Origin of the sequence: Nonomuraea maritima (genome assembly GCF_900100395.1) — a bacterium.
Lineage (GTDB): Bacteria > Actinomycetota > Actinomycetes > Streptosporangiales > Streptosporangiaceae > Nonomuraea > Nonomuraea maritima.
The window spans coordinates 31,360-81,145 of the sequence record NZ_FNFB01000034.1; the positions used below are offsets into that span (position 1 = coordinate 31,360).

Here is a 49,786-nt window from a genome sequence, read left to right on the forward strand (position 1 = left end):
CCCGAACCCTCACCATCACGCTCGAACAACGACCGCTCACGCCCGGACGGCTCGTGATCGCCGGGCTCGAAGAGTGACCGCCCACGCGTGGGCAGCGCCCCAGGCCTCTGGTCGCCGCGCTCGAACAGGGACCGCCCGCCCACGGGTCGCTCGTCCGCCGGCTGGGCCTCACGATCGGACGCGGGTCGCTCGTCCGCCCCCTGGCCGCGCTCGGACAGCGACGGCCCGGCTGCGGGACGGCCCTCCGACCGGTGACCCGGGTCGAACAGGGACGGCCCGCGTCCAGGCTGCTGGGCCGGGGCCTCGCCGGCCTGCCGGTCGGGCGCCGCCGGCTCGGTGGCGCCGCGATTCGGCGCGTGCGGCCGGTCGCCGCCGTCGGAGGCGGCGTCGTCTCGACGCCCCTCGTCGAGGTCGTCGTCGGTCACCGGGCGGAACTGCAACGTCTGCTCCGCGGGTGACTCGTGTCTCCCGTCATCCATGGCCGTGTTCACGGCAAGCGCTCCGCTCGAACCATCTCGACCTCCTGGCCGACCCTCACGACGTCGCCGACGATGACGATCGCCGGTGGCCGTATCCCAGCCGCGGACACACGGTCGGCCACGGTGGAAAGCGAAGCGGTAACCGCCCGCTGGGTCGGAAGGGTACCGTCCTGCACCACCATTACGGGAGTCTCTGGCGAACGTCCGTAGCGGATGAGTGCTTCTGCCACTTTTGGCAGGCGTTCGACGGCCATCAGGAGCACCAACGTGCCGTGGGAACGGGCTTGCGCGGGCCAGTCGACGGTGGATCGGGGGTCGTCGGGCGCGACGTGGACGGAGATGACGTGGAACTCCTGGCTCACGCCTCGGTGGGTGACCGGGACCCCGGCGGCGGCGGGCACCGCGACCGCGCTGGTGATGCCGGGCACGACGAGCACCGGGATGCCGGCCTCGGCGCACGCGATCATCTCTTCGCCGCCGCGCCCGAACACGAACGGGTCGCCGCCCTTGAGCCGGACGACGAACTTGCCCTGGCGGGCGCGGTCGACGAGCAGCTCGTTGATCGTCTCCTGCGGCAGCGACCTGCCGTAAGGGACCTTGGCCGCGTCGACCAGCTCGACGTCGGGGGCGAGCTCGTCGAGCAGTGCGCGCGGCGCGAGCCGGTCGGCGACCACCACGTCGGCCTGGGCGAGCAGCTGCCGCCCGCGTACGGAGATGAGGCCGGGGTCGCCGGGGCCGCCGCCGACGAGGGCGACGCCCACGGGCTTGGTGCGGTTGCGCCGCGCGTCGACGGTGCCGTCACGCAGGGCCTCGACGACCGCGTCGCGGATGCCCGCGGCCCGGCGCGGGTCGCCGCCCGCGGTGACGGCCACCGTGATCTCGCCGACCCGGCCGGAGGCTGGTGTCCAGGCCGCGGCGGCGTCCTTGTCGTCGGCGCGTACGCACCACACGCGTTTGGCCTCCGCCTCGGCGGCGACCGCGGTGTTGACGGCCCGGTCGTCGGTGCAGGCCTGCACGAGCCAGGCGCCGTCGCAGTCGCCGACCTCGTACGGTCGCGCGTGCCAGGTGACCCGGCCGGTGGCGATCAGGTCGTCGAGGGCCGGCGTGACGGACGGCGACACGACGGTGACCTCCGCACCGGCATCGAGCAGCGCGGGGACCCGCCGCTGTGCGACGCGGCCCCCGCCCACCACGAGAACCCGGCGGCCGGAGAGCCGCAGGCCGAGGAGGTATGGGCCCATGGGGGGAATCTCCCGTTCGCGAAGCATGTGTTAAGGAACTCAACCTACCGGCTTTGACGGTGACGTTCGCTGCGCATCAATCAACGGCCGTCGAGCAGCGGCTGACGCGGATCCCAGCGTGGCCCGCCCTCGTCGTCCTTGCGGCGTCTGGCCATCGCTGACAGAGCCTCCAGGATAACCCGGTTGCCGAGGTAGGCGGTGATGTCCGCGTGATCGTAGGGCGGCGCGACCTCGACGACCTCCATCCCGGCCACCGGGAGCTCGTAGCAGATCCGGCGTACGGCGTCGAGCAGCTGCCGGGCCGTGAGCCCGCCCGGCTCCGGGGTGCCGGTGCCGGGGGCGTGCCCGGGGTCGCAGACGTCGATGTCCACCGACAGGAAGACCTGGTCGCATTCGTCGAGCGCGATCCGGAACGACTCCGTGAGGCATTCGTCCAGCCCGCGCGCCACGATCTCGGTCATCTCGTAGGAGCGCATGTTCTGGGTGGCCATCCAGCTCAGCGTCTCCGGCTCGGGCCAGTAGCCGCGCAGCCCGAGCTGCAGGAACCGGTCGCCCCTGATCGCGCCGGACTCGATGAGCCGCCGCATGGGCTGGCCGTGGCCGTACAGGTGGCCGAAGGTGATGTCGCCGGTGTCGGCGTGGGCGTCGAAGTGGATCATGGAGGTGCGGCCCGGCGCGTACGCCCGCGCGGTGCCCCGCGCGTCGGGCAGCGCGACGGTGTGGTCGCCGCCGAGCACCAGCGGGATCGCGCCCGAGGCGGCGATCCTGTGCACGGCCTCCTCGATCGCGGCCAGCGAGCCCTCCACGTCGCCCGAGTAGCACTCGACGTCGCCCGCGTCGAGCACGCGCAGGTCGCGCAGGGCGTCGACGCGCAGCGCGAGGCTCGGCCGGGAACCGTCGTGAGGCAGGTAGCACGCCTGGCGCAGGGCCGACGGGCCGAACCTGGCGCCCGGCCGGTTGGAGGTGCCGCCGTCGAACGGCGCCCCGATGATCACCACGTCGGCGTCCGCGTAGCTCGCCGGGTCGCCGACGTCGCAGCGGTCTACCCCCAGGAACGTGAGGTCGGGGCCGTACATCGATCCGTATCGGGACATCTGCCCATCATCACACGGGCTTTTCGGTCACTCCCGCCGAGTCGAAGGTCGCGACCTCGTGCATGACGCGTACCGCCGCGCACACCATCGGGTGGGCGAGCAGGCCGCCCGTGCCCTCGCCCAGGCGCAGCTCCAGGTCGACCAGCGGGCGCAGCCCGAGGTGGTCGAGGGCCGCGGCGTGGCCGGGCTCGACCGAGCGGTGGCCCGCCACGCAGTGGTCGATCGAATCGGGGGCGAGCGCGGCGGCGGCCAGCGCGGCGGCGCCGGCGATGACGCCGTCGAGGATCACCGGCACCCGGGCGGCCGCGCCGGCGAGGATGAATCCGGCGATGGCCGCGTGCTCGAGGCCGCCGACGGCGGCGAGCGCCCGCAGCGCCTCGCCGGGCGCGCCAGTACCAGGCAGCCCAGCGCCCGGCAGCCCAGTGCCCGGCAGCCCAGTGCCGGGCAGCGCGTTGACGCGCAGCGCCTCGCGGACGACCTCGACCTTGCGCTCGTACGTCTCGTCGTCGACGCCGGTGCCGCGTCCGGTCACCCCGGCCGGGTCCTTCCCGGTGAAGACGGCGACGAGCGCGGCGGAGGCGGTGGTGTTGGCGATGCCCATGTCGCCGGTGATCAGGCAGCGCGCGCCGCCGGCGATCAGGTCGCGGGCCACGACGATGCCCGCCTCCAGCGCGTGCAGGACCTCGTCGGCGCTCATGGCGGGGCCCTCGGTCATGTCGGCGGTGCCGTACGCGACCTTCTTGCCGACGAGGCCGGTCGCGTCGGGCAGGTCGGCGGCGACGCCCACGTCGACGACGGTCACGGACGCCCCGGTCTGGGCGGCGAAGGCGTTGGCCACCGCGCCGCCGGCCAGGAAGTTGGCGACCATCTGGACGGTGACCTCCTGCGGCCACGGGCTGACGCCGCGCGCGTGGACGCCGTGGTCGGCGGCGAAGATCGCGAGGGCCGCCGGCTGCGGCAGCGGCGGCGGGCTGACACCGGCCGCACCCGCGAGCCGTACCGCCACCTCTTCGAGCACGCCGAGCGAGCCGCGCGGCTTGGTGAGGCGGTCCTGGTGCGCGCGGGCCTCGGCGAGCGCGACGGGGTCGGCGGGACGGATCGCGGCGATCGTCTCAGCGAGCACGGGCTGCCTCCTCGGGAACGAGTCGCAGAGCTTCCTCGTAACGATCGATGACGACGTCGGCCAGGGTCTCGCAGTCGCCGATCACCTCGGCGCAGCGGATGTCGAGGTCGGGGTGGCCGGCGCCGTACGCGAGCGCCTGCGCCCACACGCGCTCCAGCGATCCGCCCGCGAACAGCAGGTACGGAACCACGATCACGCGCTTGGCGCCCAGGCGGCGGCAGCGTTCGAGCCCGCCGGGGACTCCGGGCGGGGTGACCGACACGAACGCGGTCTCGACGGTCATGAAGTCGTAGGCGTGCGTCTCCCAGAACAGCCGCGAGACGCGGTGGACCTCGGCGTTGGCGGTCGCGTCGGTGGAACCCTCGCCGACGAGGACGACCGCGGTCTCCCCCGGCTCGACGTGGCCGTGCGGGTCGTCGTGGGCGGGGACGTCGATGGCCCGCAGCCGGGGCCTGGCACCGACGAGTTCGAGCGCGCGCGGCTTCGTGACCTCGTCGGCGGCCTCCTTGAGCCGTTCGGCCAGGAGGGCGAGCACGCGGGGGTCGGGGCCGAGGGGGCGGCCGTAGTCGTACTCGAGGGTGGGGTGGCGCTGCTGTTCCATGGCCAGCGCGACGGACAGGTCGTCACCGGCCCGGCTCAGGCTCAGCGGCATCGCGACGAGCCGGTGGTGTCCCCGGGCGACCAGGGAGGCGACGGATTCGCTCAGCCGGGGCGTGGCCCGCTCCAGGTAACCACCCGATACGTCGGCGCCCGTCTGGTCGAGGCGGCAGCGCAGACGGTGGACGAACCGGCCGAACTCCGCGGCGTAGGCGTCGTCCTGGGAGCCCTGCCCGATGAGCAGGAGGGGCGGCTTCATGGTGGGGATCTCCGGTGCAAGGGATTTAGGTCACGCGAGGATAACCGATGGGCACCGGCACGGAACAGGTCATGTCATACGCAACGGTGTGGCATGCACCACGAAGAAGGGGTCGGCCTCGACCAGGCGGTGAGCGCCGTCGGGGTCGAGAACCAGCCGGGACGCGGCAATCCGGGTGCCGGCACCGTCATAGCCGTTCTCCCGCAGCCGCTCCAGGACCTTCACCACCTCTTCCACCTGCCGCAACACGCACACCATGACCCTCGGGCGGCGCGCGGCGCAGGCGGCCACCACGTCGGGGCCGCCGCCGCCCACGTGGACGGCGTCGGGGTCGGGCAGCGGCTCCAGCGCCGCCGGCGCGTGCCCTCTCGTCAGGGCCACCTTGACGCCGCGTTCGAGCACGTTCGCGCGCAGCCCGGCGCACAGTTCCCCGTCGCGCTCGACGGCCATGACGGCCGCACCCAGCCGGGCGCACTCGACGGCGATCTCTCCGCGTCCTGCGCCGACGTCCCAGACCAGGTCGCCGAGCCGCGGGCCGAGCTTGGCCAGCACGTACGCCCTGACCTCGGCCGGGACCCCGCTCTCTGACGGCAGCGCCCACTCCTGCGGCCCAGGACGGGCGCCCGCCACCCAGCTGCGCTCCTTCGGCGGCCGGTGCAGCGGGTCGAGGACGAGGACCACGTCGGGGTCCTTCCACGGCCGGGTGGTGGCCTCGCCCATGCGGCTGTGGGTGACGCGCTCGTCGGGACCGCCGAGGTCCTCGCAGACGATGAGCGCTCTGGGCGTGGTGGGCGCGAGTTCCCTGGCGATCTCGGCCGGGCTGACGCCGGGGGCGACGACCAGCGCGACCTTCGGGTGGGCGCGGCAGGCGTTGACGACCTTCGCCAGCTGCTCCGGGCCCGACGGGGCGACGACCAGCGCGTCCTCCCAGTTGAGCCCGGCGCGGGCGAAGGCGCGGGTGATCGGCGACGTGGCGGGCAGGACGTCCGGTTCGATGCCGTGGGCGCGCAGGGCGCGGACGACGCCGAAGAAGCCGGGGTCGCCGTCGGTGAGGACGGCAAGGGGGCCTTCGCCGTGTTCGAGGTGTTCGTCGACGGTGTGCACCAGGGCCTCGTCGGTGACGGTGGGGGCGGTGAGTGCGAGCCGGCGGACGAGGTCGTCGGGGCCCACGACGAGCGCGGCCTCCCGCAGCCGGGACACCGCCTCGGCCGACAGCTCGGATCCGTCCCACCCGACCACCGTGATCATGCGCCTCACCGTCCTCATCTCCAGAGTGACGGCTGACGCGCGCTTGCACAAAGGGTCGCGGGGGTCAGGCCGGTGTCCCTTGCCCCCCGGGTCACTTCGGTGCGGGACCGCTCAGTGCAGGTCCGACGGGACGAGGCTGTAGACGATCAGGTCGTCGCCGGCGAGCGAGGCCCGCGCCACGCCCTCGCGGACGAAGCCGGCCTTCTCCGCCACCCGCTGCGAGGCGGGGTTGGCGACGGAGGCGCGCAGCTGGAGCCTGCGGAAGCCGTGCTGGTCGAACAGCCAGCGCGCGATGGCCCGCACGGCCTCGCCCGCGTACCCGTTGCCCCGCGCCCACGGCGCGGTCATGTAGCCGACCTCGGCGGTCCTGCCGTGCCAGTCGATGTCGCGCAGGTCGACGTTCACCACGAACCGGCCGCTCGCCAGCTCCTCGACCGCCCAGGCGATGCCGTGGCCCCGCACGCGCATCCGTTCGGTGGCCGCCAGCAACGCGTGCGCGTGCGCCTCGGTGTAGCCGCGCGGCACGCCCGTCATGGCCTGGGTCAGCGGGTCGGCGGCGGTGGCGGCCAGGTCGGGGACGTCGGCCTCGGACGGGGCCCGCAGCAGCAGCCGCTCGGTCCGCACCTGCTCCCTGGGCAGCACGGGGCAGGGCCGGCCGTCGTCGTCGCGCAGCAGGCCGAAGACCACCAGGTCGTGCGGCCCGTCGTCCTCCAGCTCGGCGCCACGCAGCACGCCTTCCCAGGTGAAGCCGGACTTCTGGGCGACGCTGAGCGAGGCGAGGTTGTCCAGGTCGGCGGTCAGGGTGACCCGGCGCAGCTGCGTGGTGCCGAACACCCACGCGGTCAGCGTGCGGACGGCTTCGGTGGCGTAGCCGCGGTTGCGGTAGAGGGGGTGGACGCCGTAGCCGACCTCGGTCGTGCCCGCCGTCCACGAGGTCTTGAACAGGCTGATCGCGCCCACGATGAGGCCCTCGGCGTCGACCATCGCCAGGTGGACGCCCTGGCCGGAGCGGCGCAGCTCGTCCACGCCGGTCGCGAGCCACTGCGGGACGCCGGAGGCGTGGGCGGGGGCGCCCGGAGGCAGGAACCGGACCTCGGAGCTGATGATCGACCGGATCCTGCGCTCGTCCTGGGGGCCGAAGGGCCGCAGCGTCAGTCGAGGCGCGGGGATGCGTACGTCGCTGTCGATCACGTCGGCAGCGTACAGCCGCGATGTTTGCCCAGGAAAGTGGGGGTAGGGGCGCGTTGAGAGGGGTGTGATCGCCATGCAACGTGGGAGCGACAAGCACGGACCCCGCCTGGACGACCAGCAGAAACATGAGACCCAGGGCTTGGTGCGCGGCAACGGTCCGACGCACGCCGAGGAGTGGAAGGAGCCCGAGGCCATGCCGTCCAGCGGCGAGGAGCCGATGCAGTCGTACCCGCCAGGACACGGGCCCGGCGTGCCGGACGGCATGACCCCGCGGGACGTGAACCTCCGCAGCGACCTGGCCAAATGGCTCAGCGAAACCCACTGGCCGCGGTCCAAGCAGGAGCTGCTGCGGCGCGCGCGGCGGCAGGGCGCTCCCGACCGGGTGCTCGACCTGGTGGAGTCGCTGCCCGAGCGGAACTTCACGAACATGGCCGACATCGCCCGGTCCCTCGGCATCGGGGTCGAGAAAGGCAGGTGATCGCCCGTGCGGCTCGACTTCATCCGCCCGCTGTACGAACGGCGCGGACCGTACGCGTCCGCCTATCTGGGCGCGCTGACCGGGCCGGAGCGGAAGTCGCACTGGCGCGGCGCGCGCGATGCGCTCGCGCAGGACGGCCAGGCCGACGAGGCGACCTTGGAGGCCCTTCATGAGGAGGCGATGCGGGCGGCCCCCGGGCGGGCGCTGTTCGCCGCACACGGTGACGTGGTGCTGGCAGAGTCGCTGGAACGGGCGCCGCAGGAGTGCGCCGTGTGGTCGCCGCTGCCGCACGTCACACCGCTGCTCATGCAGCGCGGCGAGAACGTGCCGCACCTGCGGGTCATCGTCGACCACGCGGGCGCCGAGCTGACGGTGTTCGCCGGAGGCGCGCCGCGCCGGGCCACCGTGGAGGCCGCCGCGTGGCCGCTGCAGAAGACGTCGCAGGGCGGCTGGTCGCAGAAGCGCTACGAGCGCGCGGTCGAGGAGTGCTGGGAGCGGAACGCGGTCGCGGTCGCCCACGAGATCGACGAGCAGGTACGAAGGCTCGGCATCGAGCTCATCCTGGTGGCCGGCGAGGCCAGATCACGCTCGTACCTGCTGCACCACCTGGGCACCAAGTCGGCCGACCGGGTGACGATGGTCGAGCACGGCAGCCGCGAGGACCACGGGCAGTTCGAGCGGGACGTGGAGCGCGCCCTGGACGAGTGGCTCGACCGCAGGCGCGCCGAGCTGGTCGAGCGGCACCTGGAGTCGGGCAGCCCCACGGGGACCGCCCGGGTCTGCCACGCGCTGCGTGAGGGCCGGGTGCACGCGCTGCTGCTGCCGGAGAGGCTGCTGCCGAAGCCGGTGTGGATCGGTGAGGGCGGCACCCAGCTCGCCACCGACCCGGCCGAGCTGCGCCGCTGGGGCGTGGCGGACCCGGTACGGGAGCGCACGGACTCGGCCCTGGTCAGAGCCGCCGCGACGACGGACGCCGAGCTGTGGTTCACCGACGCGGTGGACGACGTGACCGCGGTGCTCAGGTACTGATCAGCACCTCCAGCGTTCGGGGGCCGTGCACGCCCTCGACCCGGTTCAGCTCGATGTCGCTGGTGGCGGACGGGCCGCTGATCCAGGTGAGCGGACGGGACGGGTCGAGCCGTTCGACGGCCTCAGGGACGCCGGGCACGATCTGGTCGGCCAGGACCACGCACAGGTGGTAGTCGGGGACCAGCGTCTGCGCCCTGGTGCCCTGGCCGGGCCCGTGGTCGAGGACGATGGTGCCCGTCTCGGCGATCGCCACGGCGCAGTGGGTCATCACGCCGTCGGCGGTGTCGAGGTCGTCCCAGCCGCCGTCGCGGCCGAAGCCGTCGGGGACGACCATGCGGCGGCCGTGGACGCACGCGTCGATCGTCGCGCCCAGCTCGGCGGACGGGACGACGCGCACGATCGCCCGGTAGTCGCCCACCCGCTCGGCGAACAGGCCCACGAGATCGTCGACCTGCCGCCGCGTCCGGTAACCGCGCGGGATCTCGACGGTCGGCGCGCCCGCCACGGCCGCGCGGACCTTGGCCAGGATCTCCTCGCGCGCGCTCATTCCGCTTGCCATGGGTCGCTCACCGCTCCTCGGCGCTCGCGGAGCGTCCGGCACGCTCCCACCAGTCTCTGAACGATTCCTCCGGGATCTCCGGCACGTCCCTGGTGTCGGTCCAGGCCGACATGGGGCCGGGCAGGCCCTTCTTCGGTACGAACCGGCGCAGCCGGGTGGCGGCGCGCTGGGCCGTGGCCAGCCGTTCGTGGTCGTCGAGGACCCAGCCCGCGACCTTCATGGCGGCCCGCTCGGCCGCCGCGTGCGGCGCCTTGGCCCGCAGGTCGACGAGGACCTCGGGGATGTCGATGGCCACCGGGCAGACGTCGTAGCAGGCGCCGCAGAGGCTGGAGGCGAACGGCAGCGAGGCGTCGAGGTCCGTCGTCATGCCGCGCAGCTGCGGGGTGAGGATCGCGCCGATCGGGCCGGGGTAGACGGAGCCGTACGCGTGGCCGCCGGCGCGTTCGTACACGGGGCACACGTTGAGGCAGGCGGAGCAGCGGATGCAGCGCAGCGCCTGACGGCCGACCTCGTCGGCGAGCACGTCGGTGCGTCCGTTGTCGAGCAGCACGAGGTGAAATTCCTGGCCCTCGACGGCGCCCGTCCACATGCTCGTGTACGGGTTCATCCGCTCGCCGGTGGAGCTGCGCGGCAGCAGCTGGAGGAAGACCTCCAGGTCGCGCCAGGACGGCAGCAGCTTCTCGATGCCGACGACGCTGATGAGGGTCTCGGGCAGCGACAGGCACATGCGGCCGTTGCCCTCCGACTCGAGGACGACCAGCGTGCCGGTCTCGGCGACCATGAAGTTGGCGCCGGAGATGGCGACCTTGCTGCGCAGGAAGCGGTCGCGCAGGTGGAGGCGGGCGGCCTCGGTGAGCGCCGGCGGGTCGTCGGTCAGGTCGCGCGATACCCCGGGCATCTTGTCGAGGAAGATCTCGCGGATCTCCGACCGGTTGCGGTGGATCGCGGGCACCAGGATGTGGCTGGGGAAGTCGTCGCCGAGCTGGACGATCAGCTCGGCGAGGTCGGTCTCGTACGCGGCGATGCCGTGCGCCGCGAGCGCCTCGTTGAGCCCGATCTCCTGCGTGGCCATCGACTTGACCTTGACGACCTCGGTCTCGCCGGTGGCCTTGACCAGGTCGGTGACGATGCGGTTGGCCTCGGCGGCGTCGCGCGCCCAGTGGACGGTGCCGCCCGCGCGGGTGACGGCCTCCTCCAGCTGGATCAGGTAGCGGTCGAGGTTGTGCAGGACGTCGTCCTTGATGGCCTTGCCTGCCGCGCGGAGCTCGCCCCAGTCGGGCAGCTCGCCGACCACCTCGGCGCGCTTGTCGCGGATGGTGTGCGTGGCCTTGCGAAGGTTGAAGCGAAGCTGCGAGTCCTGTACGGCTTTCTCGGCATTTTTCGGGAAGTTGCCGGGCATGCCGATGAAAGTGGCGCTCATCAGTCCTCCTCCGTCGAGGCGAGGATCTCGGCGAGGTGCATGGTCCTGACGCCGGTCTTCTGGCGGCGCAAGGTGCCGCCGATGTGCATCAGGCAGGAGTTGTCGGCCGCACAGAGCACCTCGGCGCCGGTGTCCTGGATGGCACGCGTCTTGTCGGCGCCCATCGCGGCCGAGACTGCCGGGTTCTTCACCGCGAACGTGCCGCCGAACCCGCAGCACTCCTCGGCGCCGGGCAGCGGCACCAGCTCCAGCCCGCGGACGTTCTGCAGCAGCCGCAGGGGACGGTCGCCGAGGCGCAGCCCGCGGAGCGAGTGACACGTCGGGTGATATGTCACCCGGTGCGGGAAATATGCACCTACGTCTTCTGTCTTCAGGACGTCGATCAGGAACTCGGACAGCTCGTACACCTTCGGCGCGACCTCCGCGATCGCCGCCGCTCCCCTGCTGCCCGGCCTGGCCAGCTTCGGGTACTGCTCGCGCACCATGGCCGCGCACGACCCCGACGGCGCGACGACGGCGTCGTACCCGGCGAACACCTCGGTGAAGTGCCGCGCGAGGCGGGTGCCCTCCGTCCGGTAACCGGTGTTGACGTGCATCTGCCCGCAGCACGTCTGGGCGGCGGGGAAGTCGACGTCGCAGCCCAGCCTGCGCAGGAGCGACACGACGGCCTTCCCGGTGCCGGGGAAGAGCGTGTCGTTCACGCACGTGATGAACAGGGCGACTCGCACGGCTCTCCTTCCAGGGGTATGGTCCGACCACAGTATGGTCAGACCATACCGAATCACCAGGTTCCGGCCAATATCAGGGAGGCTTCGTTGGACGGCACCGACTGGCGTCCCATCAAGCGGACACGGACGTTCGAGGACGTCCTCGCCCAGATCGAGCGGCGCATCACCGAGGACGGCCTCACGGTGGGCGACCGGCTGCCCGCCGAGCGCCAGCTCGCCGAGCAACTCGGCGTCAGCCGCTCGTCCGTACGCGAGGCCCTGCGCGTGCTGGAGTCGCTCGGGGTGGTCTCCTCGCAGGCAGGACGCGGCCCCGACGCGGGCGCGGTGCTCACCTCCCGCCCCCACTCGGCGCTGTCCGACCTGCTCCGCCTGCACCTCGGCCTGGCGGGGCTGGAGATGCGCGAGGTCATCGACACCCGCCACCTGATCGAGCAGTGGGCCGCGGCCCGCGCCGCCGCCGTGCGCGCCGACACCTCGGCCCTCGCCGCCGCGCTCGCCGGGATGGACGCCTCCGCGACCGCGGAGGAGTTCGTGGAGCACGACACGGCCTTCCACTGCGCGATCGCCGACGCCTCGGGCAACCGGCTGGTCGCGGCCATCATGCGGTCGCTGCGCGACTCGATGCGCAGGTATTCGGTGGAGGCGGTGCGACGCCTCGGCGACACGTCCGTGCTGCGCGCCGACCACGTACGCATCCTGCGCGCCATCGAGGCGGGCGAGCCGGACGAGGCGGTCCTGGCGGTGGCGGAGCACCTCGCCCACGCCTATCCGGCGCTGTTCCCGTCCTGAACGGCGTCACTGACGCATGTCCGCCTGCCTGCATGTCGGGCCCGAACAGGTGACCATCGCGGCCAGGCGGGTGTCGAGGTTGCCGATCAGCTCCGGGTCGGCGTAGGCGGCGATGTTGCGCAGCTGGTACGGGTCCGTCTGCAGGTCGTAGAGCTGCCGCTCGCCCGTCTCGTAGCGCACGTACGTGTAGCGCTCGGTGCGCAGCGCCTGGTAGGCGGGCACCGGCGTCTGGGCGGCCGAGCTCGGGTTGGCCGGACGGATGAACTCGATCAGCGCGTTCCTGCGCCACTGCGCCGGCGGGCGGCCCTGAAGCAGGGGCGCCAGGTTGCGGCCCTCCGCGAACGAGGCCGCCGTGGCCCCGCCCAGCGCCGCGAACGTGACCGGCAGGTCGATCGTGATGCCCATCTGCGAGACCGTGGCGTTCTGCTTGACGCCCGGGCCGCGGACGACGAGGGGCACCCGGATCGCCTCCTCGAACGGCGTCGTCTTGCCCTGCTTGAGCCGGTGGGTGCCGAGGTGGAAGCCGTTGTCGGAGGTGAAGAAGATATAGGTGTTGTCGAGCTTTCCCGTGTCGCGCAGGGTCTGCACCACCGTGCCGACGAGGTCGTCCACGCCGAGCATCGACCGCAGCCGCCGCCGGTAGCGCTCGTCGACCTCGGTGATCTGCGCCGGCGTGAGCGGGGGCCGCGCGCGCAGCCAGTGCGGCTCGTCGCCGACGTCCTCCTGGTTGAAGTTGGGGGTGCGCGGCGCGGCGGCGAGCGGGAATGCCCCGGCGTGCCGGTAGGCGGGGTTGGCCGGGTTGTGCGGGCCGATCGGCGAGAGGTAGATGAAGAACGGCTGGTTCGAGCCGGTGATGAAGTCGCGGGTCTTGCGGGCGAGCACGTCGGTCAAATAGTCCTGCTCGGCCCAGCCGTAGTCGCGTACGACGCCGTTCTCGTTGAGCCGGTAGCCGTACTCCTCGTACAGGTGCCGCACGGGGACGGCCCACTCGTTCCAGCCGGGCGGCACGTGCGTCTGGGCGGCCGTGGCCCCCGGGTAGTGGTTGAGATACTTGCCCATGAGCGCCGTGCGGTAGCCCGCCTGCTGCATCCAGGTGCCGATCGTGGAACGTTCCAGCCCCAGCGTGTGGAAGCGGTCGAAGCCGCCCTCGGGCGGGGTGTTGGTGAACACCCCGTGGCTGTGGACGAACTGCGAGCGCAGGATCGACGACCGCGACGGGCAGCACCAGGAGTTGGTGACGAAGAACCGGCTGAACGAGGTGCCCTGGTTGACCAGTTCCTGGGTGATGTGGGGAAAGTACGGCAGCGTCCCCGCCTCGAGGTCGTCGGCCATCACCATGATGATGTTGGGGCGGGTGTCACTCTCAGCCATCGTCGGTTCGGCCGCCGGCAGGACAAGCAGCAGCAGACAGGCGATACGCCAGAGACCCTTGTGCACAGACTGTGACTTCCCCGGAACATCCCATTGACACGCGAAGGACCCGCCACCGTAATGGAATTTGATTCCGGAGGTGTCACGTGAGGCTCGGGCTGAACCTCGGTTACTGGCAACGCCACGCCGACGACGCGACCGAGACGGTGCTGGCGGCAGAACGGCTCGGCTACGACTCCGTCTGGACCGCCGAGGCGTACGGCAGCGACGTGTTCACCCCGCTCGCCTGGTACGGCGCGCGGACCACCCGCATCAGGCTGGGCACCTCGATCGCCCAGATCTCCGCCAGGCCGCCGGTCACGACGGCGATGACGGCGATGACCCTCGACCACCTCACCGGCGGCCGGCTGCTGCTCGGCGTGGGCGCGTCCGGCCCGCAGGTCGTGGAGGGCTGGTACGGGCAGCCGTTCGCCAAGCCGCTGGCCCGCACCCGCGAGTACGTCGAGATCATGCGCAAGGTGTGGCGGCGTGAGGAGCCGGTGACGAGCGAGGGGCCGCACCACCCGCTGCCGCTGCCCGGCGGCCTGGGCAAACCGCTCAAGCTCATCACGCACCCGCTCAGGCCGGACATCCCCGTCTATCTCGGGGCCGAGGGCCCGAAGAACGTCGCCCTGGCCGCCGAGCTCGGCCAGGGCTGGCTGCCGTTGTTCGCGTTCCCGTCCAAGATCGAGGAGATGTACGGCCCGTCGCTGGCGAACGCGCCGGAGGGGTTCGACGTGGCGGCCATGGTGATGGTGGTGATCTCCGACGACGTACGGGCGGCGCTGGACGGCGTGAAGATGATGCTCACCCTGTACATCGGCGGCATGGGCGCCCGGCGGCGCAACTTCCACGCCGACATCATCGGCCGCATGGGCTACGCCGAGGCCGCCGAGCGCATCCAGGCGCTCTACCTGGCCGGCCGCCGCGACGAGGCGTTCCAGGCGATCCCCGACGAACTGGCCGACGGCATCTCCCTCGTCGGCCCACCCGCCCGCATCAAGGAACGCCTCGACCTCTGGCACCGCAGCCCCGTGACGAGCCTCCTGGTCATGGGCCCCCGCGACGAACCCTCACTGAAGACCGTCCGCGACCTCGTCCTCGGCTGACAGGCCCCAAAGCCGCCACCCGCGCCCACGTCCACGCTCGTCACCCCCGTCCGGGAGAGCTGAGCGGTCAGTCGGGGCGGGGCGCCGGGTCCTCGGTGACCGCGCGCAGCAGCGGACGGCTCAGCGCGCCCGCCCCGATCACGCCCGCGAACCCCACGACGACGCACCCGCCCAGCGTGACCACCCCCACCGGGCTCATCGAACCGAGCACGAACGGCAGCGCGCAGAACGCGCCCACGAGGATCGCCCCGCCGCCCATCACCGTCAGCGGGATCAGCGTCTCGGCCCGGCGGGCCCGGTCGAGCAGCTCCAGCGGCGTCCCCGCCAGCCGCAGCAGCCCGTACGTCTGCCGCCGGTCGAGCACCGACGACATGGCGGTGATCCCCGAGCTGGTGACGGCCACCAGGAACGACACCGCCAGCACGACGATCGTTCCCACCTGGACATCGGAGAAGAGCTGCTCAGCGGACCGCATGTCGTCGCGGAAGGATGTGGGCGTGCGCCCCGGGACGAGCCCGGCCAGCGCGGTCCGGGCCCGGTCCACCGTGGCGTCGTCTGCGGCGCCGCCGACGGTCGCGATCACGACGCTGTCCTCAGGCTTGACGGTCGCGGTCAGACCGGCCTCCTTGAGGCGCTCGCGGGCCTGCGTGACGACCTGCTCGACCTGGCCGGCTGACGCTTCGACGCGCAGCTCATGAGGCCCGGCGGGCGCCTGGTCGAGCGCGGGGCTGAGCAGGCCGACGAAGCCCGCCACGAACCCGGTCAGCGCCACCCCGCTCACCGTCCGCCAGGCCGCGCGCGGGTCGTCGACGAGGCGGCGGCCGGCGAGCAGCCGGGCCGGGCCGCGGGCGGCCCTGGCGGTGATCCGGCCGATCAGGCTCACGACCCACGGCCCCACCAGGTTGACGCACAGGAACGCCACGGCGAGCGCCGTCCCGATGACGACGACGTCGGCCTTCCTCGACAGCAGCGGGAACCCGATCAGCACCACCAGCAGGGCGACCACCCGGACGGCCCGCAGGCCGGGCGGCGTCTCCCGTTTGGCCACGCCGAGAGGGCTGACCACCACGCGCCGCAGGCCCACCACCGCCGACAGGCCGACCAGCAGCGGCACCGCGACCAGCACCGCCGCGAACACCCACAGCGGCGGGAACACGTCCGCGGTGAACCACGGGCCGCCCTGCATCTCGATCCTGGCCAGCAGCGGCGCGGCCAGCACGTACGCGACCGTGCCCGTCACCGCGCCGGCCAGCGCCACGATCAGCGCCTCTGCCACGGTCATCCCCACCACCTGGCCGGGTGTGGCGCCGATCAGGCGCAGCGCGGCGAGCCGCTGGTCGCGCCTGGCCACCGTGAGCCGGGCCGCCGCGCCCCCGAAGACGAGCAGCGGCACGACCATGAGCACACCGGCGACGACCGCGAGCGCCTGGTAGCTCGTGGCGTCCCGGCTCGGCGTACCAGCGAGGCTCGCGACCCGGCCGGGCGCCAGGCCGAACATCGCGTCCTCGGCGCTGCCGGGTTTCATCGCCGGGTCGTCCGGCGCGCGGCCGACGACGGCGACCAGCTCGCCCGGATACACGAGCGCCTCGTCGCCGAGCACCCCCGCCGGGCGGGGGAAGCGCGCGGCCAGCTGCTCCGGGGGCAGTTCCGCTGCCAGCTCGCTCAGCGCGGGCGACAGCCACACCTCTCCTGGACGGGGGAAGCGGGGCAGACCGGACGGCGGGGCGGGGGCCTCGCCGCCCAGCGTGGCCAGGTCGACCACGGTGATCGCCTGGTCGCGGACGAAGTCCCTGCGCGTCGCCTCGACCGCCACCCCGCCCGACTCGACAGGGACGGGGTTGCGCCAGGCGCCGCGCTCCCCCCTGTCGTGGAAGGCGAAGTTCGCCGCCACCGCGAACAGCAGCAGCCCGGTCGCCACGGCGACGGCCGCGAGCGTCAGCCAGGTGCCGAGCATCCCCCTGCGTCCGCCGCCCTTGAGCAGCCGCCAGGTCAGCGCGAGGTTCACGCCGCCACCCCGCTCACGAGCTGCCCGTCACGCACCTCGACGGTACGGTCGCACCAGCCGGCCACGTTCGGGTCGTGGGTGACCACGATGAGGCTCGCGCCGTTGTGCTTGGTCGCCTCCACCAGCAGCCGCATGGTGTCGTGGCCGGTGCGCTGGTCGAGGGCGCCCGTGGGCTCGTCGGCGAACACCACGGCCGGCTTGCTCACCAGTGCCCTGGCGATGGCCACCCGCTGCGCCTGGCCGCCGGACAGCTCCCCCGGCCGCCGCGTCTCCATCGACTGCAGGCCGAGCGGCCCGAACCACTCGCGGGCCTGCCGCACCGCCTGCGTCCTCGGCACGCCGCCCAGCATGAGCGGCAGGGCGACGTTCTCCTCGGCGGGCAGCTCGGGCAGCAGCTGACCGAACTGGAAGACGAAGCCGAACCTCGTCCGGCGCAGCTCGCTGCGCTTGCGCTCCCCCATCGCGTCGATGCGCTGCCCCTGCAGGTGCACCTCGCCCGCGTCCGGCTTCATGATCCCGGCCAGGCAGTGCAGCAGGGTGGACTTGCCCGACCCGCTCGGTCCCATGATCGCCAGTGCCTCACCGGCCTGTATCGCGATGTCCACGCCCCCGAGGGCGACCGTCTGCCCGAAGCTCTTCTTCATGGCCCGTCCAACCAGCACGTCGTTCATGCCGATCAGCTTTCCGGCGCGGACATGGCCGCCGGATCGGCCGTGCGTCCAGCGTCACTCGGCCGAACGGCTGATCCCTAGGGTAGGAACCGTGACTATTCGGGTTCTCATCGCCGACGACCAGCATCTGGTCCGCACCGGCTTCCAGATGATCCTGGACGCGCAGCCCGACATGGAGGTCGTGGCCGCGGTGTCCGACGGCGCCGAGGCGGTCGCGCAGGCCAGGAGGCTGCGGCCCGACGTGTGCCTGCTCGACATCCGGATGCCCAAGCTCGACGGCCTGGAGGTGACCCGGCTGCTCGCCGGGCCTGGCGTGGAGAACCCGCTGCGGGTGGTCATCGTCACCACCTTCGACCTCGACGAGTACGTCTACGGCGCGCTGCGCTCCGGCGCCACCGGGTTCCTGCTGAAGGACAGCGGGCCCACGCTGCTGATCGAGGCGGTCAAGGCCGCCGCGGCCGGCGACGCGCTCGTGTCGCCGTCGGTGACGCTGCGGCTGCTGCGGCACCTGGCCCGGCCCGGCCCGGCCGCCCCGGCGGGCGACCCGCTGACCGAGCGCGAGCTGGACGTCGTCCGCCTGGTCGCCAGAGGACGGACGAACCAGGAGGTGGCGGCGGAGCTGTTCGTGTCGCTGTCGACGGTGAAGACGCATCTGGGCAGCATCCAGTCGAAGCTGGGTGTCCGCAATCGGGTGGAAATCGCTGCTTGGGCGTGGGAATCCGGTGTGGTGAGCTGATTAACGGCGGGGCCGCCTGGATACAAGTGAGACAGAACCCAGCGCATGGCCCGGGGGGAGATCAACGTGCGCAACGCCCAGGCAGTGCCGACCAGAGCCGCGTCCGCCGTCTACGTGACGCTCGCCGCCCAGGTGCTCTCCCTCTGCGCCCTCGTGATCTTCGAGCAGACCCGTGGCCGCCGGCTCACGGCCCAGCTCGCCGCGTTCGGCGGGCGTCCCCAGGGCGCCGACGCCGAGGCGGTGATCGGGGCGGTGACCGTGTTCGCGGTGCTGATGATGCTGGTGGCCGGCACCTCGATCGCCGCCGCGGCGGCGTACGTGACCTGGCTGGTGCGGGCGAGGCAGGCCAACGACCGCTCGGCCGCCACGGGTCCCGTCGCGGCCGCCTGGCTGGTGCCGGGCGTCAACCTGGTCGCCCCGGCGGTGCTGGTCGACGGGGTGTGGCGGGGCGCCAGGCCCCCTGCGGGCGGGCGGGGGCGCTGGCTGGCTCTGCTGGCCGGGTGGTGGCTGAGCTGGCTCACCATGCTCGCCCTGGTCACGATCCGGCTGCCGCTCAGCACCTCCGACGGCGACCTGACCGGGGTGGGGGTGCCGGAGCTCGTCTGCGCGGTCGTGGCCGCGCTGCTGTGCGCGGCCACCGTACGCGAGCTGACCGCCCTGCAGCGGGCCGGCCGCACCGCCCCGGCGGAGCTGGTGCTCGAACGCACGCCCCACAGCGGCTCCTTCGGCCACCCGGGCCTGCAGAAGGGCTGAGCGCGGCTCACGCGGCCGTGGGGCCCGAACTGCCCGGGCTGGCGTGCCACAGCCGGCGGGGCGGGTTGCCGAGCGCGGGGCCGAGGTCGGCGTACGGCGACAGGCAGAAACCGTTGGCGTACTCGATGGCGCGCCCGCCGACCCCCGCCGACTCCTCCGGGGCCCGGTCGATGACCTCGCGGACCGCCTCGATCCCCCGCGAGCGCCACAGCGCGTCGAGGTCGGCGAGGTCCCAGCAGTCGACCGCCCGCATCGACACCGCGCGGACGCCCGTACGCCGGACCACCCCCTTGGCCAGCAGCAGCCACGAGCCGAACACGATCGAGGCGCACCGGCCCTGCACCGACTCGAAGAACGTCAGGTCGATCGGCCCGGTCGAGTCGTCGAGCGTGGTGAAGATGACCCGCCGGCCCGAGCGCACGGCCGGCGTCTGGGTCGCCACCTTGACCCCCGCGACCAGGATCTCGGCCCCGCTGCGCTGGGCGAGCAGGTCTTTGGAGCGCACCACCCCGAGGGCGTCGAGCAGCTCGTCGTGGAAGCTGATGACGTGCCGGCTGACGTCGATGCCGAGGATCTCCAGCTCGGCCTCGACCATCTCGGCCTCGGTCATCTCGGGCAGCTCGCCCGGCGGCAGGTGCTCGCCGAAGCCGAGCGGGAGCTGCACGGCCACCGTCTCCTCACCCCGCGGGGAGCCGGACGCGTGCCGGTCGTAGCGCCGTGACCTGCGCGGGCCCGCGTGCACGCCCGCCGCCGAGGCCCGGTCGAGCACGCCCACCCTGGCGACCAGGTCGCGGCGGGTCAGCTCGCCCGGCCGCCAGCGCGGCCCGCCCGGGCGCAGATCGTGCAGCGCGTCGAGGCCGCCGACCTGCACGATCCGTTCGAGCGTCGGACGCGAGGGCCTGGCGCGGTCCCAGAAGTCGGCCATCGACGTGTACGGCTGCCCGGCGACCATGCGCTCGACCTCCGCCTCGCTCACCCCCTTGACCGCCGAGAACGGCACCCGCAGCGCGTACCCCTTGCCGATCTCGCTGATCCGGAAGTCTTTCACCCGGCGCCGCGGGTCGTCGTCGCCCAGCTCGGCGGGGCGGACGCGGAAGCTGACGCGCGGGCCGAGCCGTTCCACCCGCCAGTCCTTGCCCGACTTGTTGACGTCGAGGGGCAGGATCTTCACCCCGCACTGCCGGGCCTCGTCGATGATGACGCGCGGCGGGTACATGCCGGGATCGTGCGTGAGCACCCCGGCGAAGAACGCCGCCGCGTGGTGCCGCTTCAGCCACGCCGACTGGTAGGTGGGCAGCGCGAACGCCGCCGCGTGCGCCTTGCAGAACCCGAACGCGCCGAACGCGTCCAGCACCTGCCAGGCCCGCTCCACGGCCGCGTCGTCGAAGCCGTTGGCCTGCGCCAGGGGGACGAACGCGCGGCGCACGCGCTCGCGCCCCTCCGGCGTGTCGAGGGTGCGCCGCAGCTTCTCGGCGTACGACAGGTCGCGCCCTGTCATCACCGAGATGACCTTGAGGACCTGTTCGTGGAACACCACGACCCCGTGGGTCTCCTTCAGCGCCTCGTGCAGCCGCTCGTGCGGGTAGTGCGGCTCCCGCCACCCGTGCCTGGCCTCCAGGTAGGGGGTGACCATGTCGGAGTTGACCGGCCCTGGACGGAACAGCGAGATGTCCACGATCAGGTCGTGCATCCTGCGCGGCTCCAGCTTGGCCACCAGCTCCCGCTGCCCCGGCGACTCGATCTGGAAGCAGCCGAGGGTGCGGGAGGCGCAGATCATGTCGTAGGTGTCCTGGTCGTCGTGGGGGACGTACTGGACGTTCTGGTCGTCACCGCTCTGGCGGTCGAGCTCGACCACGACGCCGTCGACGCGTTCGATCTCGCTCAGCGCGTACGCCATCGCCGACTGCATCCGCACGCCCAGCACGTCGAGCTTGAGCAGCCCGGCCTCCTCCACGTCGTCCTTGTCGAACTGCGACATCGGGAACCCCAGCAGGCTGCTCTCGACCGGCGTGCGGTCGCGCAGCCCCGCGTTGCCGACCAGCACGCCGCACGGGTGCAGCGCGATGTGCCGCGGCAGGCCGTCGAGCTTCTCCGCCAGCCGGAACACCCGGTCGAGCCCGGCCTCGCCGAGCCTGCTCTCGCGCAGCTCGGGCAGGTCGTGCAGGGACGCGGTGATCTGCTTGGCCCTGATGTGCGGGAACGCCTTGGCGATGGCGTCGATCTCGTGCGGCGGCAGGCCCATCGCCCCGGCGACGTCGCGGATGGCGCTGCGTGCCCGGTAGGTCTCCATCATGGACACACAGGCCACCCGGTCTTCGCCGTAGCGGTCGAAGATGGCCTGGTAGCAGTCGAGGCGGCGGGCCGACTCGACGTCGACGTCGATGTCGGGCAGGCCGACCCGGCCCTCCGACAGGAAGCGCTCCATGAGCAGGCCGTGGTCGAGCGGGTTGACCTCGCCGATGCCGATGAGGTAGTTGACCAGGCTGCCGGCGCCCGAACCGCGCACGGCGCAGCGGATGCCCATGTCGCGGATCATGCCGGTGATGCCGGCCACGGCGACGAAGTAGCCGGACAGGCGCTTGCGCTCGATGATCGCCATCTCGTCGGCGAGGCGCCGCCTGGCCTCGGCGGAGCGGTCGAGGCCGCGCCGGGCCAGGCCGTCGGCGACGCCGCCGCGCAGCATCGCCACCGGGTCGCCGCCGACCTCGGGCAGGTGCAGGGCGGGCGGGTCGTTGCGCAGCGCGAGCACGTCGAGCGGGTCGATCGCGCACGCCTCGGCCAGCAACCGGGTGGTGGCCAGCAGCCGGGCCACCCGCTCGCCGTCGCCCGCGCACACCTTGGCCGCCACCCGCTCCATCTCCGCGGTGCTCTTGAGGTAGGCGTGGGAGGTGGTGCCCTCGAGGTGGCGCGGGTGCAGCGGGACGAGCCGGCGGGCCGCGTCGAGCACGTCGCCCACCTGGTGGTCGGCCGGGTCGAGGTAGCGCGCCGCGTTCGTCAGCACGGCGGGCACACCCATCGACTCGGCCAGCGCGAGCATGCGCACGGCGGTGGTGGCGTCGCGGTAGCCGTACTGGTCGACCAGCTCGACCACCACGCCGGGCAGCGCGGCGCGCCACAGGCCGAGCAGTGTCCTGGCGCGGTCGTCGCGCCGCTCGGCGACCGCGCGGCCCACGTCGGAGCGGGGCCCGAGCAGCACCACGAGGCCGTCGTCGGCGCCGAGACCCGGGCGGCCTGGGCCGCCGGCGAACTCGCCGAGCAGCTCGCGGGTCACCGTGGGCGTGCCGCGCCCGTCGCCCGCGAGGTGGGCGGCCGTGACGAGACGGCACAGGCGCGACCAGCCCTTGCCGCGGGCCAGCACCGTGACGCGGTCTTCGGCGTCGGGCGCGGTGCGCGGCCGGGGCGCGCGCATCCCCGGCGCGGAGGTGCGTTCGGGGACGCCGAGCGCCAGGTCGACGCCGAGCACCGGCGCGATGCCGGCGTCCGCGCACGCGCGGACGTGCTTGACGGCGCCGTAGAGGCCGTCGCGGTCGGTCAGCGCCAGGATGTCCATCCCGTGCTCCAGCGCCCGCCCCACCAGCGCCCGCGGGAACGCGGTGCCGTAGCGCATGGAGTACGCGGAGGACACGTGCAGGTGCGGGAACGGGGGCGCCATCAGTCCCACGCCCGCATCAGCAGCCAGCCGTCGCCGGCGGTGTCGTAACGCAGCTCGTAGGAGCCGACCTCGCGGCCGGGGCCGGCCTGCACGCGCCAGAAGCGGCGCTCACCCGGGTCGCCCTCGCCCGTCTTCCACCACTCGCGCGCGATCACCCAGCTGTCGAGGACGCTCCGGACCAGGTAGAGCCGGTCACGCCAGACGAACTGGGCCGGCTCCCCGTCTCGGGTCCACACCTCTATCGGATCGCCATAGAGTCTGCTCAAGACGCTTCTCCCCGCGGCTTCGGTTCTCTTCCTGAACCACCCGGGGGAAGGCGGGTGTTGATGTATCGAACATATGTTCTCAGCGCTCGAAACGCAAGTCGCCCACCTGCCGTGCGAGGGGGTTGGCGCCGATCGAGTTGCGGATGCTGAAGGCCACGCTGCCCGCCCGGTAACGGTCGTCCGACGTCTCGACGGGCCGGCCCTCGTGGGTGGTCGTGGTCCTGCGCTGGCGCAGCAGCGGGCTGCCGCGGCGCACGCCCAGCAGCCGGGCGTCCACGGCCCCGGCCGCCACCGCGTCGATGAGGTGCTCGCCGTAGGCGAACACCAGGCCGACGGACTCGTACAGCGCCTCGGTGACCGATCCGCAGTCGGCGGGGAGCCCCTCGACGGCGGGCGCAACCCAGCCCGCGTAGACGGTGCGCTCCAGCAGGACGGGCTCACCCTCCAGCGTGCGCACGCGCAGCACCTCCAGCACGTCGTCGCACCCGAGTCTGGCCGACTCGGCGCCGCTCGCGCGCCTGCGGCGCTGCTCCACCACCTGGCCGCCGTAGCGGTTGCCGTTCGCGCGGGCCCACTGGGCGAAGCTGTGCAGCTCGGCGAAGCTCTGGCTGCGCACCTTTCCGAGCACGATGCGCCGTGCGCCCTGCCGGGAGCCGACCAGGCCCTCGGCGGCCAGTACCGCCACCGCCTGGCGGACCGTCCCGCGGGCGGCGCCGTACCGTTCGGCGAGCTCCGTCTCGCTCGGGAGCGGGGAGCCGACGGGATGGGCGCCGGAAAGGATCTCCTTACGAAGCTCTTCAGCGATCCGTTCATAGCGCGCCACCATCCCCGTCCTTCCCCATTCACATAAGAGCAACATTTATGCGACTTACTAGGGCTCGCTTGTTTGTACAAGTTCCCCTAGATTCTTGCCACACCCCCTGGAACATGGAGGCGTCGTGTTCACACCTCGCACTCGTGCGGCCGGCGTTGCCGCATTTCTTTCCCTCGTCGCAGTGGGCTGCGGCGCGGCCCCCAGCACCCAGACCACCCAAGCCTCGGAAGGAGGAGTGAACGCGGCCACCGCCACGTCCGCCGCCGATTTCGGCGGGTTCGACAAACTGGTCGAGGCGGCCAAGAAGGAAGGCACGCTGCACGTCATCGCGCTGCCGCCCGACTGGGCCAACTACGGCGAGATCATCGAGAAGTTCCAGGCCACGTACGGCATCAAGATCGAGAGCGAGACGCCCGACGCCTCGAGCTCCGACGAGATCAACGCCGTCAAGACCCGCAAGGGCCAGGACCGCGCTCCCGACGTGCTCGACCTCGGGCAGTCGTTCGCGCTCAGCGGCGCCGCAGAGGGCCTGTTCGCCCCGTACAAGACGCAGACCTTCGACAAGATCCCCGAGGGTCAGAAGGAGCCGACCGGGCTCTGGGTCAACGACTACGGCGGCTACGTCTCCATCGGCTGCGACGCCAAGAAGATCGCCACCTGCCCGACGAGCTTCGCCGACCTGCTCAAGCCCGAGTACAAGGGCAAGGTCGCGCTGAACGGCAACCCGACCAAGGCAGGCTCGGCCTTCGCCGGCGTGCTCGCCGCCTCCCTGGCGAACGGCGGCTCCTTCGACGACATCCAGCCCGGCATCGACTTCTTCAAGAAGCTGAAGGACGCCGGCAACTTCAACCCGGTCGAGACCACGCCCGCGACCATCGAGAAGGGCGAGACCCAGATCAGCATCGACTGGGACTACAACAACGCCGCCTACGCTCCCCAGATGACCGCCAAGGGCATCGACTGGAAGGTCAACATCCCGAGCGACGGCAAGTACTTCGAGATGTACGCCCAGGCCATCAACAAGGACGCCCCCCACCCGGCCGCCGCCCGCCTGTGGCAGGAGTTCATCTACAGCGCCGAGGGCCAGAACCTCTACCTCAAGGGCTTCGCCCGTCCCGTCCTGCTGCCCACGATGACCACCGAGGGCACCGTCGACCAGGCCCTGGCCGCGCAGCTGCCGGCCGTGGACGGCACGCCGCAGTTCCCGACCACCGAGCAGGTCACCGCGGCCAAGGAGAAGGTCGCCAGCGGCTGGGACGCGGCGATCTCCGGATGAGCTCGTCCCGTTCGAGGGGCCGGCTCGGCGCGCTTCCGCTGCTCGCGTTCTACGCGGTGGTGTTCGGCGTCCCCGCCGTCGCGCTCGTCGTGGGGGCGTTCACCGTACAGGGCCGGCCGAGCCTGGCCAACGTGTCGCAGAGCCTGCAGGGCGGCTACCTGACCGCCATGATCGGCAGCGTGCGGCTGTCGGCCGTGGTGGCGGTGCTGGGCGCCGTCCTCGGCACGTTCCTCGCCTACGCCGTCGTCACCTCCCGTTTCACGCTGCTGCGGGAGTCCGTGCTGACCGCCTCGGGCGTGCTCGCGAACTTCGGCGGCGTGCCGCTGGCGTTCTTCTGGATCGCGACGCTCGGCAACTCCGGCGTGGTCAGCGGGCTGATCGGGCTGCCGTCCGGGTCCCTGTACACCTTCTGGGGGCTCGTGATCGTCTACCTGTACTTCTCGATCCCGCTGATGGTGCTGTCCATGGCCCCGGCGCTCGACGGGCTGCGGCCCCAGTGGCGCGAGGCGGCGGCCAACAACGGCGCCACGGCCTGGCACTACTGGCGCTTCGTCGCGCTGCCGGTGCTCGCCCCCGCGATGCTCGGCGGGGTCGTGCTGCTGTTCGGCGGCGCCTTCTCCGCGTACGCCACCGCGAACGCCATGGTCGGCACCGTCGTCCCGCTGGTCACCCTGAAGATCGCCAGCGCGCTGACCGGCGACGTGCTGATCGGCCACGAGAACATCGCGCTCGCGCTCAGCCTCGACATGGTCGTGGTGGCCGGCCTCGTGATGGCGATCTACCTGCCGCTGCAGAGGAGGACGTCCCGATGGCTGCAATGACCGGTCTGGAGCGCGGCCCTGCCGTGCCGCCCGTCCGGCGGGCCGCGGGCCGGCCGCGGGTGTGGCGGGCCGTCGTGTTCGTGCTGGCCACGGCGTACTTCCTGGTGCCCCTCGGGGCCTCGTTCTGGTACACCGTCCACACCCCCACCACCGGGGTGTCGTTCGCACCGTACGGCGAGCTGGTCACGGCCGACGGCTTCGCGCGCTCGCTGGCGCTCTCGCTCGGCCTCGCCGCCGCGACGATCGTGCTGGTGCTGCTGCTGGCGCTCCCCGCGATGCTGGCCGTACGGCTCTTCGCGCCGCGGCTGCGGCCGGTGATGGAGGTGCTCTGCACGCTGCCGCTGGTGGTGCCGCCGATCACGTTCGTCGCCGGGCTCGGCACGTCGCTGCGCGTCGGCACCGACGTACTGGCGCCGACGCCGTTCTGGGGCACCCTGGTCGCGATCCAGGACCCCGGCTTCCCCGTGGTGCTGGTGCTGGCGTACGTGGTGCTGGTGCTGCCGTTCGTGTACCGCTCGCTCGACGCCGGCCTGCGCACGATGGACGTCAGGACGCTGGTGGAGGCCGGCCGCAACCTCGGGGCCTCGTGGCCGTACGTGCTGTTCCGGGTGATCGTGCCCAACCTGCGCTCGGCCCTGGCCAGCGCCTCGTTCCTGACGCTCGCCCTGGTGCTGGGCGAGTACACCGTGGCGAGCCTGCTCGGTTACGAGCCGTTCGCGGTGTGGATCGTGACCGTCTCCGGCTCCAAGGGCCAGCTCTCGGTCGCGGTGTCCATCCTCAGCCTCCTGCTGATCTGGATGCTGCTGCTCGCCGTGTCGAGCGTCTTCGGTAGGGAGAAGAAGAAGTGACCGCATCGGTGGAGTTCCGCGGGCTGCGGCGGACGTTCGGCAGGACCGTCGCGCTCGACGGCCTTGACATGGTCATCGAGCCGGGCGAGTTCGTCGCCCTGCTCGGCCCGTCCGGCTGCGGCAAGACCACGGCCCTGCGCTGCGTGGCCGGGTTCGAGCAGCCCGACTCGGGGGCCGTGCTGGTGGACGGCAAGGACGTCACGAACGTCCCGGCGAACAAGCGCGACGCGGGCATGGTCTTCCAGTCCTACTCGCTCTTCCCCAACCTGAACGCCCGCGACAACGTCGCCTTCGGCCTGCGCGTCCGCAAGGTCGACGCGCCCACCCGGCACAGGAAGGCGAACGAGCTGCTCGAACTCGTCGGCCTGCCGACCCACGGCGACCGCTACCCGCACCAGCTCTCCGGCGGCCAGCAGCAGCGCGTCGCCCTCGCGCGCGCGCTCGCCCTGGAGCCGCGCGTGCTGCTGCTGGACGAGCCGCTGTCGGCGCTGGACGCCAAGGTGCGCGTGGCGCTGCGCGAGGAGATCCGCCGCCTGCAGCTCGACCTCGGCATCACCACCATCTTCGTCACCCACGACCAGGAGGAGGCCCTCTCGGTCGCCGACCGGGTGGCGGTGCTGCGCGACGGGCGGCTGGAGCAGGTGGGCGCGCCCGCCGAGGTGTACGACCGGCCGGCGACGCCGTTCGTGGCCGAGTTCGTCGGCACCATGAACCACGTGGCCGGGAACGTCTCCGGCGACCGGGTCACGGTGCTCGGGCAGGTCCTGCCGGTGGACGGCCCCGTGCCTGCCGAACCCTCGGTGGACGTGCTGATCCGTCCCGAGGCCGTCCAGGTCTCGCCCGACCCTGACGGCACCGCCGAGGTGGTGGCCGCGTCGTTCCGTGGCGCGTCCGTACGGCTGCGGGTCGCCGTGGACGGCGGCGAGGTGCTCGCCGACGTGCCGGGTCACGAGGCGATCCGGCTCGGCGCGGGGACGCGTGTCGCGGTGCGGCTGGTGGAGCGTCCCGTCCTGGTGGCGCCCCGCACGGTGGCGGCGCCGGCGCCGGTCGCGGCCGACGCCGTCTGACGTGCCCGCCCCCGACGCCGTCCTGCTCGACATGGACGGCACGCTCGTGGACACCGAGGGCCTGTGGTGGGAGGCGGTCGCCTCCGTCGCGGAGTCCCTCGGCCGTCCCCTCTCCGCGGCCGACACGCCGCACGTGCACGGCCGCACGATCGAGGACGTGGCCGCCTACCTGCTGCCGGACGGCCGCGACGCGGCGGCCATGACCGAGCGGCTCACGGACGCCTTCGCCGAGCGCCTTGCCGGGGAACTGCCGGTGGTGCCCGGCGCTCCTGAGCTGCTCGCCGGGCTCGCCGCCGCGGAGATCCCGACGGCCCTGGTCAGCGCCTCGCCCCGGAGCATCGTGGAGCTGGTGCTGCCGCGGCTGGGGCACGCGTTCGACCTGGTCATCGCGAACGAGGACACCCCGCGCGGCAAGCCGCACCCCGACCCGTACCTGGAGGCCGCCCGGCGGCTCGGGGCGGCGCCGGGTCGGTGCGTGGTGCTGGAGGACAGCCCGGCCGGGGTCGCGGCGGCCACGGCCGCCGGGTGCCGCGTGCTGGTCGTCTCGCCGCACGACGGCCTGCCCCCGGCGGAACACGTCTACGGGGAGCGGCGCGCCGACGAACGTACATAGTGCGCATTTCCGTGAGGATGCTCTCCGTGTGGGTAAGCTAACGCGCCGTGAGCGGAGAAACCTCCCACCTCGGGCCCTACAAGCTGCTCAGCGTGCTGGGACGCGGCGGGATGGGCACGGTCCACCTCGCCGAGGACCCCTCCGGGCAACGCGTCGCCATCAAGGTGATCAACCCGGAGCTCAGCCAGCACGAGCAGTTCCGCATGCGGTTCCGCAGGGAGGCGGAGGCGGCGCAGCGCGTGCGCCGGTTCTGCACGGCCGCCGTGATCGAGGCCGCGCTCGACGGCGACCAGCTCTACGTCGTGACCGAGTACGTGCCCGGCCCCAACCTGGAGGCCGCCGTCCAGCAGTCGGGGCCGCTGCGCGGCTCCAGCCTCGACGCGCTGGCCGTCAGCGTGGCCACCGCGCTCACCGCCATCCACTCGGCCGGGGTCGTGCACCGCGACCTGAAGCCGTCCAACGTGCTGCTGTCGCCGGTCGGGCCGCGCGTGATCGACTTCGGCATCGCGCGGGCGCTCGACACGCTCGGCGGGGTCACGACCACCGGCGAGCTGGTCGGCACGCCCCGCTACATGGCCCCCGAGGTGCTGCAGGGCGAGCCCGTCTCGCCCGCCTGTGACGTGTTCTCGTGGGGCTGCCTGATCGCGTTCGCGGCGACCGGGCGCTCGCCGTTCGGCGGCGAGACGCTGGCCGCCATCGTCTACCAGGTGCTCAACAACGAGCCCGACCTCGATGCCGTCGAGCCGGGGCTGCGCGAGCTGGTGAAGGCGGCGCTGCAGAAGAGCTCCGGCCCGCGGCCCACCGCGCAGCAGCTGCTCGACCACCTCGTCGGGCGGTCGGCCGCGCCGGAGCTCGCCGCACGGACCGTGCAGGTGAGCTGGCAGGAGCGCGGCACCGTGCCGTACACCGGCGCCCCCGCTCCGCCGAAGCGACGCCGGCGGCTCTACATGGGGCTCGCGGCGGCCGCGGTCCTCGCGCTCGGCGCGGGCGCCGGCGCGTGGCTGCTGCTCGCCCACGACGGGCCGCCCGAGCTGGAGGTCCTCTACACCGAGGACTTCTCGCGACCGTCCGGCTGGGCCGGCGTGTACGACGCAGAGGAGCCCGCCGCCCACGGCTACCGCGCCGACGGCACGTACGGACTCGACGTGCAGCCCGGACGCGTGGAGCGCTGGGCCCAGGCGCCCGCCCCGTACGTCGTCAGGCCGCCGCGCAACTCTCACGAGGCGGCCACGTCGCCGCCGATGCTGCCCGAGACCGTGGTCATCAGCGTCACCACCGACATCAGACAGGTCAGCGGCATCGGCGAGTACGGCCTGTACTGCCACAGCACGGAGGACGGGTCGTACTACGAGTTCGGCCTCGACACCCGGGGGACCGCGCGGATCCGTCGGGTCTTCAACGGGCTTGGCTCGACCTTGTCGGGCCCCGTCCGGGTGGACGGGCTGCCCGCTCGGGCGCGGCTGACGGTGGCCTGCGAGCAGGTGGGCACGTCCGTGCGGCTGACGATGTGGGTGAACGGCACGCGGGTGCAGCAGGTGGAGGACCCGAGCGGGATCGGGAACGGGTATCTCGGGGTGTTCGCGCGTACGACCAAGGACGGCTCGTCGCTGCTCAAGACCACCTTCGACGACTTCGAACTCCGCGGCAACCTCCGGCCCTGACCCCACCGGCACCATGAGAGAACCCCGGCACTGAGCGGCAGCGACAGCCGGACGCCATCTACTCCGGCACTGGTCTGCGGCGAGAAGCGGACGCCGCGTGCATCGGCACGGACGGCGTTTGCTCCGGCACGAGCCCGCGCGCCTTGGCACGAGCGCCGCGTGCTTCGGCACGGGCGGGCGTGTGCTTCGGCACGAGCGCGTGTGCCTTGGCACGAGCGCCGCGTGCATCGGCACGGGCGGGCGTGTGCTTCGGCACGAGCGCGTGTGCTTCGGCACGAGCGCGTGTGCTTCGGCACGAGCGCGTGTGCTTCGGCACGAGCGCGTGTGCTTCGGCACGAGCGCGTGTGCTTCGGCGCGGGGCGGCCGCGAGGGCCGGGCGCTGTTCAGAGGACCCCGGCGCGGGCGGCGGCGAGGGCCGCGTCGGCGGCTCGGTCGGCGTCGTGCTCGCTCACCGGCTCGTGGGCGACGAACAGCCGGTAGTAGACGGGCGCCACCGCCACCCTGATCACCTCGCTGGGGTCGACGACGTCGGGCAACTCGCCGCGCTCGATCGCCCGCCGCACCACCTGGGCCGACTGCTCGTGCCTGGCCGCGAAGAAGTCGTGCAGCGCCTTGGCCGCGGCCGGGTCCTGCACTGCCGCGGCCACGAACGCCGACGACACCGGCCCCAGCTCGGGATCGGCGAACCCGCTCCGTACGAGCTGGACGACGCCCCGCAGGTCGCCCGCGATCGAGCCGGTGTCGGGGATCGGCCACGGCTCCTCCCCCGCGAGCTCGAGGGCGTCGGAGATCAGCCCTTCGATGCCGCCCCACCGCCGGTAGACGGTCGTCTTGTGCACTCCTGACCGTTCGGCGACGTTCTCGACGGTCAGGCCCGCGTACCCGTGCTCGGCCAGCTCGGCGAGCGTGGCCTGCCGTACGGCTTCGCGGACGCGCGCGCTGCGCCCGCCGGGGCGCTTCTGAGGCTCCAAAGACTACTCCAGTTGCGTTTACCTCTTCGATGTGACAAACTAAAGCTACAAGAGTTGCGATTGGAGTTCCACCCTGACCATTCTCAGAAGAGTGTCCAAGTCGTACGACGGCCGCGCCGTTCTCACCGACGTGTCCCTGTCCGTCAAGCCCGGCGAGCGGCTCGGCATCGTCGGCGAGAACGGCTCGGGCAAGTCCACGCTGCTGCGCCTGCTGGCCGGTGTCGAGCGCCCCGACGACGGCGAGGCGCTGGTGTCCGACGACCTCGGTCATCTCGGGCAGACACTCGACCTCCCGCCCGACCACACCGTCCGGCAGGCCGTCGACGTGGCGCTGTCCGAGCTGCGAGCCATGGAGCTCCGCATGCGCGAGCTGGAGTCGGCGCTGACCGAGGAGGTCATGGACGAATACAGCGAGCTGCTGACGGCGTACGAGCTGAAGGGCGGCTACGAGGCCGACGCCCGGGTCGAGAAGTCCTTCCACGGCCTGGGGCTGGCCCACGTGGCGCCCGACCGGCGGCTGTCGAGCCTGTCGGGCGGCGAGCTGGCGCGCCTGGGCCTGGCCTGTGTGCTGGCCGCCAGGCCGCGCGTGCTGCTGCTCGACGAGCCGACCAACCACCTCGACGGGTCGGCGCTCTCCTGGCTCGAAGAGCGCCTGCGCGAGCACCGCGGCTCGGTGGTCGTGGTGTCGCACGACCGCGTCTTCCTCGACCGGGTCGCCACGGCCGTCGTCGAGGTCGAGCACGGCACCGTCACCCGCTTCGGCGGCGGCTACCCGGGGTTCCTCGAGGCGAAGGCGGCGGCCAGGGCACGCTGGGAGCAGGCGTACGCCGCCTGGTGCGACGAGGTGCGGCAGGTGCGCGAGCACGCGTCCACCACGGCTCACCGGGTGGCCGCCGGCCGCGCGATGCGCGACAACAACAAGATGGCCTACGACCGCGCCGGTGGGCGCGTGCAGAGGTCGGTCGCCGGCCGTGTCCGCAACGCCCACGAACGCCTGCGCCGTCTGGAGGAATCCCCCGTCCCCCGCCCACCCGACCCTCTCCGCTTCCAGGGCACCTTCCACGCGCACCCCGCCCCACGCGGCGCCACCACCCCGCCGCCGCCGGGAGACGACACAGCGACCAACCACCAGCAGCAGGAGGAAGAGCACCCGGCGACGGGCCGCGACCGACTGCTGAAAGGCTCGGCCTCCGACCACGCGCCACAGAAACGTGCACAGGCGACGGAGCACGCACAGGTGACCGACCACGCGCTACCGGAACATGCACAAGCGACCGAGCACGCGCTACCGGAACATGCACAGGTGACCGAGCGTCCGCAGCCGCGACCTACGACGCCGACCGGGCACCCCCGGCCGCAACATGCGACGCTGACCGGGCACTCCCGGCCGCAACATGCGACGCTGGCCCAGCGCCTGCTGCCTGGAAGTGGCGTGGCGGCAGGGCGGTGCGCTGTGGCGGGCGATTCCGAGGTTCTGGTGGAGTTGCGCGACGTCCACATCGGCGACCGGCTCCACGTGCCCGCGCTGACCATCTCGGCCGGCGACAGGCTGCTGGTCAGAGGCGCCAACGGGGCGGGCAAATCGACGCTGCTGCGCGCCGTCGCCGCGCACGCACGCCACCTGAAGGTCGGCTACCTGGCCCAGGAGGTGGCGTTCGACCCCGACCTGTCGGTCCTGGACGCGTACGGCGGGCTGGGCGACCCCGACGAGCGCAGGGCGGCGCTGCTCAGCACCGGGCTGTTCCGGCCCTCCGCGCTCACCCAGAAGGTCGGCACGCTCTCGGTCGGCCAGCGACGCCGGTTGGCGCTCGCCCGCCTGCTGCCCCGCGAGCACGACCTGCTGCTGCTCGACGAGCCCACCAACCACCTCTCACCGGTGCTGGCAGAAGAGCTGCAGCAGGCGCTCGACACCTACCGGGGCGCGCTCGTCGTCGTGTCACACGACCGCGCCTTCGTCAGCCGCTTCCGCGGCACCGTGATCAACGTTGCAGGGGGACGCATCTCATGACCGAACTGACCATGATCGAGGCGGGCGCCCCGTACGGCATCGCCACCGGGCCCGACGGGGCGCTGTGGTTCACGCTCGTCCACGAGGGACGCATCGGCAGGCTGCGGCCCGGCAGCGACCCCGTGATCCACCAGCTCGACCCCGACGGTCAGCCCATGGTCATCACGCCCGGCCCCGACGGCGCGATGTGGTTCACGGAGGGCAGGGGCGGCCGGGTCGGCCGCATCACCCCCGACGGACACGTGACGACATACCCGGCCGACTCCCCCTACGGCATCACGGCGGGCCCCGACGGCGCCATGTGGTTCACCCAGATGCAGCCAGGCAAGATCGGCCGCATCGACGCAGACGGCGCGTTGACCGAGTTCGCGATCCCGCTGGAGGGCGGCATGCCCGCCTTCATCACGGCAGGCCCCGACGACGCCTGCTGGTTCACCCTCAACCAGGCCAACGCCATCGGCCGCGTGTCACCAAGAGGCGAGATCACCATCCATCCGCTCCCCACGGAGGCCGCCGCACCGGTAGGCATCACCCTGGGCCCGGACGAGGCCCTGTGGTTCGTGGAAATCGCCGCAGGCCAGATCGGCCGAATCGACACATCCGGCAACTTCACCGAATACCCCCTACCCGACCGCGCCTCCCGCCCCCACGCCATCGTCACCGGCCCCGACGACGCACTCTGGTTCACCGAATGGTCCACCGGCCACCTGGGCCGCATCACCCCAGACGGCTCCATCACCGAACGCCCCCTCCCCACCCCACCGCACCCCCACGACAAGCCCGCCCCCACCCCCGAACCCCACGGCCTGACAGTCGGCCCCGACAAGTCCATCTGGGTAGCCCTGGAATTTGGCGCTCTGGCCCGCATCCCCTGACCCACCAGAAGGCACCCCAAGCACCGCCTCGCCCAACGTCCCGACCATCGGCACGTCACCACCGCGGGCAGGTCACCACCGCAGGCGCGTCAGACGACCAGCCCGATCCTCGACACGGCGACCGGGTCGGCCAGGGCGGCGGTGAGGTTGCCGGCGACCGGCGACGGTGCCGCCGGTCGCCGGGAACCTGCCCACAGCTTGTGCTGTGGGCAGGGCTGCTGCCGGTGTCGTAACACGGCTTCACGACATCACCGGGGGGAGACCGCGCGTGGGGAGGGGACGGCTCACCGGGGGGACCACGCGCGGGGAGGGACGGGCGCCGGTCAGTGCGGGATGGCGTCGCGGTGGGCGGCCAGCCACGTGTCGAACGACTGCAGCCTCGGGTTCAGCTCGCGCAGCAGCTCGGGGTCGATGAGCTCCACGATGTCCGGGGCGGCCGTGATCAGGTACTGGAGCATGTTGCCGACCTCGCCGGCGCCCGGGAACCCCGCGGCCCGGATCATGTCGGGGCTGACCGCCTGGTAGGTGACGGGCTCGCCGAGCGCCAGGCTCAGTGCGGCGGCGTACTGCGCGCCGGTGAGTACGGACCCGGCGACGCTCACCCGCCTGCCGGCCATCCCGATCCCGTGGCGAAAGATTCCCAGCACGGTCCTGCCGACGTCCTGCGCGGCCTGGGCGGCCACCCGCGCCTCGCCGAACCCGAGCGGCAGCACCAGCGCCCCCGTCTCGTCACGCCGGGGCGCGAACATGTCCAGGAACGCCTCGTAGTAGACGTTCGCCTGCACGAAGGTGGTGGGCACGCCCGACTCGAGGAAGAACCGGTCGGCCTCGGCCTTGCCGTCGGCGTGCGGCACCTTGTACGTGCCCTCGAAGCTCGGCGTCCCGTCGCCCGGCCGGAAGTAGCCGCGGGTGTCGGACAGCGTGGACCAGACGAAATGCCGTACACCGGCCTCCGGCCCAGCCCGCGCCGCGTTGCCGGCCTGCTCCCGCTCCTTGGTGGTCGCGGGCCGCGCCTGCTCCTCCTCGGGCGTGCGAGGCTCCCAGAAGTTGGTCACCACGAAGGCGCCGTGGGCGCCGTCGAACGCCTTGCGCAGGCTGCCCGCGTCGTCGAGATCGGCCTCGACGACCTCGGCCCCGAGCTCGGCCAGTTCTCTGGCCCGCGCCGAACCTGGGTCCCGGGTCAGGGCTCGCGCGGCGAACCGCCCACTGCGGTCGTCGAGGATCGCGCGGACCAGCCCGCCCCCTTGCGCTCCGGTCGCGCCTACCACGGCGATGATCTGCTGCTCGCTCACAGAGACAAAACCTCACATGTTCAGGTTGATGTATCAACCAGGCCACCATACAGCGCCAGGTTGATACATCAACCAACAGGTAGGATGGTCGTCATGGGATGGGAGCAGGACCTCGGCGAGGCCGACCGGATGTGGCGCACGTACATCGAAATGGCCAAGCACCTCAACTCGCACCTGCAGCAGCACCTGCAGCGCGAGTACGACCTGTCCGCGGCCGACTTCGAGGTCCTGGTCCGGCTCACGGAGTCGAAGCGGCGGGAGATGCCCGTCGCCGAGCTGGCTGCCGCGACCCAGTGGGAGAAGAGCCGCCTGTCCCACCAGCTCACCCGGATGGTGCAACGCGGGCTGGTCGAGCGAGTGGACACCGACGACCGCCGCTACCCCGACGTGCGGCTCACCGACAAGGGCTACGCGGCGATCAACCAGGCCGTCCCCGAGCACACGAAGATGGTTCACGCCCTGTTCATCGACGTGCTGGGGCACGAGCGGCTGGCCGGCTTCGCGGAGGCCTGCGCGGACGTGCTCCGCACGCTCGACGAGCACCGGGAGCACGACTGCCCGTTGTGACCCCGCTCCCGCACCACGTGAGTGGGCAGCCCGGGCTCGCGTCCGGAGGCGAGCAGCCGGTCCGGGGCGGCTGACCAAAGCGAGCACGCGCGTGCCGTGTTCCGGAATCGCGTTCACAGGTCCGGACGGACGCACAGCCGCCCACCCGACCCGTCACCGGCACAGCCGTTCCCGGCCTGGCGCGGGCCTACGAGTGTGCTTCCTGTGGTTCGTGGCCGTGCCGGTGTCACGACCCGGGGACGCACAGCGGCGGAAACGGACCCACGGCGGTGGCCGGGCTGCTGGGGCGTATGTCGTTTCCTGAGGTCGCGTTCAGCCGTGGGCGAGCAGGGCGCGGCCGCGGGGTTGCTTTCCTGTCTTCCGTTTTACGGGTGGTCGGGGTGGAGGAGGGCGTGCGTGGCTTGGGTGGACAGCCAGGTTGCGGCTTCTTCCCAGGTCCAGCCGAGTTCGTGGACGACGGTCCAGGCCGACGTCCCGAAGTGGAACCAGAGGACCTGCTCGGCCTTGGTGCGGTCGACGTCGTCGCGGAGTACGGCGAGTTCGGCCAGGCGGTCGGCGATGCGGCCGAGGTTGTCGCGGTAGCGGCGGACCGCCAGCGCGGCGGCCTCGGCCACCGCCGGATCGGACGTGCGGTTGTCCAGCAGCACCGCGAGGATCGCGGCCTGGCGGCGGGTGACCTCTCCGGTGCCGCGCGCGGTGGCGCGCAGGATCTCGCGCCCGTCGGTGAGCCGCGACACCTCGTCGAGCACCTCGTGGACGACCATGTCGGCGGCGCCGCACTCGGTGAGCGCGCGGACGAGCGCGGGCTTGCCTCCGACGCTCGTGTAGACGGTGTTCACCGCCACCCCGGCCCGTTCGGCCACGGCGGCGACGCTCGTACGGGTGTAGCCGCGCTCGGCGAAGAGCGCGAGGGCCGCGTCGAGGATCGCGGTACGGGTTTCCTGAGCCGCCGCGACCCGGATTTTCGAGGTGTAGGGACGCCGTGTCACACTTTCATCGTAACGACTCTCCATTGAAAGTATGACCATGACGACGGATAACCTGATCGACCCCTCCGCGCCCCGGGACAAGCCGGAGACCGCACAGATGAAGGTCATCCACAAGGCGCTGCGCCGGGAGCTCAGCCTGCTGCCCGTGCTGCTGTCCAAGGTCGCCGCCGGTGACACCGGGCGGGCCGGCGTCCTGGCCGGTCATGCGCTGCTGGTCCTCGACATGCTGCACGAGCACCACGAGGGCGAGGACGCCCTGCTCTGGCCGCTGCTGCGGCAGCGCGTCCCCTTGGAGGAGCAGCTGGTGCAGACCATGGAGGCGCAGCACGAGGTCGTCGCCGACCTGGTCGAGGCGATCCGTTCGCATCTCACGGACTGGTCGCGTGCGGCGGACGCGCGGCTCCGTGACCGGGTGACCGACTTCCTGCTGCGCCTGGAGGCGGCGTTGGAGGACCACCTCGACCTCGAGGAACGCGCCGTCCTGCCGCTCATCCACGAGCACCTGACCGTGCCGGAGTGGCTCGCGCCCCAGCACGCCGCGATGGCCAACGGCCCCGCGGGCCTGAAGGCGAAGCTGCTGCTCGCCGGGGTCGTCCTGGAGGACGCCACCGAACGCGAGCAGGCGTGGTTCCTGCGCTCGATGCCGCCACCGGCCCGCCTCATGTGGCGCCTGCTCGGCAGGCGGATGTACGCCGACCACACGGCCAGGATCCGCACCACCACATGAACGCAACGCCCGTCCCCTGCGGTCACCGACCCGCATGTCGACGTACCGCAGCAGCCTGCCGTCGCAGCCCGCTGAACGGTCCGGGGGCGCCCGCGCAGGCGGGCAGCGGCAACCGAGCAGCGTATGCGCGACGGCACGAAAAAGAAGGCCGACTGGGGGGGTGGGGGTGGTGAGTGGTCGGTGGGTGGGTGTGGAGTGTGGGGGGCGGGCGGAGTTGACTATGGGGTATGCATGCCATCATCGTCTCCGCCCAGGGCGGTCCAGAGGTTCTTGAATATGTCGAACGTCCCGACCCGGTTCCCGGTGACGGGGAGCTCGTGGTCGACGTCGCCGCCAGCGGGGTGAACTTCATCGACATCTACCACCGCTCGGGCGCGTACCCGCTCGACCTGCCCACCTCCATCGGGTCGGAGGGGGCCGGGACGGTGTCCGCCGTCGGTCCCGGGGTTGAGGGTGTGGCCGTGGGCGACACGGTCGCGTGGGCCAACGTGCTGGGCAGTTACGCCGAGAAGGCGGTGGTCCCGGCCGCGCGGGCGGTGCCGGTGCCGGACGGCGTATCCGCCGACGTGGCCGCCGCCGCGATGCTGCAGGGCATGACGGCCCACTACCTCACCCACTCCACCCACGAGGTGCGCGAGGGCGACCGGGTGCTCGTCCACGCCGGGGCCGGCGGCATGGGGCAGCTGCTCGTCCAGCTCGCCAAGCTCAAGGGGGCCACCGTCTTCACCACGGTCTCCACCAGCGAGAAGGAGAAGCTGGCCCGCGAGGCGGGCGCGGACGAGGTCCTGCGCTACGACGGCTTCGTCGAGCCGCTGCGCCGCTCGATCGACGTCGTGTACGACGGCGTCGGCAGGACCACGTTCGACGGCGGCCTCGAGGTGCTGCGCCCGCGCGGCCTCATGGCCCTGTACGGCGCCGCGAGCGGCCCCGTACCGCCGGTCGATCCGCAGGTCCTGAACAGGCAGGGCTCGCTCTTCCTCACCAGGCCGACCCTCATCCACTACATCGCCGACCGCGAGGAGCTGCTGCGGCGGGCCTCCGACCTGTTCGGCTGGATCTCGTCGGGGCAGTTGCGGATCTCCATCTCGCACCGCTACCCGCTCGCCGACGCGCGGCAGGCCCACGAGGACCTGGCCGGGCGACGTACCCACGGGAAGCTGCTTCTCATACCCTGACCCCATGGACATAGCAGGATCAATGCTGTCGTTCGCCGCCGTGGTGGCGCTGCTGACGGTGACACCCGGTCTCGACACGGCATTGGTCCTGCGCACGTCGCTGCTCGCCGGTCGGCGTCCGGCCTGGGGAGTGACGCTGGGCATCCAGCTCGGCACGCTCTCCTGGGGGCTGCTCACGGCGGCCGGGCTGTCGGCGCTCCTGGCCGCCTCGCAACTGGCGTACGAGGTGCTGCGCTGGGCCGGGGCGGCCTACCTCGTCTGGATGGGGCTGCGCATGCTGCTCACCCGGTCGGTGCCCGGTGACAGCGAGGACGCGCGCGAGGAGCTGCGCTTCGGCGCGGGCCTGCGCCGCGGGCTGCTCACCAACCTGCTCAACCCCAAGGTCGGGGTGTTCTACGTGGCGATGCTGCCGCAGTTCATGCCTGAGGGCGCGCCGCACGCGCTCATGGGGCTGCTGCTCGCCGGGGTGCACGTGACCGAGGGGCTGCTGTGGAGCGCGCTGCTGATCCTGTTCGCCTCGTGGATGAGCGGGTTCCTGCGCTCGCCGGGCGTGCGCCGGTTCCTCGACCGGCTCACCGGCCTGGTGATCGTCGGCTTCGGCGTCCGCCTCGCCACGAGCCACACGCCCTGACCCCCGCCGGCCGCCTGAACGCTCCAGCCGGTACGTCGCCGCCCCCTGGCTGATCGGTCCGCGGATCAGCACGCACCTCGGCCGAGGTGCGTGACCACACCGGCTATCAGTCGATCAGAACGCCTGAACCCAGAGCCTCTTCCTTCGCCCCCGCCTGCGCACCCTCTGTGGGCGGCTCCCCCCTGACCACGAACCGTGCGGAGGCGACCTCAGCATCGTTTACTTCCAAGATCCACTCGTAGACGCGACCGGCAGCCAGGGGCAGCGGTGGGATCTGGATGGCAAAGCTGAGGGTCAACGGGACCCGTCTTCCTATCGGCTCCGATTGATCAGCATGGGGTGCGAACTCACCATGGAAGGAGAGGACCCCATCGTTGTCGGCGAAAGGCCGAACGGGCCGCCCCTCTTCGTCCTGGAGCCGCACCACGAAAGAGATCTTTCCCTCGACGTCATCCCATGGGATGCGAAGGAAACCAGCAACAGCCGCCATCGGGACCACAGGCCCCGTGACCGACCAACCCGCTCCGAGCAGGTTGATCTTCCCTGTTGCGACATCGGTGCTGGCGGCATCGCTCAGAACGAGAAAGCCTTCCATCAGGAGGCAGCCCTCTTCAGCTCCAGCGCACCTGCCCCACGCGTGGGGGCAGCGCCTATAGCGCCCGCCGCTCCGTGGATGACGACGTGAGCCGGCGCCGATGTGGTGCCGGAAGCCATGCCTTGCGTCCGCACGATGTAGCACACCTCAGCGCCCACCGCCAGCGCATAGCGCCTGATCGTGGACATGCGGGGATCCCCGCCAACCCGTTCGAAGTCGGAGACGGCAGGCTGGCTTCGCCCCATTCTCTCGGCCACCTCCGCCTGAGTGAGGCCCAGTTGCTTGCGCACACCGACCAAGGCCTCGATGAGACGCATGTCTCGCTCGACGGCTGCGCTCTCACGCTGAACTTCGGGATCATCAGGGTCAATCCCGAGCAGTGCGGCGATGTCGCGGTCCACGCCTACCTCCCACTATCGGTTTAACCTTATATTCTGCTTCGCCATTCGGCCAGCCGATCCCGCGCCGCATCGATGGCTCGCTTCTGAGCGCCGCCGCCCTTCTTGTGGAACTTCAGACCGAGCAGCAGGTGCTCACCGTCTGTCAGCACGGTGTAGTACAGGCGGTACTCGTTGCCTGCGTAGCTCAGACGGGCTTCTTTGAGGCCTCTACCCAGGTGCTTTACGTCTCGATCCAGCACATTGCCGTCCTCGATGCGCTGCATCAGGTGGCCCAGCTCGAGCAGAGGAGGCTTCCCCTGGAGAACCTCATGGATCTCCTTGCTGACGACTTCAGCCCCGGATGGAGTGGTGTAGAGCTGCCACTTAGCTTTGGACCGGTCCTCCACAGGCACCCCTCTACCGCCAGCCACAGCGCCATCGCAGGCTCCGAATGTACAGGTAATGACCTGGAGAATCACTGTGCTCAAATGTCCGAGGCTTTACCTGGCCCTGACGGTGGTGTATGGCGCGCGTGCAATGAGCGACCTTCGCTGTGCTCGCCGGGGTGCACAAAACCGGACGGCCTGAGCCACGCGTCCTAGCATCGGGCGCTGCTCTGACACCCGTCAGCCGGACGTTGCGAAGCCCTGGGGCCAGTCGAGGAGGCGGGCGCCGAGGACGGCGGTCTCCAGGGTGAAACGCTGCGTCGGGTCGTCCGGCGAGAAGCCCGTCAGCCGCCTGATCCGCTCCAGCCGGTACGTCACCGCCCGCGCGCTCACCCCCAGCCGCCGCGCGGCGGCCGATTGGTTGCCGTGCGAGGCGAACACCGCCTCCAGCGTCTCCAGCAGCGGCTCGTGCCCGCCCCGCGCGCGCAGCAGCGGGTCGAGCACGCTGGTCACCAGGTCCTCGATCGCGCCCCTGTCGCGCAGCAGCACGGGGAAGACCAGCAGGTCGGCGGCCTTGACCACGTCGAGCCTGAGCCCGAGCCGGTCGGCCAGCTCCAGCGCCTGCGCGGCCTCCCGGTAGGACGTCACCACGCCGCCCGGCCCGCGATGCGGCCGCCCGACCCCGACCCGCCAGCCGGGCGGGAAGCGGGCGCGTACGTGATGGGTGAACTCCCCCACGGCTGCGGGCAGGCTGCCGGGGACGACGCACACGAGCAGCTCGTCGCGCACGGCGACCAGCACGTTGTGCGAGCCGAACCGGGCGATCAGCTCGCGCTCGATCCGGTCCTGCTCGCCGTCGCGCAGCCCCCGGGCCACGGCCACGACGTACGACTCGGCGAGGCGCAGCCCGAAGTGCTCGGCCCGCTCGGCGAGGCGTTCGGCCCGGCCCTGGAGCAGGTCGTCCACGAACTGCCTGCGGGCGTCGTCCTCCCGCCGGATCGCGGCGAGCTGGGCTCCTTCGTAACCGGCCATCAGCGCGGAGACCGCCCTGCGCAGCGCGGGCAGCAACTGAGCCTGCGAAGGCAGGTCCTCGCCGGCGGCGAGGGCCTGGTCGACGAGGGTGCGCAGCGGAACCCCGAGTTCGGCGGCGCGGACGCCGGCCGCGCGGTACGCCTCGATCGTCTCGCGGTCCGGTAAGCGCCCGGTCGCGGCGCAACCGGCCAGCGCCTGCCGGTGCCCGCCGAGCAGGTCGGCGGGCAGGTCGGCGGGCAGGTCGGAGATCGCCATCAGACTCCTACGTCACGCCTGTCGAAGGCGAGCGCCGCGGTGAGCGCGAACACGACCGTCGCGCCCGCGAGAACAAGGTAGTCACCGACGGGCAGTCCCTCGTACAGCGGCCTGCCGTCGATGTAGTAGTGGTACGGGGAGAACCACTTCAGCCACGCCACGGCGTCGACGCCGCTGCCCATGGTGACGACGACGTACCCTGCGACCAGCCACACCCCGACGGCGGCGGAGGCGACGACCCGGCGTCCGGTGGCGGCGCCGAGGGCCAGCGCGACCGTGCCGAACAGCAGCGCGAGCAGGAACATCCCGGTGTGCGCGGCGAGGATCCTGCCGAACGGCACCCCCATGGTCAGGGCGGCGCTCAGCGCCCACGCGACGGCCAGCGTCACGACGGCCACGACGAGCAGCGACACGACGAGCGCGGCCCACCGCTGCAGCACCAGCCGCCGCCGGTCCACCGGCAGCGTGAGGACCAGTTCGAGCGTGCCCGACTCCTCGGGCTGGGCGATCGCCCGGTTGGCCAGCGTCGTCGCGCACACGACGAACAGCATCGGCACGAACACCTGGTAGACGGCCGACTGCAGGTAGCCGGTGCCGGACAGGAAGTCCTGCAGCCCCATGAGGTCCCTGAGCGCCCCGGGGAACTTGGCCAACGCCGCCGGGCCGTACACCTCGGGGCTTTCCCGGACGGAGTTGTACACGCCCAGGTAGAGCCCCATGAACGCGCAGAGGCCGATGGACCACCAGACGAGGGTCCGGCGGCTGTCACGCAGACTCTTGGCGAGCACTGTGCTGCTCCTCGTCGCTGTAGTAGGTCAGGAAGATCTCTTCGAGGTCCGGCTCCGCGCTCACCATGTGGACCACGGTGTGGCGGGCCGCCGCCTTGATGAGCGCGTCGGGGCGGCCGTCGATGGTGCACCGCACGCCGGCGCCCTCCACGCGCACGTCGCGCACGCCGGCCAGGCCCTCGAAGTCCGCGGCGGGGACGGGTGCGTCGAAGTGCAGCTCCATCCGGCGCACCGCCTTCTCGCGCAGCGCGGCCACATTCTCGACGGCCACGAGGCGGCCGCCACGCACGATCCCGACGCGGTCGGAGACGCTCTCGACCTCGGCGAGCACGTGGGAGGACATGAGCACGGTACGGCCGGACCTGCGCACCTCGCGCAGCATGGCCAGGAACTCGTGCTGCACCAGCGGGTCGAGCCCGCCGGTCGGCTCGTCCAGGATGAGGAACTCCGGCTCGTGCATGAACGCCTGGATCAGCCCGACCTTCTGCTTGTTGCCCTTGGAGAGTTTGCCCATCTGCACCGACAGGTCGGCCTCAAACCGCTCGGCCAGCTCCTCGATGCGGGAGGCGGGCACGCCGCCGCGGACGCGGCCGAGGAAGCGGAGGTAGTCGCGGGCCCGCTCGTGGCCCTCCAGCGCGAGCTCGCCCGGCAGGTAGCCGATCCTCGCCCGCACGGCCGGGTCGCGGGGATCACCGCCGAGCACCTGGACGCGGCCCCGGGTGGGCCTGATCACGTCGAGCAGCAACCGGATCGTCGTGGTCTTGCCGGCGCCGTTCGGGCCGAGGTAGCCGAAGATCTCGCCCGGCTGGATGTCGAGCGTGAGGTCCTCCAGGCCCCGGCGCCTGCCGTAGTACTTGGTCAGCCCTTCGGCCTGCACCACTGCTGTCATGGCCGCATGGTCCCGCCCGCGGGGGTGTCGCGTCACTGGGCGAATCCGGCAGTCTGCCGAGCTCTTCCCTTCCGGAACGCGGATCGACGCTGTCCCGTCCCCTTACCGTGATCAGCGCCGGGCACGATCACCTGCCATGAAGAAGATCGCGATTCTCATGGCCGCGGGCGCGACCGTCTTAGTGAGCGTCGCCCCCGTACAGGCGGCCACGCAGAGCGCCGCGGACCCCGTCCGCGCGCTCCAGGCCAAGCTCAAGCCCGGACGCGGCGTGTACTTCGTCGAGAAGGTGAGCTGGTCGGACGGCACCGACGCGCGCGAGTACGGCGGGAACAAGGGCGTCTTCCAGTTCGGCAGGAAGGGCCTGTCGGGCTACGACATCACGATGGAGGGCGGCCAGGAGCCGGAGCGGGTCATCGGGATCGGCAAGACGGTCTACCGCTCCGGAGGCGTGCTGAGCATCGTCCTGAAGGACAAGAAGAAGCCCTGGTACAAGACCACCACCGGCGGCGGCTACCCCGGCGGCGCCGCGCAGATCATCAACGCGGCGGAGCCGAAGACGCTGGCCGCCCTGCTCAGGAAGGGCAAGCGGGACAAGAACTCCGTCACCGGCACGATCACCGTGGGAGACCTCAAGAAGGTCTCGCCCTGGGTCGCGCGGATCCGCAACCAGGACAACGGGGTGAAGGTCGGCTACACCCTCTGGCTGACCTCGGGCGGGCTCGTCAGCAGGCTGCGGAGCACGTGGACGACGACCGAGAACTCGGAGACCGACGCCGTCACGGTCGACAGCCGCTACACCAAGTGGGGCGCCAAGGTCTCGATCAAGGCTCCCGCCCCCTCGAAGGTGACCACGAAGCTGTTCTAGACGGGCGCTCCTGGCGGCAGGGTCGGCAGCTCCGGCGGGCCGTTGTCGATGAGTCGGAGCAGGGCGTCGGTGTCGAGGTGCCGCTCGACCAGGTCGCCGAGCGCGTCCAGGCGGTCCTCGCGCAGCCGCGCGAAGTCGGTGGCGGGCGCGGGGACGAACGCCCGGCCCGCCCGCTCGGCCACGTCGGCCAGGAAGGCGCGCCGGAAGCCGTCGTTCTCCAGGGCGCCGTGCCAGGTGGTGCCCCAGACGTCGCCCACCCGGCAGCCGTCGAGGAACGGCTCCCCGCCCTCCACCTCCGCCACCCCGTGGTGGATCTCGTAGGCCCGCACCTGCTCGCCGTACGCCTCGCCGACGGGACGGGCGAGGCGTTTGTCCGGCGCGAACGTGATCCGTACGGGCAGCAGGTCCAGCCCCTCGACCCGGCCCGCGCCCGACTCGACCTCGTCGACGATCTCGCGCGCCAGCATCTGGAACCCGCCGCAGATCCCGAGGACGGGCCCGCGCCGCGCGCGGATCGCCGCCGCGAGGCCGCGCTCGCGCAGCCAGGCCAGGTCGGCGACGGTGGCCCGGGAGCCGGGCAGCACGACGAGGTCGGCGTCGTCCAGCTCGGCCGGGTCGGTGACGAAGCGGACGGTCACGCCGGGTTCGGCGGCCAGTGCGTCGACGTCGGTGAAGTTGGAGATGCGCGGCAGCCGGACGACGGCCACGCGGAGGGTCTGCCGGCCGTGCGGCGCGCCTGAGGTGACCCGCCGGCCGTCGAGGGCGAGGGAGTCCTCGACGTCCATCCAGAGCCCGTCGAGCCAGGGCAGGACGCCGTACACCTCGCGCCCGGTCATCCGCCGCAGCATGTCGAGGCCGGGATCCAGCAGCTCTTTCGCGCCCCTGAACTTGTTGACCACGAACCCGGCGACGTGCGCCTGGTCGGCGGCGTCGAGCAGGCCGACCGTGCCGTAGAACGCGGCGAAGACCCCGCCCCTGTCGATGTCGCCGACCACGATCACCGGCAGGTTCGCGGCCCTGGCGAGGCCCATGTTGGCGATGTCGCCCCGGCGCAGGTTGATCTCGGCGGGGCTGCCCGCGCCCTCGCACACCACGACGTCGTACTGCTTCCTGAGCCGGGTGAGCGCTTCCAGGGCGGTGGCGCGCAGCATGTCCTTCAGCTCGCCGTACTCCATGGCGTCCACGTCGGCGACGGGCTTGCCCATGAGGACGACCTGGCTGCGGCGGTCGCTGCCCGGCTTGAGCAGGATCGGGTTCATGTCGGCGACGGGTTCGAGGCCCGCGGCCTGCGCCTGGACGACCTGCGCCCGGCCGATCTCGGCGCCGTCGGCGGTGACGTACGAGTTGAGCGACATGTTCTGGGCCTTGTACGGCGCCACGCGGACGCCCTGACGGGCCAGCCAGCGGCAGATCCCGGCGGTGACGACGCTTTTTCCGGCGTCGGACGTGGTGCCCGCGACGAGCAGTGCCCCCTTGACCATGCGCACACCGTACAGGAGCTCACGAGTCCAGAAATTTCCCAGTAATCACCCATTTACGAACGCTGTGACTTCTGCCACTCTGTCTAGAATATTGCCCTAGAACGCAATTCTAGGATCTCCTAGCGAAAGGGTGGGCATGGTCGGCACGTTCGGTTCGCCGCGTACTGGCACCATCGACGCGCAGTCCCGCGCCCCATTCGGTTGGGCGCCCCTCATCGTGCTGTTCATCGTCGGGCTCGTGGACAGGATCGAGAGCAACCTCCTGTCCGGAGTGCTCCCCCTGATCCAGGCGGAATGGGGCTTCAGCGACACAGCCGCCGGCTCCATCCCCACGGCCGCCGCCCTCGCCGCCGCCGTCGTGGCCCTTCCCGCCGGCTACCTGGCCGACCGCTTCAGCCGTACGCGCATCATCGCGATAGTCGTCTTCATCTGGGCCGTCGCCACCCTCGGCTCCGGCCTCGCGACCGGCTTCGCGATGTTCTACATGATGCGCGTCGTCCTCGCCGCGGCCGAGAACATCGACAACCCGGCGGCGGGCAGCCTGCTCGCCGACTACTACCCGCCCGCCAGCCGCGCCAAGGCGTACGGGCTCACCCGCGTCACCACCTACCTCGGCGGCATCGGCACACTGCTCGGCGGCGTGCTGGCAGAGGCCTTCGGATGGCGTACGGCGTTCCTCGTCATGGTCGTGCCAGGCGTGCTCACGGCCCTGCTCGTCTGGATGCTGCGCGAGCCGCGCCGCGGCGAGCTGGACCGGCTGGTCGCCACCGGCGACCCGGCCGCCCCCTCGACCGAGCCCGCCCCCGACGTGGCCAAGCCGCCCTTCTGGCGGCAGTTCGGCCAGGTCGTCAGGATCCCGACGCTCGTCTTCGTCTGCATCGGCCTGTCGTTCCTCACCCTGGGCCTGGCCGGGATCTTCTACTGGATGCCCACCCTCATGGTGCGCTCGTACGGCGTCAGCGTCGGCACGGCCGGGTCGCTGAGCGGCCTCATCACCATCGTCGGCACGCTCACCGGCACCCTGGTCGGGTCGTGGCTGGGCAGGACGTGGCACGGCACCCGCAAGGGCGGCCGCCTGCTCGCCGGCGGCCTCGGCATCACCGCGGGCTCGCTCGTCCTGGCCGGAGCGCTGGCCACGAGCTCGATCGGCGCCCTCACGGCTCTCGTGCTGCTGTCGTCCTCGCTCATGTCGATCGCCATCCCGAACATGACGGCGTGCCTGGCGGACGTCGTCCCGGCCGCGGCGCGCGGCCTCGGCTTCGCCGTCCTGCAGCTGCTCATCACGGCCGGCGGGGCGTTCGGCTCCCTGGTCGTCGGCATCGCCTCCGACCAGCTCGGCTCGCTCGTCGGAGGCATGTACATCCTGGTCGTCCCCATGGTGGTGGGCGGCCTGGTGACGCTCGGGGCCCGGGCGTCGTTCGAGCGCGACGCGCAGAAGGTCCTGGACGACGCGCGCTCCTGAACCGTCCACGCCGGACGGGCCGGCGGGAACACCGCCGGCCCGTCCGGTCACCGCCTCAGCCCTGCGGCGGCGTCCGCCGCTCGTGCTCCTCCGACGGCTCGGGCTGCCGCTGGGGCGGCGGCTGGGGCCGCTCGGACTGCGCGCCCGCTTCCCCGCCCGCCTGCCTCTCCGCCTCGCCACCGCCGTAACGGCGCTGGACGGCGTCCGTGCCCTTGGTGATGTGCTCGTCGTACTTGTGGCCGGTGCGCTCCTTCGCGTACTCCTCGGCCTTTTCCAGGATCTGGTCGGTCTGCCTGGAGTGCCCTCTGGCCAGGTCCTCGGCTTTCTTCAGCCACTCTGCTATGCGGCCCATGACCGTAACCCCCTGTTCGTCCGGCTACGCCCGCCCCTACCCCTCCCGTACGGGCTTTCACCGGTTTCGCCTGAGGCCTGTTCAGTCCCAGGACGGCAAGGCTCCCTCCGGGTAGCGTGCGCCGAACCCGCCACGCGGCAGGATCTCAGCGATGCGCTCCAGAGCTGAGGGGTCGAGCCCGAGGTCGGCCGCCGCGATGTTCTCCTCCAGCCGTTTGGCGTTGCGGGTGCCGGGGATCGGCACGATGTCGTCGCCCTGGGCGAGCACCCAGGCCAGGGCGAGCTGCGCCAGGCTCGCCCCCATGTCGGCGGCCAGCTCCGTCAGCTGCTCGGTGGCCCGCAGGTTCTTCTCGTAGTTGCCCGGCTGGAACCGCGGGTCGCGGGTGCGGAAGTCACCCGGGTCGTACTCTGCGCCCGGCTTGGCCTGCCCGGTCAGGAACCCCCTGCCGAGCGGCGAGTAGGCGACGAACCCGATGCCGAGCTCGCGCACGACCGGCAGGAGCGCCTCCACGTCCCGTTCGAACAGGGAGTACTCCGTCTGCAGCACCGAGACGGGGTGCTCCGCGTGCGCCCGCCGGATGGTGTTGGCGCCCGCCTCGCTCAGCCCGAACCAGCGCACCTTCCCGGCGTCCACGAACTCCTTGACGGTGCCCGCGACGTCCTCGATCGGCACGTCGGGGTCGACGCGGTGCTGGTAGAGCACGTCGATGACGTCCACGCGCAGGTTGCGCAGGCTGTTGTCCACCACCTCGCGGATGTGCTCGGGACGGCTGTCGAAACGGCTCGGGCGGGTGCCGGTGAAGTCGAAGCCGAACTTCGTGGCGATGACCACCTCGTCACGGACCGGCGCCAGCGCCTCGCCGACGATCCGCTCGTTCTCCCCCTGGCCGTACAGCTCGGCCGTGTCGAAGAACGTCACGCCCAGCTCGTGGGCGCGGCGGATGGTCGCGATCCCCTCCTTGACGTCGGACGGCCCGTACGCCATGGAGATGCCCATCGCGCCGTAGCCCAGCTCCGACGCCGTGAGCCCCTGCCGCCCGAGGATCCGTTCGCGCATGCTGACCACTCTCCCTCGTCGTCTTATTCCAGGACACCCCATACCCATGGTGCGCCGCGTCCTGCCGGAACCCGGCCGCCGAGGAGCGGCCTACCATACGCCCATGTCCACGCACGGGTTCACGATCACCGCCGAGGGGCCGTTCGACTTCGACGCCTCCCTGCGCTTCCTCGAAGACTGGCCGGCCACCAGCGCGCTGCCCACCGACGGGCGGGTGCTGCGCTTCGCCTACTGCTCCGAGAGCGACTGGCGGCCGATCGGCGTGCGCGTGACAGGCGTTCCCGGCGGGGTGGAGGTCGCCACGACGCGCGCCCCCGGGCCCGGCATCCGCGCCGAGGTGGCCCGCATCCTGTCCCTGGATGTCGACGGGACGGGCTTCGCCAAGCTCGGCGAGGCCGACCCGGTGCTCGGCGACCTGCAGCGACGCCGCCCCGGGCTGCGGCCGGTGTGCTTCTGGAGCCCGTGGGAGGCGGCCTGCTGGGCGGTGATCGTGCAGCGCTCCTCGATGCTGATCGCCGCCCGCCTCAAGCAGCGCATCGCCGAACGGTACGGCGCGACGGTCGTCGTCGACGGCCACGACTGCACCGTCTTCCCCCCGCCCGTGAGCCTGCTGGAGGCCGGAGCCCTCGGTCTGCCGGCGCAGAAGGAGGAGTGGCTGCGCGGGCTGGCGAGGGCCGCCCTCGACGGCCTGCTCACCACCGAGCACCTGCGCTCGCTCACCCCCGAGGAGGCCCTCGCGCAGCTGCGCGCACTGCCCGGGGTGGGCCCGTTCTCCGCCGGGCTCATCCTGATCCGCGGCGCGGGCGCGCCCGACGCGTTCCCCGGCGACGAACCGCGACTGTTCGCCCTCCTGCGCGAGGCGTACGGCCTGGCGGAGGACGCACCACCGTCGTCCTACAGGAAACTCGCCGAGTCCTGGCGTCCGTACCGCTCGTGGGCGTCGTTCCTGTTCCGCGCCGACTCCTACGGCGTCATGAACGACTGACAGTGATGATGTAGATGAGCGTCTCCCGCCAGGGTCTGACCCAGCGACTGACTGACCTTGGGTCCTCAACGGGATCTGTCGGCCCTGG

Annotated in this window: 49 protein-coding genes and 1 pseudogene; 21 read left to right on the top strand and 29 right to left on the bottom strand. The window is 72.0% G+C overall.

Annotated elements, in window-relative coordinates; translation table 11 throughout:
• The 7 genes and pseudogenes from BLR04_RS41020 to BLR04_RS34110 form a co-directional block, all read right to left on the bottom strand.
• Positions 1-479, bottom strand: a pseudogene (locus BLR04_RS41020) (hypothetical protein); the annotation flags it as partial.
• An 8-nt stretch (positions 480-487) separates the two neighbouring features.
• Positions 488-1,720 carry a uroporphyrinogen-III C-methyltransferase gene (gene cobA, locus BLR04_RS34085; protein ID WP_090773133.1) on the bottom strand — a complete coding sequence of 411 codons (1,233 nt, stop codon included), beginning with the start codon at positions 1,718-1,720 and terminating at the stop codon, positions 488-490.
• Between the two features lie 80 nt (positions 1,721-1,800).
• Positions 1,801-2,814: an agmatinase gene (speB, locus tag BLR04_RS34090; protein ID WP_090773135.1), complete on the bottom strand. Its 1,014-nt coding sequence runs from the start codon at positions 2,812-2,814 to the stop codon at positions 1,801-1,803.
• A 10-nt stretch (positions 2,815-2,824) separates the two neighbouring features.
• Complete coding sequence (locus BLR04_RS34095; protein ID WP_090773137.1) at positions 2,825-3,937, bottom strand: nicotinate-nucleotide--dimethylbenzimidazole phosphoribosyltransferase; 1,113 nt, start codon at positions 3,935-3,937, stop codon at positions 2,825-2,827.
• Entirely contained in the window at positions 3,927-4,793 is an 867-nt protein-coding gene (locus tag BLR04_RS34100) for a sirohydrochlorin chelatase (RefSeq protein WP_090773139.1), read from the bottom strand. The genes BLR04_RS34095 and BLR04_RS34100 overlap by 11 nt, the downstream gene beginning before the upstream one ends.
• 69 nt (positions 4,794-4,862) lie before the next feature.
• On the bottom strand, positions 4,863-6,041 hold the full coding sequence (cbiE, locus tag BLR04_RS34105) for a precorrin-6y C5,15-methyltransferase (decarboxylating) subunit CbiE (protein WP_090773141.1): 1,179 nt from the start codon (positions 6,039-6,041) through the stop codon (positions 4,863-4,865).
• Positions 6,042-6,152: 111 nt separating this feature from the next.
• Entirely contained in the window at positions 6,153-7,232 is a 1,080-nt protein-coding gene (locus BLR04_RS34110) for a GNAT family N-acetyltransferase (RefSeq protein WP_176903417.1), read from the bottom strand.
• A 73-nt stretch (positions 7,233-7,305) separates the two neighbouring features.
• On the opposite strand from BLR04_RS34110, the gene BLR04_RS34115 reads away from it, so the two are divergent.
• Complete coding sequence (locus BLR04_RS34115) at positions 7,306-7,710, top strand: DUF2795 domain-containing protein (RefSeq protein WP_090773216.1); 405 nt, start codon at positions 7,306-7,308, stop codon at positions 7,708-7,710.
• 6 nt (positions 7,711-7,716) lie between these two features.
• Positions 7,717-8,739 (top strand): baeRF2 domain-containing protein, encoded by a 1,023-nt coding sequence (locus BLR04_RS34120; RefSeq protein ID WP_090773145.1) that lies wholly within the window; start codon positions 7,717-7,719, stop codon positions 8,737-8,739.
• Here BLR04_RS34120 and BLR04_RS34125 read toward each other — a convergent pair.
• The 3 genes from BLR04_RS34125 to BLR04_RS34135 are packed head-to-tail and all read right to left on the bottom strand — an operon-like array spanning position 8,729 to position 11,446.
• The gene (locus BLR04_RS34125; protein WP_245740840.1) at positions 8,729-9,298 is read right to left on the bottom strand and encodes a LutC/YkgG family protein; all 570 of its coding nucleotides are present in this window, start codon (positions 9,296-9,298) and stop codon (positions 8,729-8,731) included. The genes BLR04_RS34120 and BLR04_RS34125 overlap by 11 nt on opposite strands.
• Before the next feature lie 7 nt (positions 9,299-9,305).
• Positions 9,306-10,718 (bottom strand): lactate utilization protein B, encoded by a 1,413-nt coding sequence (locus tag BLR04_RS34130; RefSeq protein WP_090773149.1) that lies wholly within the window; start codon positions 10,716-10,718, stop codon positions 9,306-9,308.
• Positions 10,718-11,446, bottom strand: a complete 729-nt coding sequence (locus BLR04_RS34135) for a (Fe-S)-binding protein (protein WP_090773151.1) — start codon at positions 11,444-11,446, stop codon at positions 10,718-10,720. Before BLR04_RS34135 ends, BLR04_RS34130 begins: the two co-directional genes overlap by 1 nt.
• A gap of 87 nt (positions 11,447-11,533) precedes the next feature.
• Here BLR04_RS34135 and BLR04_RS34140 point away from each other — a divergent pair, with 87 nt between their 5' ends.
• Positions 11,534-12,235 (top strand): FadR/GntR family transcriptional regulator, encoded by a 702-nt coding sequence (locus tag BLR04_RS34140; protein WP_090773153.1) that lies wholly within the window; start codon positions 11,534-11,536, stop codon positions 12,233-12,235.
• Between the two features lie 6 nt (positions 12,236-12,241).
• On the opposite strand, the gene BLR04_RS34145 is transcribed toward BLR04_RS34140, so the two are convergent.
• On the bottom strand, positions 12,242-13,606 hold the full coding sequence (locus BLR04_RS34145) for a sulfatase family protein (RefSeq protein WP_090773218.1): 1,365 nt from the start codon (positions 13,604-13,606) through the stop codon (positions 12,242-12,244).
• 146 nt (positions 13,607-13,752) lie between these two features.
• On the opposite strand from BLR04_RS34145, the gene BLR04_RS34150 reads away from it, so the two are divergent.
• Positions 13,753-14,754, top strand: coding sequence for an LLM class F420-dependent oxidoreductase (locus BLR04_RS34150; RefSeq protein WP_090773155.1), 1,002 nt, complete (start codon positions 13,753-13,755; stop codon positions 14,752-14,754).
• Between the two features lie 67 nt (positions 14,755-14,821).
• Here the strand turns inward: BLR04_RS34150 and BLR04_RS34155 are convergent, their stop codons facing one another.
• Together BLR04_RS34155 and BLR04_RS34160 are read right to left on the bottom strand one after the other, a co-directional pair.
• A complete protein-coding gene (locus BLR04_RS34155) occupies positions 14,822-16,759 on the bottom strand; it encodes an FtsX-like permease family protein (protein ID WP_090773157.1) in 1,938 nt (645 codons plus the stop codon).
• Positions 16,756-17,430, bottom strand: a complete 675-nt coding sequence (locus BLR04_RS34160; RefSeq protein WP_090773159.1) for an ABC transporter ATP-binding protein — start codon at positions 17,428-17,430, stop codon at positions 16,756-16,758. The genes BLR04_RS34155 and BLR04_RS34160 overlap by 4 nt, the downstream gene beginning before the upstream one ends.
• A 91-nt stretch (positions 17,431-17,521) precedes the next feature.
• Here BLR04_RS34160 and BLR04_RS34165 point away from each other — a divergent pair, with 91 nt between their 5' ends.
• Both BLR04_RS34165 and BLR04_RS34170 read left to right on the top strand, forming a co-directional pair.
• The gene (locus tag BLR04_RS34165; RefSeq protein WP_090773161.1) at positions 17,522-18,166 is read left to right on the top strand and encodes a response regulator; all 645 of its coding nucleotides are present in this window, start codon (positions 17,522-17,524) and stop codon (positions 18,164-18,166) included.
• A 45-nt stretch (positions 18,167-18,211) separates the two neighbouring features.
• Complete coding sequence (locus tag BLR04_RS34170) at positions 18,212-18,919, top strand: DUF4328 domain-containing protein (RefSeq protein WP_090773163.1); 708 nt, start codon at positions 18,212-18,214, stop codon at positions 18,917-18,919.
• Between the two features lie 7 nt (positions 18,920-18,926).
• On the opposite strand, the gene BLR04_RS34175 is transcribed toward BLR04_RS34170, so the two are convergent.
• The 3 genes from BLR04_RS34175 to BLR04_RS34185 all read right to left on the bottom strand — a co-directional run bounded on the left by BLR04_RS34175 (position 18,927) and on the right by BLR04_RS34185 (position 23,663).
• A complete protein-coding gene (locus tag BLR04_RS34175; RefSeq protein ID WP_176903418.1) occupies positions 18,927-22,571 on the bottom strand; it encodes a DNA polymerase III subunit alpha in 3,645 nt (1,214 codons plus the stop codon).
• Entirely contained in the window at positions 22,571-22,837 is a 267-nt protein-coding gene (locus BLR04_RS34180; RefSeq protein WP_176903419.1) for a DUF6504 family protein, read from the bottom strand. The genes BLR04_RS34175 and BLR04_RS34180 overlap by 1 nt, the downstream gene beginning before the upstream one ends.
• Before the next feature lie 79 nt (positions 22,838-22,916).
• Positions 22,917-23,663 (bottom strand): GntR family transcriptional regulator, encoded by a 747-nt coding sequence (locus BLR04_RS34185; RefSeq protein WP_090773167.1) that lies wholly within the window; start codon positions 23,661-23,663, stop codon positions 22,917-22,919.
• Between the two features lie 223 nt (positions 23,664-23,886).
• Between BLR04_RS34185 and BLR04_RS34190 the strand changes: the two genes are divergently transcribed.
• The 6 genes from BLR04_RS34190 to BLR04_RS34215 are packed head-to-tail and all read left to right on the top strand — an operon-like array spanning position 23,887 to position 29,937.
• Positions 23,887-24,927, top strand: coding sequence for an ABC transporter substrate-binding protein (locus BLR04_RS34190; RefSeq protein ID WP_245740841.1), 1,041 nt, complete (start codon positions 23,887-23,889; stop codon positions 24,925-24,927).
• On the top strand, positions 24,924-25,748 hold the full coding sequence (locus BLR04_RS34195) for an ABC transporter permease (protein ID WP_090773171.1): 825 nt from the start codon (positions 24,924-24,926) through the stop codon (positions 25,746-25,748). The genes BLR04_RS34190 and BLR04_RS34195 overlap by 4 nt, the downstream gene beginning before the upstream one ends.
• Positions 25,736-26,596 carry an ABC transporter permease gene (locus BLR04_RS34200; protein ID WP_090773173.1) on the top strand — a complete coding sequence of 287 codons (861 nt, stop codon included), beginning with the start codon at positions 25,736-25,738 and terminating at the stop codon, positions 26,594-26,596. The genes BLR04_RS34195 and BLR04_RS34200 overlap by 13 nt, the downstream gene beginning before the upstream one ends.
• Positions 26,593-27,663 carry an ABC transporter ATP-binding protein gene (locus tag BLR04_RS34205; protein WP_090773175.1) on the top strand — a complete coding sequence of 357 codons (1,071 nt, stop codon included), beginning with the start codon at positions 26,593-26,595 and terminating at the stop codon, positions 27,661-27,663. The genes BLR04_RS34200 and BLR04_RS34205 overlap by 4 nt, the downstream gene beginning before the upstream one ends.
• A 1-nt stretch (position 27,664) precedes the next feature.
• Entirely contained in the window at positions 27,665-28,276 is a 612-nt protein-coding gene (locus BLR04_RS34210) for an HAD family hydrolase (RefSeq protein ID WP_090773177.1), read from the top strand.
• A 47-nt stretch (positions 28,277-28,323) separates the two neighbouring features.
• Positions 28,324-29,937, top strand: coding sequence for a serine/threonine-protein kinase (locus BLR04_RS34215; protein ID WP_245740842.1), 1,614 nt, complete (start codon positions 28,324-28,326; stop codon positions 29,935-29,937).
• 383 nt (positions 29,938-30,320) lie between these two features.
• Here the strand turns inward: BLR04_RS34215 and BLR04_RS34220 are convergent, their stop codons facing one another.
• On the bottom strand, positions 30,321-30,908 hold the full coding sequence (locus BLR04_RS34220) for a TetR/AcrR family transcriptional regulator (protein ID WP_090773179.1): 588 nt from the start codon (positions 30,906-30,908) through the stop codon (positions 30,321-30,323).
• 91 nt (positions 30,909-30,999) lie between these two features.
• Between BLR04_RS34220 and BLR04_RS42085 the strand changes: the two genes are divergently transcribed.
• Together BLR04_RS42085 and BLR04_RS34230 are read left to right on the top strand one after the other, a co-directional pair.
• Positions 31,000-32,916, top strand: a complete 1,917-nt coding sequence (locus tag BLR04_RS42085; RefSeq protein ID WP_245740844.1) for an ABC-F family ATP-binding cassette domain-containing protein — start codon at positions 31,000-31,002, stop codon at positions 32,914-32,916.
• A complete protein-coding gene (locus tag BLR04_RS34230) occupies positions 32,913-33,791 on the top strand; it encodes a Vgb family protein (protein WP_090773181.1) in 879 nt (292 codons plus the stop codon). Before BLR04_RS42085 ends, BLR04_RS34230 begins: the two co-directional genes overlap by 4 nt.
• An 89-nt stretch (positions 33,792-33,880) precedes the next feature.
• Here BLR04_RS34230 and BLR04_RS41030 read toward each other — a convergent pair whose 3' ends face one another.
• Both BLR04_RS41030 and BLR04_RS34235 read right to left on the bottom strand, forming a co-directional pair.
• Positions 33,881-34,027, bottom strand: coding sequence for a hypothetical protein (locus BLR04_RS41030; RefSeq protein WP_176903420.1), 147 nt, complete (start codon positions 34,025-34,027; stop codon positions 33,881-33,883).
• Positions 34,028-34,114: 87 nt separating this feature from the next.
• Positions 34,115-35,083: an NmrA/HSCARG family protein gene (locus BLR04_RS34235; protein ID WP_090773183.1), complete on the bottom strand. Its 969-nt coding sequence runs from the start codon at positions 35,081-35,083 to the stop codon at positions 34,115-34,117.
• Positions 35,084-35,176: 93 nt separating this feature from the next.
• Here BLR04_RS34235 and BLR04_RS34240 point away from each other — a divergent pair, with 93 nt between their 5' ends.
• On the top strand, positions 35,177-35,650 hold the full coding sequence (locus BLR04_RS34240; RefSeq protein WP_090773226.1) for a MarR family winged helix-turn-helix transcriptional regulator: 474 nt from the start codon (positions 35,177-35,179) through the stop codon (positions 35,648-35,650).
• Positions 35,651-36,015: 365 nt separating this feature from the next.
• Here the strand turns inward: BLR04_RS34240 and BLR04_RS34245 are convergent, their stop codons facing one another.
• A complete protein-coding gene (locus tag BLR04_RS34245; protein WP_218129275.1) occupies positions 36,016-36,639 on the bottom strand; it encodes a TetR/AcrR family transcriptional regulator in 624 nt (207 codons plus the stop codon).
• A 37-nt stretch (positions 36,640-36,676) separates the two neighbouring features.
• Between BLR04_RS34245 and BLR04_RS34250 the strand changes: the two genes are divergently transcribed.
• The 3 genes from BLR04_RS34250 to BLR04_RS34260 all read left to right on the top strand — a co-directional run bounded on the left by BLR04_RS34250 (position 36,677) and on the right by BLR04_RS34260 (position 39,172).
• Positions 36,677-37,366 carry a hemerythrin domain-containing protein gene (locus BLR04_RS34250; RefSeq protein WP_176903421.1) on the top strand — a complete coding sequence of 230 codons (690 nt, stop codon included), beginning with the start codon at positions 36,677-36,679 and terminating at the stop codon, positions 37,364-37,366.
• A gap of 227 nt (positions 37,367-37,593) precedes the next feature.
• Positions 37,594-38,541, top strand: a complete 948-nt coding sequence (locus tag BLR04_RS34255; RefSeq protein WP_090773189.1) for a quinone oxidoreductase family protein — start codon at positions 37,594-37,596, stop codon at positions 38,539-38,541.
• Positions 38,542-38,545: 4 nt separating this feature from the next.
• Entirely contained in the window at positions 38,546-39,172 is a 627-nt protein-coding gene (locus tag BLR04_RS34260) for a LysE family translocator (protein ID WP_090773191.1), read from the top strand.
• Positions 39,173-39,278: 106 nt separating this feature from the next.
• Here BLR04_RS34260 and BLR04_RS34265 read toward each other — a convergent pair whose 3' ends face one another.
• From BLR04_RS34265 to BLR04_RS34290, 6 genes are all read right to left on the bottom strand, one after another.
• Positions 39,279-39,767 carry a DUF6941 family protein gene (locus BLR04_RS34265; RefSeq protein ID WP_090773193.1) on the bottom strand — a complete coding sequence of 163 codons (489 nt, stop codon included), beginning with the start codon at positions 39,765-39,767 and terminating at the stop codon, positions 39,279-39,281.
• Entirely contained in the window at positions 39,767-40,168 is a 402-nt protein-coding gene (locus BLR04_RS34270; RefSeq protein WP_245740846.1) for a helix-turn-helix domain-containing protein, read from the bottom strand. Before BLR04_RS34270 ends, BLR04_RS34265 begins: the two co-directional genes overlap by 1 nt.
• A gap of 26 nt (positions 40,169-40,194) precedes the next feature.
• Positions 40,195-40,554: a type II toxin-antitoxin system RelE/ParE family toxin gene (locus BLR04_RS34275; RefSeq protein ID WP_090773194.1), complete on the bottom strand. Its 360-nt coding sequence runs from the start codon at positions 40,552-40,554 to the stop codon at positions 40,195-40,197.
• A gap of 219 nt (positions 40,555-40,773) precedes the next feature.
• Complete coding sequence (locus tag BLR04_RS34280; RefSeq protein ID WP_090773196.1) at positions 40,774-41,820, bottom strand: helix-turn-helix domain-containing protein; 1,047 nt, start codon at positions 41,818-41,820, stop codon at positions 40,774-40,776.
• Entirely contained in the window at positions 41,820-42,608 is a 789-nt protein-coding gene (locus BLR04_RS34285) for an ABC transporter permease subunit (RefSeq protein WP_090773198.1), read from the bottom strand. Before BLR04_RS34285 ends, BLR04_RS34280 begins: the two co-directional genes overlap by 1 nt.
• Positions 42,586-43,497 (bottom strand): ABC transporter ATP-binding protein, encoded by a 912-nt coding sequence (locus tag BLR04_RS34290; RefSeq protein WP_090773200.1) that lies wholly within the window; start codon positions 43,495-43,497, stop codon positions 42,586-42,588. Before BLR04_RS34290 ends, BLR04_RS34285 begins: the two co-directional genes overlap by 23 nt.
• A 136-nt stretch (positions 43,498-43,633) precedes the next feature.
• On the opposite strand from BLR04_RS34290, the gene BLR04_RS34295 reads away from it, so the two are divergent.
• Positions 43,634-44,362: a hypothetical protein gene (locus tag BLR04_RS34295; protein ID WP_090773202.1), complete on the top strand. Its 729-nt coding sequence runs from the start codon at positions 43,634-43,636 to the stop codon at positions 44,360-44,362.
• Here BLR04_RS34295 and BLR04_RS34300 read toward each other — a convergent pair.
• On the bottom strand, positions 44,359-45,843 hold the full coding sequence (locus BLR04_RS34300) for a cobyric acid synthase (RefSeq protein ID WP_090773230.1): 1,485 nt from the start codon (positions 45,841-45,843) through the stop codon (positions 44,359-44,361). The two genes, BLR04_RS34295 and BLR04_RS34300, sit on opposite strands and share 4 nt — an antisense overlap.
• Before the next feature lie 136 nt (positions 45,844-45,979).
• On the opposite strand from BLR04_RS34300, the gene BLR04_RS34305 reads away from it, so the two are divergent.
• Positions 45,980-47,305: an MFS transporter gene (locus BLR04_RS34305; RefSeq protein ID WP_090773204.1), complete on the top strand. Its 1,326-nt coding sequence runs from the start codon at positions 45,980-45,982 to the stop codon at positions 47,303-47,305.
• 55 nt (positions 47,306-47,360) lie between these two features.
• On the opposite strand, the gene BLR04_RS34310 is transcribed toward BLR04_RS34305, so the two are convergent.
• Together BLR04_RS34310 and BLR04_RS34315 are read right to left on the bottom strand one after the other, a co-directional pair.
• Positions 47,361-47,657: an antitoxin gene (locus BLR04_RS34310; protein WP_090773206.1), complete on the bottom strand. Its 297-nt coding sequence runs from the start codon at positions 47,655-47,657 to the stop codon at positions 47,361-47,363.
• An 81-nt stretch (positions 47,658-47,738) separates the two neighbouring features.
• Positions 47,739-48,713, bottom strand: coding sequence for an aldo/keto reductase (locus BLR04_RS34315; protein WP_090773232.1), 975 nt, complete (start codon positions 48,711-48,713; stop codon positions 47,739-47,741).
• A 103-nt stretch (positions 48,714-48,816) separates the two neighbouring features.
• On the opposite strand from BLR04_RS34315, the gene BLR04_RS34320 reads away from it, so the two are divergent.
• Positions 48,817-49,698, top strand: a complete 882-nt coding sequence (locus BLR04_RS34320) for a DNA-3-methyladenine glycosylase family protein (RefSeq protein WP_090773208.1) — start codon at positions 48,817-48,819, stop codon at positions 49,696-49,698.
• Positions 49,699-49,786 lie beyond the last annotated feature (88 nt).

Bases quoted from the DNA above. Each gene is read 5' to 3' on its own strand.
- cobA (WP_090773133.1), bottom strand. From the start codon at position 1,720: ATGGGCCCATACCTCCTCGGCCTGCGGCTCTCCGGCCGCCGGGTTCTC.
- speB (WP_090773135.1), bottom strand. From the start codon at position 2,814: ATGTCCCGATACGGATCGATGTACGGCCCCGACCTCACGTTCCTGGGG.
- BLR04_RS34100 (WP_090773139.1), bottom strand. From the start codon at position 4,793: ATGAAGCCGCCCCTCCTGCTCATCGGGCAGGGCTCCCAGGACGACGCC.
- cbiE (WP_090773141.1), bottom strand. From the start codon at position 6,041: ATGATCACGGTGGTCGGGTGGGACGGATCCGAGCTGTCGGCCGAGGCG.
- BLR04_RS34115 (WP_090773216.1), top strand. From the start codon at position 7,306: ATGCAACGTGGGAGCGACAAGCACGGACCCCGCCTGGACGACCAGCAG.
- BLR04_RS34125 (WP_245740840.1), bottom strand. From the start codon at position 9,298: ATGGCAAGCGGAATGAGCGCGCGCGAGGAGATCCTGGCCAAGGTCCGC.
- BLR04_RS34130 (WP_090773149.1), bottom strand. From the start codon at position 10,718: ATGAGCGCCACTTTCATCGGCATGCCCGGCAACTTCCCGAAAAATGCC.
- BLR04_RS34145 (WP_090773218.1), bottom strand. From the start codon at position 13,606: ATGGCTGAGAGTGACACCCGCCCCAACATCATCATGGTGATGGCCGAC.
- BLR04_RS34160 (WP_090773159.1), bottom strand. From the start codon at position 17,430: ATGAACGACGTGCTGGTTGGACGGGCCATGAAGAAGAGCTTCGGGCAG.
- BLR04_RS34170 (WP_090773163.1), top strand. From the start codon at position 18,212: ATGGCCCGGGGGGAGATCAACGTGCGCAACGCCCAGGCAGTGCCGACC.
- BLR04_RS34175 (WP_176903418.1), bottom strand. From the start codon at position 22,571: ATGGCGCCCCCGTTCCCGCACCTGCACGTGTCCTCCGCGTACTCCATG.
- BLR04_RS34185 (WP_090773167.1), bottom strand. From the start codon at position 23,663: ATGGTGGCGCGCTATGAACGGATCGCTGAAGAGCTTCGTAAGGAGATC.
- BLR04_RS34195 (WP_090773171.1), top strand. From the start codon at position 24,924: ATGAGCTCGTCCCGTTCGAGGGGCCGGCTCGGCGCGCTTCCGCTGCTC.
- BLR04_RS34200 (WP_090773173.1), top strand. From the start codon at position 25,736: ATGGCTGCAATGACCGGTCTGGAGCGCGGCCCTGCCGTGCCGCCCGTC.
- BLR04_RS34230 (WP_090773181.1), top strand. From the start codon at position 32,913: ATGACCGAACTGACCATGATCGAGGCGGGCGCCCCGTACGGCATCGCC.
- BLR04_RS34240 (WP_090773226.1), top strand. From the start codon at position 35,177: ATGGGATGGGAGCAGGACCTCGGCGAGGCCGACCGGATGTGGCGCACG.
- BLR04_RS34250 (WP_176903421.1), top strand. From the start codon at position 36,677: ATGACGACGGATAACCTGATCGACCCCTCCGCGCCCCGGGACAAGCCG.
- BLR04_RS34255 (WP_090773189.1), top strand. From the start codon at position 37,594: ATGCATGCCATCATCGTCTCCGCCCAGGGCGGTCCAGAGGTTCTTGAA.
- BLR04_RS34260 (WP_090773191.1), top strand. From the start codon at position 38,546: ATGGACATAGCAGGATCAATGCTGTCGTTCGCCGCCGTGGTGGCGCTG.
- BLR04_RS34265 (WP_090773193.1), bottom strand. From the start codon at position 39,767: ATGGAAGGCTTTCTCGTTCTGAGCGATGCCGCCAGCACCGATGTCGCA.
- BLR04_RS34280 (WP_090773196.1), bottom strand. From the start codon at position 41,820: ATGGCGATCTCCGACCTGCCCGCCGACCTGCCCGCCGACCTGCTCGGC.
- BLR04_RS34290 (WP_090773200.1), bottom strand. From the start codon at position 43,497: ATGACAGCAGTGGTGCAGGCCGAAGGGCTGACCAAGTACTACGGCAGG.
- BLR04_RS34295 (WP_090773202.1), top strand. From the start codon at position 43,634: ATGAAGAAGATCGCGATTCTCATGGCCGCGGGCGCGACCGTCTTAGTG.
- BLR04_RS34300 (WP_090773230.1), bottom strand. From the start codon at position 45,843: ATGGTCAAGGGGGCACTGCTCGTCGCGGGCACCACGTCCGACGCCGGA.
- BLR04_RS34305 (WP_090773204.1), top strand. From the start codon at position 45,980: ATGGTCGGCACGTTCGGTTCGCCGCGTACTGGCACCATCGACGCGCAG.
- BLR04_RS34310 (WP_090773206.1), bottom strand. From the start codon at position 47,657: ATGGGCCGCATAGCAGAGTGGCTGAAGAAAGCCGAGGACCTGGCCAGA.
- BLR04_RS34315 (WP_090773232.1), bottom strand. From the start codon at position 48,713: ATGCGCGAACGGATCCTCGGGCGGCAGGGGCTCACGGCGTCGGAGCTG.
- BLR04_RS34320 (WP_090773208.1), top strand. From the start codon at position 48,817: ATGTCCACGCACGGGTTCACGATCACCGCCGAGGGGCCGTTCGACTTC.